This window comes from Asaia sp. SF2.1, from assembly GCF_000505765.1.
GTDB lineage: Bacteria > Pseudomonadota > Alphaproteobacteria > Acetobacterales > Acetobacteraceae > Asaia > Asaia bogorensis.
Genome location: NZ_AYXS01000001.1, coordinates 24648 through 77320 on the forward strand (window position 1 = coordinate 24648; position 52673 = coordinate 77320).

Sequence of the window (52673 nt, forward strand, 5' to 3'; positions counted from 1 at the left end):
GCGTTCGACCGTAAGATATTAGCGGCAGTTCGGTTGAAGCGCGCCATCCTCCCCAACCTGCGCAAGGGTGGCTGGGGGAGGATCGTCATTATCTCGAGCCTTGCCGGCATCATGCCTCCGGCTACAGGGCCAGACTACTCGGCGGCTAAGGCGGCGATCAACAATCTGACGCTTTCCCTGTCGAAATCGGTGGCGGGTGATGGGATTACGGTCAATAGCGTGTCGCCCGGCACGATCCGTTCCGAGAAACTGGAAGCGGCTTTCCGGCACATGGCGCAGGATCACGGCGTCACCAAAGACGCATCATGGGCTGCAGTCGAACGGGTCGTTATGAGCGCCGGGATTTTTGCCGTGCCTGTCCAGAAGGTCGGCCAGACCTACGACATCGCGAATGCGGTCGCCTTTCTATGCAGTCCGCTAACAGGCTACATCACCGGTATCGATCTGTAGGTAGATGGGGGCGCCATGCCGGCCCTTTGAATAGTGTCACCTGCGTGCGCTGACGTTATGAACACGGCGCGCTCGCCGTCGCCTTGACGAGGTTGATTGCCCGTCCCGGGCACGCTTTGAGGCACAAGCCGCAGGCATGGCATCGATCGGCATTGGGGGTGTAAGCAACCTTGCCGCGGTAACCTCGATTATTGATCTTCTGGACGTAAGGTCAGTTGTCTGAAATCATCTGGATCGATTTTGCGAATTTCGAAGACGTCATAGGGACAGACGACGACGCACGCGTCCTTCCCCTCGCAGCGGCCGAAATCGACGATCGGAACGACAAGACTGGCACCGTTTCCTCGCCATTTCCTGACTGTCTGCTATCTGTAAATCAAACCGCGATGTCGCACGTCCGGGATGAGGGCGAAAGCTGACCTCCCTCATTGAGCGCGACCGTATAAGCATGGAGGTGATCTGCGTCATAGCGAAACCCTGCCTCTGAGATGCGCTTTCCGGCCTATCCGCTGCCTTTTCCGCCCATCTCACCTACTTCCGATAATATAATCTATCCGAAGTAGATCACCGCATAAGGAGACATACCGGAACTCATCGTCCGGGACGGGGGGAAACCGGTCTTTCCGCTTCGAGCGAAAGACCTGTGGAAGCGGACATTCTGATCCGGTGTGACAGGGCTACTTTGTTCTGCCTTTCGCTAAACCCTGTCGTTCCCGTCGCCCAGCACTTCGATCACCCGGCATTCCTCGACTGTGCCGTGCGCACACCGATCTAGCGAGTGTTGCAGCTCGGCGCGCAGCGCCACCAGCTTACCAATCCGTCGGTCAATATTCTCGACGTGTCGGCGGGCGATGGCGTCCACCTCGCCGCAGGAACGCTCCCGCTGCTCGCTGAGCGTCAGCAACTCACGAACGTCGGCGACCTCGAAGCCAAGCTCGCGGGCATAGCGAATGAAATTAAGTCGGGCGACCTCGCCCACACCGAAGCGCCGTTGCCGCCCTTCTGTTCGTGCCGGTGTCGGAAGAAGCCCGACGCCTTCGTAGTAGCGGATCGTCGGCACCTTGACCCCAGTGCCGCCGCGCCAACTCGCCAATCGAGATGCTCATAGTGTTTTGCTCTTGAAGCTCTAGTGGCTAGAGATTGTAGGGTGATCCCGAGAAGGAGTCACCCATGTCCGAGAACTGCTGCAAGCCCGAGACCGCCTGTTGCGCTCCGCCACCTCTAGTCGTGCCTACGAAAACCATTACACCAACCGTCGAGGTGACGACATGCGGCACCGTCGAGGATAGCTGCTGCCCGAAGGGTGTCCCGGTCTTCGACGGTGTAGACCCGCGCTACAAGCGCGTCCTGTGGACGGTGATCGCGATCAATGGCGCAATGTTCGTGACCGAAATGTCGGCGGGACAGATCGCCGGCTCGCAGGCGCTCAAGGCCGACGCGCTCGACTTCCTGGCCGATACCGTCACCTACGGTCTGAGCCTGGCGGTGATCGGCGCGAGCCTGCGCACGCGAGCCACTGCGGCACTCGCCAAGGGCGTCTCGCTGTCGCTGATGGCGCTGTGGGTGTTCGGGTCCACCGTCTACCACACGCTGATCCTCGGCGTTCCGCAGGCCGAGATCATGGGTGCGATCGGCGTCCTGGCGCTGGCCGCGAACCTTGCCTCGGTGTTCCTACTCCTGCCCTACAAGGATGGCGACGCCAACGTGCGCTCGGTGTGGCTCTGCTCTCGCAACGATGCGATCGGCAACCTGATCGTCATGGCTGCGGCGCTCGGCGTCTGGAGCACCACCAGCGCTTGGCCCGACCTTGCGGTGGCCACGATTATGGCTGGCATCTTCCTGTCGTCGGCGGTGCAGATCCTGCGGCAGGCATGGGGAGAATATCGAAGCGAAGAGACTGGCACGAAGGTCGCCGCCGCATAGGGTAAGAATCCGCCCATGTCCGCTTCCCGGCAACGCAAAGCGGGCCAGCCACGTCGTGGAAGAAGGCGGAAGCGGCAGGGCAGCTTTGCGACCCGAGCCGGCTGTCTCGATCGGGGTAGAAGCGGTCGGTCGACTTCCGGGCGACAGTCATCGATTGCAGACAACTGCACAGTTCTCAGTGTGTGATCAGGAAAGCAGGATTAGGACACCTGGTCCGGCAGCGGCCTCTTTGGCAACGACGCCAGAAATAACGTGAAGCATATGCAGAACAGAGCGACGTCCTTGAACAGAAACTCGCCCATCAAATTCCATGCGATCGGATCGCTCGAGAAACTCCATCTCACCACGCCAGGAGTCGTGAAAAAGAACGACCACGTAATGGCGAAGGTGCCGGCTGCCATGAGGCTCCCGATCGCCGAGATAACCGGCACGAACGCGCCAAGCACTAGAAGGGTCGCTATGAAAAGCTCGACGCAGCCGAGAACATTCGCTTCGCCACGTATCCCGAATACCATGAGCCACGACACGAACGGACTATTGGCGATATAAATAGCGATGCCATGAGCGGATTGCGGCGTGAACTTCTGGATTCCAAAACATAAGAAGATCAACACCATGACCCATCTCAGGAGAGCAAGCGGTCTGTGGCTCCCGTCGCCGCGCTCGGCGACACGACACTCGCGGATCAGACGGGTCGGCCCACCGCCGGTTGCGGTGCGAGCGCAGGTCTGTGTCGCCATTATCATTTCTCCACAAGATGAAGTAACTTTTACCCATCCTTCTAATTCGGTCAAAACCAGCCGAGGTTACACGGGATCGAAAAATTCTTGTCCGCCGGTTTCCACTAAGAAAAATTGACGCGAGATCGGCTCAAAGGGCCTCGATATTGTCGAGCACGCGGCGGAGCAACCCGATCAGCGTCCCGACTTCCTGCGGCGTCAGGCCGCGCGTCATGTCGGCATTACCGTCGCGCAGCACTTCCCGTCCCATCGGCAGCCGTTCGAGAGCAATTGGGGTCAGGGAGACGAGGCTGCTGCGTCGGTCGTCGGGATCGGGCTCGCGGCGGATCAGGCCGTCGCGCTCCATGCGCGCCAGCAACTGCGCCATCGTCGGCTGCTCGACCTTCGCCAGCATCGCCAGTTCCTTCTGCGAGCGGCGCTCGCCGTGCTGGAGCATGGACAGCACCGGCAACTGCGCCGTGGCCAGCCCGAGCGGACGCAGCCGCGCATCGCCGATCCGCGTCAGGCCACGCCCGATGCGGCTAAGATAGTGGCCGGGATGAGCGAGGGGGTCCCAGGGCTCCTTTGGCATTGCATAGCGTCCTATGTTTCTTCTATATAGGCACCTATATAAATACAAAGGGAGGCAGGAGCAATGGATAGTCGTATCGGGATCGTCGGCGGCGGGCCGGGTGGGTTGCTGCTCGCGCGCCTGCTCGGGCAGCGCGGCATGAGCGTGACCGTTTTCGAGCGCGACGCCCATGCGGAGGAGCGTCCGCAGGGCGGATCGCTCGATTTGCACGAAGAGACGGGGCAGAAAGCCATGCGCACCGCCAGTCTGGAGGCCGCATTCATGGACGCCGCACGGCCCGAGGATCAGGGAGATCGTCTCTACGACGAGACCGGCCGCCTCTTGTTCGACCACGACGGCGCGGCTGCGAACCGCCCCGAGATCGACCGTGGAGATCTGCGACGCATCCTGCTCAATTCGCTTGAGCCGGGTGTTGTATGCTGGGGCCAGCGCGTCTCCGGGATCGCAATCGAGGGCGAGCGGGTAAGGCTCCTGCGAGACGGCGGGAGCGAGGTGTTCGACGTCGTGATCGGCGCGGACGGAGCGTGGTCGCGCGTGCGTCCCTTCCTGACCGAAATCCGGCCCGTCTATCAGGGCGTCGTGTTCCTCGAACTCGGCTTCGAGGAGGGGCGCGACACTCACGCCGCATCCCTGGTCGGGCGCGGCAAGATGTTCGCCGTGGGTGACAACCGCGCGCTGATCCTCCAGCGCAACGGGCATGGCCATATCCGCTTCTATGCCGGCGTCCGCATGGCTGAGGACGATGCCGCTGCCCTGTGCGACGCAGATCCCGCCGAGGCGCGGGCGCGCATGGCCGGGGCGTTCGCGACATGGGCGCCTGAGCTGAAGCGCCTCGTCGACGAGGGCGATTTCATCAGTGCCCGCCCGATGTATGCGATGCCGATCGGCGCGCGCTGGGTAACGCATCCCGCTGTCACGCTGCTGGGCGATGCCGCACATTTGATGTCCCCCTTCAGCGGCGAGGGGGTCAATCTGGCCTTGGCCGACGCCCTCGACCTTGCGGACGCCCTGGCGCGTGGGACCGGGATCGCAGCCTATGAGGCGACCATGGCGTCACGCGCGGAGATCGCTGCGGCTGGTGCCGCGGCGGGACTGGCTAGCGTGTTCTCGACAGACGGGCCGGCGCACGTACTTGCCCGCTACCGCCGGCGTATCACCGGGCGTTGAGCATTCCATAGCGCCAGACCGATGATAGTTGGGAGAACATCAAGCGAGCGAGATCACAAGTGCTTATACCCGAGTTTAGTTAGACTGTTCATGTCGGCTTTCGGGATAAAGTGTGATGCCGTCGTAAGTCCGCAAAGGGGGCGAAAGCTGCCGGCCGGCTTGGAGCACATTGGTAAGAGCGGAGAACCTCTGAGGCAGAATTTTTGGCTCAACCAGCGTCATTTTCGGTGCTTACGACCTACTTCCGATAATAATAATTATCGGAAGTAGGTGAGCGATCGAGCGTCTATTCTATAGCCGTCGGCTCATTCGCCTCAATCTTGTCCGCAAGTTCCTGCATGATGGGCTGGTAGTATCGATCGAGCGATTTCAGATCGCGATGTCCGGTGACACGCATCAAATCGAGCGGGTTCGCAAGATAGCGTGCGAGACGCGACGTCGCCTCATGGCGAAGATCGTGAAAGGTGAGGTTGGTCAGGCCTGCGCGCTTGGTCATCCGGCCAAAGCGGACAGAGAACGCCTTCTCATTGCCGATATTGAAGATTTTCTCGTGCGGCTCGGGCCTGTGCGGCATCTGCTCGAGTTTCTCGACGAGAAGGCGCCGTGCGCCGGGCGTTAGGGGGCGCTTCTCGGGGCCAAGTTCCTCCCGGTGTCGCTCGCTCTTCACTCTGGCAAGCGATAGCGTGCGACTACGGAAATCGATGTCTTTCCAGCAAAGAGAAACGGACTCCGATAAACGACAAGCTTGTTCGATCGACCATTTGACAAGCCATACATCGTCAGCATGCTCAGAGGCCGAAACAACATCTACCAGGCGGTCATATTCACTCCGAAGATTGTGCTCATTGTCTAGCATGGCCAATCGTCTATTACGCTTCCTATCAGCGCCTTGCGGCCGTTTCACAACTCTGCCGGAGGCATGATTGACCGTGTGGATATCCCACTCACTGATCGCATGCTGAATGATGCTTGCGAGGAGATTGAGCCGCTTGACCACGGTCGCTGGCGCATAACCATCGGACAGCATGCGATCGCGAAAGGCCCGAACGTCAGCGGGCTGCCATTTGTTCACCATGACATTGACGACAGGGTCATCAAGAAGGGCAGGGATGTGGCCAGTGCGGTCCGCCAGGCGATGGGCCATGCATTCGTCGCGATAGCGCTCCACCAGTCTTCTGAGAGGTGTCTTGTCGAGGGACGATGTGTCTTTGAACTGACATAGATCGACCTCGGCACGCTTTTCAGTGAGCCACCGACGAGCCAGGGCTGAGGATGCGAAAGTCTTTCTCAGGCGTTTACCGTCGACCATCTTGCGGGCCTGATACTGACCCGCGCCTCGGTACCATACGCCCTTGGGGAGTGGTTTACCTGTGGCCGGGTCGATGCCTGATCTTTCTGATTCGCTCATGCGAAGCCCCTGATACCAAAGAGCCATATCTTCCTGATTGGCTCAGGAATGGCTCAAAATCAACACTCTGGTAAATCGGGATTTTGCTCTTTACCCATTGGAACCCGCAGAAAACTGCGGAAAATCGAATAGCGTCCCATAGGGGATTCGAACCCCTGTTGCCGCCGTGAGAGGGCATCGCCAAATAGGCGATTTCAATGCACTAGCTGCAACTGTCCACAACTGCCAACACCTGCAAAAGCTATATCCTGCAATAGGCGACGACTCCTTTGTGGTCCACATGGACCTGTCGCTTTCCCCTTGTACCGACCCGCCAGATCGTGCGATTCTGCGAGGGCTGCGGCGGCGTGGATGGACACGCACTTGGTAGCGGGTCGAACCCGTGAACTTTCTCGGATGGGATGGTGAGGACGAGCGCCGTACTGCGGTTCAGGACACCTCGGCAAGTAGAGCTTGATCAGCACAAGCCGGTATCAAGCCCGGCACGCAGCACCGGCACCCTTGTTCGAGAGGGGTTACGCGTCGCGTCTCTTCAGTGACCGAACCGGGCGCTAAATCATTGTGGTGGTGATAGGCAGGGGCGGCTTTCGGGCCGCCCTTTGCTTGTGCAGACAGTTTTAATTGACTTGTGAGCGCGTTCGCGTTCTGTTCTAACGCATGACAGACCTGACCCCAGCCTCCGAAGAAGACGTGACATTCGCCATCCGTATGTCGATCTCGCTCGACTATCGGGGCAAACCGAGGCGCGTGAACGCCAAGATGACCGGGGCTGAGATGGACGCGCTGGCCCAGAAGATTACCGAGCAGTTGAAGCGCTCAAACATGTGGCCACATCGAGGGCCAGGAGCGCCCGCGCATCAGGCGCCGGATTACTCGGTGGCATGGCGGGAGAGGGATTCAGTCCCGCATCACGAACCAGACGGCGAAGGATAGGGGCAGTGCGATCACGCTGATGCCAATCACTTCTGACACGCCCGCACCTGGTCCCGCAGCCCGATATAGTCGCCAATCCAGCGTACCGTTTCCGGCTTGGGACTGGCTTTGATCTCTGCAGCAAGCGCCACCTGATCGGCCTTGCTGTAAGTCACAAGGGTAGGGCAGGGCACATACTGCACTGACGAACAGGCGGAGAGCGCGAGCAGCGCCCCGAGAGCGAACCACCTCACGCCGTGCCATCCTCAAGCCGCTGCAATACGGCATCTTCCGTTGCTGGCTTGTCTGCCTGAGCCTGTGCCATTGATTGCGCCTTGAGCGTCGTCGCATCGGCAGAGGTCTTTGCTGCCTCAGACGTGCTGACAGACGCTGCGTTCTTCCCCGCCCGGTTGGCGTACCAGATCAGGGCACCGAGAGCCGCGACGATGAACGCCACGGCCCCGGCAATGAGGTCAGCCGTCACGCGGCCTGAGTGGTCTTGGTCTCAAGAGCCGTTTCAAGCGCCTTGAGATTGGTGGCAATGCCGGTTGCCGCTGCGACTGCGCCATTCACGTCACAATCCGGGGCCAGCTTCTTGATGATGATGGCAGCCACGGTCGGCAGCATGCTGATGCCCAGCGTCTCGATCTCAGGGAGGATCGAGGCGGTTTCTGTGGCGGCGGTGGTTGATTCACTCATGGTCTTTTCCTTCTGGATGGTGATGACTGATCCCGGCCCGATTGCCGGTGTCGTCAGTCAGGGCTTGGCGTCGTCCGCGTTGGTGGCGTGCTTGCCGTTCATGCCGACGCTGTTGACGAGCAGGTAAAGTGGGAGCCACTTCGACCCGTCAGCCGGGCGCGGCCAGAAGCGGGCGATGACGGCGGCCAGGGCCACGATGAAGGTGAGGATCGTCGTCGCGTCGCCGGCAAGAGAGGCGGGCAGAAAGGGAAGGACGGTCTGAAAGATCGTCTGCCAGTCGAAGTTCATGCGGATGCTCCGGTTGTGGGAATACCGCGCCCAAGGAACACGCCGCTTTCGATCTTGCGGCGGCGCTGAAGCCCCGGCAGGACGACAAGCTGTCCGTTCACCGTGGCCTTGTCCCAGACGAGGAATTGCTGTGCGGCCGAGTTGTAGAGGCGCTGATTCAGGCGGCGGACCAGGGTCGAGCCCTTGGCTGCGTTCGTGCCGACATTGAACTGCCATGAAAGCAAGGCGCCCTCCTGGTAATCCGTCAGTGGAACGGTCACGAACGAGCGGAGCTTCTCCTGCAGGGTCATGACCGTATTCCGCAGCAGGTCGAGGGCCTGCGCTTGGGTGATCGGCTTTGTCGTCGCCGTGACAGGCGTGCCGTCAGCAAGGAAGCGATTGCCGTAACCGATGGTCCAGTAATTGGCCGGGCAGAGATAAGGCTTGAGACTCAGCCCCTCGAAGTCGTCACGCGAGATCAGCGCAAGGGCGATGTCGATGCCGGTCATTGCACCCACCCCGCCAGATGCGTGGTGACATAGCCGAAAGCAGCGCCGGTCACGATCAGCGCCCAGCTCGCCCAGCCGCGAAGGCTGCCGATCTTCTGCAGGTCGGTACGAACCGCGCCGATTGCCTGTAGCGTTGCTTTCTCACGAGCCTCAGCACTGGCCTTGTTCTCGCCGTGCATCTGCATCAGCTTGTCAGAGAGCGAGCGATGTTCGAGACGGATCTCGACAATGGCTCCCTCGACCGCGCTTAGGCGGCGCCCGTGATCGGCCAGGGTATCGATAGGAACGACATCAGATACGGCGCTCATGTCGCCTCCAATAAAAAAGCCGCCCGGTGAGGGGCGGCTTGAGAAGATGGAATAGGCCGGGCACTCATTGGCCCCGCTCGACTGTCGCGAGGGTGGGCGCTTTCGCTTCAATGACTGCCGAAGCATATTGGCCGGGCAGGGTGTAAGGCCCTGTCTGAGCCTGCGTGCCGTAACTGCCCAGCGTCAGGCCCGATGCAGGTGCGATGATAACGGCCCCGGTGCCGAGTTGAGTCACTGTGATACGACATCCAACGAGTGTGTAATTTGCCACCGTGACCGTGACTGCCGAGCTTGAGTTTACAGCGACGGTCTGGCCGCACTGCGCCGTGTTGCTCAGGGTTGTGTTTGCAGTGACCGTAGTGACAGGGTGGGCGTATTGCTGGCTCTGCCAGCTACCATCCATGCGAAACTCGAAAATATTGGCACCGGCGTTTACATCCTGCATGGCGATGCGCTGCGGGCTGGCTTCCCAGTTCAGGTTGAACTGGTTCGTTCCAACTGCATAAGCGTGCAGGATATTCTTCTGCCCTGCCACGCCGGGCGAGATCTGGGCATTAAGTGCCCCGGTGCCGGAGTAGGCATTGAGGCTGGTCACGCCCGAAACGTTAGACAGGATCGCGCCGGACACATCGAGCGGAGCGCCTGGCAGCGGGTTAAGCACGCCGAGGCGGCCATTCACCCGGTCTATGGAAAAGAACGGGGCGTTTGTGAAATTGCCCCATTTGGCATCACCAAAACGGTAATAGTCAGCGTTCCCCATCGGCGTATAAACGAGGAAGTCGTGCTGAGACCCTTCAGCATTACCAAACCGGAAGTATGTGCCCGTTGACGTACTAGCAGACGACGCGAGCGCTGCGTTGCTCAGCGTCATCGTCTGTGTGCCCGCGCCGGAAACGATGGTCGTGCCAGCTGGGAACAGGCCATATTCCGCAGGGGTATCAAGGATCTGTCCGGCTGCCCCAGGGAAGTTGCAGCCGCCCATGCAGGTGATGGACGTACTACCTTTCGTCACGAGACCGTAGGCAGTGTTCAGTCCATACGGTACGAGTTCTGTGCCCGTTGTCTGCCACATGAACGGCACCGGCTGGCGGTTGAACATGCCGTCATAGGTAAACCGGCTGATCTCGAAATAATCATATCCGACATCGGGGCCATATTTCAGCTTAGGACCCCAGCCCACCGCTCCATGCTCGAAATTGCCGCCATAGGCCATATCCGGCCCATCGAAAGCCAACGCAGCAAAGCCGTTCGCATTCGTCGTCTTGAGGGCGAGCGCGTTATTCAGCCCTGTGCTGTTCTCGATCGTGAATTCGCCCTTGTTGGCATCATACCAGAGGCTTGTGGCCATGCCCGTTTGCTGCGGATCGGTGACGATAAAGCCGCCTTTCGTTGGATCTCCCGACGCGGTGAGGCTGCCAGCAAGCGACCCGCCGGCGAAAGGCAAATAGATCGAGGCAGCGCTTGCGATCGGCAGGTAGTCCGCCAGCGCGTTCTGCATCTGGGCGGGAGTGACTGCCGACGAAATGCCGGCCTGCAGGGTCGCGAAGGTAACGACGCCCGACCCGTCGGCATTGCGCGCCGTGCCAAGTGGGGTATCCATCGGCAGGCCGTTTGGCGGCACGAATTGCGGCGCCGAAGACTGCGCAAAAGCAGCAACAGGCAATGCCCCCAGCACAAGCAGAAGGGAGAGAAAGCGCGTCATTGAATGACCCCGGTTAAGGTTGGAATATTGGCGTTGCTCCACCAGCCTCCGGCGCTTGGCGGGGAGAATGGCATTGAGGCCATCCATGCGGCCATCTGGGCGCTGTTGATCTGCGTGGACCTGCGGCGAGGTGCGCCGACAAAGGTCATGACACCGGAGTTGCACCACCAGCCAGCGGTCGGCGGCGTGACCGGTAGGGATGAGAGCCAATCGCTCATGGCCCCGTCTGTTATCGTGAGGCCGGGGATCGACGGATCTCCGGAATCAGGGCGTCCGGCAAAGGTCGGAATACCCGCATTGAGCCACCACCCATCGCCAGAGGGCGAGCCTACGGGCAAGCAGGCAATCCATCCTTCCATGCCACCACTATCCACGAGTGGCAGCACGGGGCCGGGGCTGGGTTGCGGGGCTGACGGGATCAATGCCGGAACGGCGCTGACCGAAATGGACACCGTGACCTGATAGGTGTTGCCCAACGTCGAGAGAACGGCGACATCGACTGACAGAGCTCCACCAGCGAGCCATGTGATGTACGCCGTGACACACGAGCCGTATGACGAAAGCCATGCGACCGAGCCAGCAGCGCCGGGGTCGAAATCGTAGGAAAGTACGGCCTCACCGCATCCGAGAACCCCCGAGAAATCGACGCTGTAATCAGCGCCGCCGTTGATGTTGCTGTCAGGCCATGCAAGCAGAGGTTGCAGGGCCATGCCACGCAGGTTCGCAGTCGCGCACCCGCCAGGGCGCACGATCCGCGCTGATGGGCGCCAGGTCATGGGTGGTTATCCTGCTGTGCCGGATGTGGGCGTGGGTGCTTTATAGGTGCTTCCAATAGGGTAGGCCGACGCGTCATCCTCTACCCAATACTGGCCGGTCGGCAGTATCAGGTTGCCCCGGCCATCCCAGACGATGCGATTTACGACCTCGCCGGAGGCGTCGATAATCGCGTAGGCGTGGGCCGCGGGGTCCGTCGCGATCTGGACGCTGTTCATTGACGTATCGTTCATGTGATGCCCTCATAGCATTCTATAAATGCGGCCCCATTGCCGCCGGATCCGCCCTCTTGTTGACCGGAGCCTCCACTGCTCGACCATCCCCCGCAGGCACCGCCGCCGCCGCCGCCTCTCCCCCCTCCTGCACCAGGCGTACCGTTACCAACCCCAAAGCCACCTGCGCCCATCGGAGAAGAGCCGCCCTTGCCTGAGTAGGCATAGAATTGTCCGCCATTTTGCGGGTTCAGAACCAGTCCCACCGCGCCGCTTTCGCCTGACATGGCTGTGACAAGTTGCAAAGCCCCGTTGGGAAACGCAGGGTTCGCGCTGTACGCCCCTGCTGGGCTGATGGTTGAGAATCCCCCCGCATTAGTGGAGGGTGCACCGTATCCGCCGAAACAGAACACTGCGTTCCCAATGGAGCTTGTGCCACCGTTGCTATTGGCGGAGCCGCCGTTGCCTATGATGATCTGAACTGACGAATTGCTGGCACCTGAGAAAAGCTGCTCGTAGGTAAACCAAGCCTCTACATAAGATCCTGCAGTACCGCCCGCACCAGCATTGCAAGCATATGCGTCCTGCGGCACGGCAGTAGCACCGCCTCCACCCGCGCCAACCAAACGAACGCGGAATATGAGCGAGGGGTCTACTCGCGGGGGATAATAAACACCGGAAGAACCAAACCAAGCCACACCGCGTAAGCGCCCGGAATTCAGCCGGGTGGCAAATTCAGTCGTAGCGAAAGACTTGTCGCTCGCTCCGAAAGCCGCAGTCGTCCCGGTCGGGTTCTGCGCAAAGTAGACCGGCCCTACTACGCCCTGCTGGTTCGCCTCGTCAGTTTCCAGATAGTTCCCCGCTGGCTGCACTACGTGCCAGTTGTCATTCCCGTCCTGGAATGACGGAGATCCAGTTGCTTCGGCTATTGTGGCAGCTTTGATACCGCCGTTAGTGCCACCAGCGTTGGCTACATAGTCCCCCGCTGGCTGGTAGTTACCGGCGGGCTGCATAAATAGATACTGGGTATTGCCATCACCATCCACATACGAGACCCAGGGAATCGATGTCTTTTTGGTGACACCTGCTGTCTGGACGGAGAAATCGCTGTTGCCGCCGCCTTGCCCGACATAGGTGTCGGCCGCTTCCGGCTTGCTCAGGAACGGCCTTCCCTGGCTATCCGTCACATTGCCAACATTATCGATCTGGATACCGATGTGATAGTTCCCCGCACCGTCACGAAGAACCAGACGCCCATAGGTGGTATTTGCTGCGCCATCGTTGGTGAGTTGCAAATAGAATTGCAGGCCACCTAAAGCAGCCCCAATTGGCTGGGTCGTAGTTTCATCGCCCTGACTGAACGAAGCTGTAACGAATGCTTGGCCTAGTATATTTCCGCCTGTCAGGGGGAAGTAGGTAGCCTCCGCCTCTTTCTCGCTAATAAGCCCCGCGAACAGATTGACCCAGGAAGCGCTATCAGCGCCCGGTGTGGTCAGGTTGTTGTCGGCGGTGGAGACCCAGAAGAGGCCGGTGGTGGTGGGGTCGGCGACGATCGTTTTTGAAGGATAGCCGCCAACTTTGTTCGCGAAAGAACTGTCGTATGGTAGCACGAGGCTTGAACGTCTAAGAGCTGCGATCAGGTTCTGCTCGAGGGTTGCAATGCTCTGACTATCGCTCGCATTCTGCCCCATATCAGCAATGATCTGGCCGAGCACTGCTGCCATCAATGTGCCCTGCAGCCATGTCTTGTTAGCCTGTTGGCTAGATGCCTGCCCTTGGACTACGCCGTTGGCGTATTGGCCATTGGCAGCGAGCGCAGATTGGTATGCCTCGTCTGAAAGGACATTGGCGCTCGTGCCATAGGCGAACGGCAAGAATCCATTTGTACCAGCCATGGGCCCTCTCTAGTAAGTTGTTTGTCAGTTGAATGTGAAGGAGACGTTCACCCCCATCGGCCTGATGGGCAGGTAGCCGCCTTCAAGTATGGCCTGCAGCACGCGAGAGATCGTCGCCTCAACGGCGAAATTGACGGCCATAGAGTGCTCGGTTACGGAAATGGGTATCGCGTTGTTGCCTATCGCCGTTTGGACGATTGTTAAGGCGGACGGCAGAGAACCATCCCATTGATTGCAGAGTATCTTGGCGCGGATTACTTGCCGATAATCGGCATCTACCAACGTCGTGACCTCCGTTTCAGGGTCGCCGATCTGGTACCAAACCCCCTGATCCCATCCGAGGCCATTCGTATCCCAAGAGAAATACTGCTCTATCGGAAGGGCAGCATAGCGCGAGATTCCGACCCACAGGCCAACTGCATCGAGCTGAGCGCCCACGGCATTATCAAGATCGTAAAACTCGCTTGCTGATGAGGCCACATTGATTTGATCAACAAAGCCCTCCACGCTCGCCGCGATGGTCGCGACAAACTTCGGGCTGCTCTGATGTTCAGAAGTGATTAGCGCAGTGAAGTCGCTGACGCTGGACATTTCAGGTGGTCCCAGATGCTACGATGTTCACGCTCGAAGTCGGACAAGAGGGCAGGGCGTTGAACGGAACAGTCACGTTATTAGTCGACATCGCTCCGCCGTTTGCGGCCATCTGTATGGAGTTCAAGTCGTAGGTTAAGCCGCCTGTTGCATCTGGTAGGGACGCCTGCGCGTAGAGACGCGTCGTATATATCGTGCTCCCAGCAGTCTGCGCTTCGATATAAGCCGAGATTTGAGCAGCTATCATGCTGCCTATCGCGTCTGTGTAACCGGAGAGGGCTGTAAGATTTACCTGGACAGCGAGAGGATAGGGAGTCGGGCGAAAGAAATTGATTGTCCTGCTGATGCCGGCGCTGTCGGTTATCGTTTCTGTTGTCGTACCGTAGGTAGGCGTCCCCATGGTTTTTTTGTTGGCGATAATCGTCGCTATCGCTGAGGCATCTCCACCCTCAACGACAATGGCTATGCTATTTGCCGGAATGCCATTGCTGTCTGTCTTCGCGGTATCGTTCTCGTACCCTTCGGCTACTGAAACGCCAGGAAGGGCAAGAAGGGCACCCAATAGCCCATCCATAACCGTTTGACTGGGAAGCATTGTGCTGGATGCCTGCTGAACCCTTAGGGAAGCATCGGTTTGAGCCGGGGTGCCAGGAGCGGACGCCGAAACATTCGTGACATTTGACCAACCCAACGTAGGTGTATTGATGATCGTCAGTGTGCCGGGACCGAGCGAAATTGCACCAACTGTGGTGCAGGTGGCCGTCACGGTTGCTGAGCCAGAAGACGGAACTACCACAACGGTTGGGAGCGACCATGTGTATCCAAAGATGGTATCTCGCACACTTCCGCCTGAAATAGTCTTGCCGACCGTTCCGGTGATGACGACGTCGCAAGTAGAGAAGCTCGGCACTGATCTCGTCAGCCCATTGATCTTGACTATGGAAGATAGCCCCGCGCCCTGTGCCGTGGCTGGCGAAAAGCTGTTGAATGCTGCTATCATTGAGGCGTTGGAGGCATTGATGGCCTGGGCAATGATGCCAATCCACTGGCCGTCCTGCGTGCTGTTGTCGAGCACGACATCAGATCCGAAAATTCCCTGATAGAGTGCAGCCAAGCGCGCAAAGATGGTTTCATAATCGGGCGCGCTGATCCCTTGAGCGCTCACAGTGCATGCGAGCTGCGAGATGTTTGAGATGGAAGCCATCAGGTGCCCGTCGATATATTGGTGCTGCCATACAATGTCTGCACCGTTGCTGAGATTGTCAGAACGCGATTGACTAGCGTGCTGCGGTAAGAGGCGATTGCTTGTACCCCTGGAGTGTCTAGAATGCGCTCTTGAATGACTGAGTCGTATGTGGGGGTGGTTCCACGCCCTAGGACTTGCGTGGACCATGGCACGCCACCAGAGGTATCCGCGAACCATTCGCCCAGCCACAGTTTCAAGCGGGTTTCGACTAACTGCCCGACCGCAGCGGCGGTGTTCTGCTCAAACGCGGCTTGACCGATGCCGAACTGCATATCGCCGTTGGCATCCATCATTCGCAGGCGCATGAACTACTCCGGCTTTTGTGTCGTTGCACTGCCTGACTGCACGCCAGGATGAACATGGCCCGACAGGGAGATGCCTTTGGCTAGGACATCGCTATCTGAGGAAACTGTGCCGCCGCTTACGGTCAATCCGGATGAGGTAAGCCGCATAACGCAGCTGCCAACCGTCATCGTAATCGCATCGTTCTGGAGGTCGATGACCGCGCCTCCATCATCCGAACGCAGTTGAGCGCCCTGCTCTGAAATGCCCGCCAACGGGCGGGCAGAGCTCGTCAGCCCAACGAAGGCTATCCCGTCAGAGAGATCGTGCTGTCGAAGATCATAGGGCGTCTGTCCCTTTCCGCTTTGCCACCAGTCGTCGATGGACCTTGACGCGAAGATGACCAGACATTCGTCTCCTTGTTTTACAGGAAACGTAAGGCTGAATCCGCCCCCCCTTGGGAAGTAAAGCGGGCAGTGGGGAAGGCCGGGCAGATCGTGAGAACTTATCGACCCATCATCGGCTACCGCGGTTCCTTTTGCCGCAAGGGCGACCGAGGCGTAGGGGGCGCCATTGTCGAACGTAACCCCCTGAATTATGCCCGGTAGCGCCGTCCACATGCGCGCCTGGAGGCTGTCCAGCCATATCCGCGCCTCTTCTTCTCTGTCGGAATAACGCTCTCGGATATCGGTCATCAGAACGCTCCCAACAACGAACGCGATTGAACCGCCGACACGTCGGTCGCTATGCAGGTTATGGTAGAATACCAAGGGTCGCCGCGCGTATCCCCGATATGTTCCACGAAAACAACACTGTAAGATCCGGTCGGCGAGATGCCCATAACGGTCCGGCGTGTGACTCCATTGTCAGTGGTGTACTCAAAATTTCCACCGTCGGTCGCCCCGTATGAGAGGTCCGCTTGCTGCCCTAAAACCAGACTGTCGTTTAGCGTCACATTCACGCCAACTTGCAGATCCGGGTTTAGAAGGCATGTCGCCTGTACGCCGCCGGGAACTTGCACTGGAATGCCGACCAACCCAGACTTTGGTGTCAATGCGATGCTTTTGCCGCCTCCGCCTTTTTGCATTGCGGTGATCTGATTGAAATTTAATGCCCCATCCGACACATTCCAGGCGCTGCCCGTACTTGTTCCAGCAACGCGGCAAATGTCGCGCGTCATACCGTACATCACTTTGGGGCGCGCTCCCGATCCAGATATGTCAGGGAAAGCGCCTGCGGCGATGTTATCGTCAGCCATATCTGTCACGGCCTGCGACTGGACGTCTTTCCATTGCCACCCCGGGGCAAGAACCTGCTGGGTCGTGGCGGTGGCGTAAGATTGTTCATTGCTGGATGCAAAGATATCAATAAACGTGTCCACCGGGTTTTCACGCCCGTGTCGGGTCTGAGCAATCGTTCCCGAGAATATCGTGGCGGCATTGCCCTGATAGCCCGCGGATAATACCACTCGGGTGAATTGCTTTTCGATAGCCTGTATGGTCGATGGGCTGGGATTATAGACTCTTGCTTGCAAGACGCGTGGCGTTTGCTGAGTGCCGTGAGTGATCTGAAAAGTCACCCGCAATGCAGACAACTCTATACCTGATCCGGACTGCCCAGCTACTTGCAGCGAGCAGACGCGCAAGTACTGCCGAGTACCGCTCATGACGTAACTGCCAAATATAGATGTGACGCGACGCCCAGATCAGAAAAGGTGGGCACCGCACCTGAATCGCCGTCGGTTACAAGATACAAGCTCACTCCCAAGCCCAGATAGGCATATTGAGCGAGGAGATCAGCACCGGTTACGAGGGGAATACCCAACACGATCGGATTGGCTGACGTGTCATATATGTCGAGCAGCCAGCCGCCTTGGTCGACGTTCTGGAAGGTGAACCGCAGGCTGTAGGTCGAGCCGTTGAAATCCGTCGAGAACGATTGCGGCGCGCTAACGAGCGGCACTTCATAGAAGGACGTCGCCATAGGCATACCACGCATTTTTGGGAGACTAGGGTTAGATAACCCGCTGCTTGACCAAAGTACAGAGTTATATCGCGTTTGCAGGATCAGCCCGTTGCGCGGGCCCGGGGCTCCAAAACGAAAAAGCCCCCAGGGCGAACCATGGGGGCGTCAGTCTGGCATCAGACCAGATCACAGTAGGGAGTTTGGTCAAGCGAGGCAAGGAGAAGGGGGGTTAAGGGCGTTGCTTTGCCGCCTCCTTTTCCGCTTTTTTCTCAGGCTTAGGTTTGAAAAGTCCGCGCAGGATGATTGCCACTAGGCCCAAAGCACTCGCCGCCGTACTACCGATAAGAGTGGTGAGAGATGTATTATTTATATGAAATCCGTCAAGATGTTGCTTGAAGTGGAAAGAGGATCCAATATTGAGATGCAGATCGAGTTTTGGAGAAAACCCTTGTAAGAATATTATAACTAAGCAGGCTGCGGAGAAGAACCAGAGGTAGAGTATGATCTGGTCGCTAAACCTCTGCTTTATAGCCATTTCTTGTCTTGATGCGGCTATTTTTGCTTCTTTTTTGAGGTTCTTGTAATACTCGCGTTTATCTCTCTCAAGTTGCTCTTCCTCCTTTACGGCGTTGCGCGCATCTTCGCTTTCCGTATCAGAGGAAGACTCCTCAATTTCGGGGGAGGGGTCGATAAGCCGACTTAGAAATTCCTCAAAGTTATCGGCCACGCGAACTCACTTGGCCTCGGCTCTTTCGAGATTAGTTCTTACCAACTCGTCGTAGTGTTCCTGGATCACCCCATTGTCGATAGGATGATAAAAGCCATGGACGTCTTTCGTCTTTGTCCAAGGCGTATTGTCTTGGTGAGTAATTTGCGAGAGTTTGAAGCCGCTGAAAGTGCGGTATTTCTCCCAAACGACGTCCAATAGGGCTTTTTCGTGGGCGGTTAGGTTTGTTGCCGCGATGACCTCTAAGTCATCGGCGTCGCCGCTTGGAACCGTCACTGAAATCGGCTCAGAGACAGCCCCTGCACCGTATTTCCTTAATGCTTGGTAGAGTTCTGGGTATACTGGTCCATATGGCCACGCTGCGGGTTGAGTTCCGATAAGCGGCGCTTTGAGAAGGGATAATCCCCATCCGTGCGCGATATAGGGAAGTTTCTGGAGCTGCATATTTGTGAGGGCTCGGCCTTCAGCATTTGCCCGCTGGAGAAACTCGTTTGCTATCGCTTTGACATTGTGGTTCGGCATCACACACCCCCCTTCACGCGGGGATTATGGTTGAACACGTTGGACATGCTCTTTCCTCCGGCTAGGGTTTAAACGGGATCGGCGTTCGCACAAACGCGAACACACCTCGCACGTCGAGGGCCGCGTCGCTTGTTTCCGATCTATCGCTGATATGGGCGTATGTTTCCATTTTGGCAAATGAATTCACTGATTCGAATTGGACAAAATAGCAACATCGTTGGAAATGCAGGTTTTCACGCAGTTAACGGAACTCCTGCGCCTCGCCTGACTTGAGTCATTTCACCTCTGGAAAACGACGATGACAAACAAGCCGAACCCAGCCAAGCCGGGGAGCGACGAGCCATTTGAGCCGTATCCCGACACGAGCCCGCAGCAGGATGACGCGCCTGAACACCCCGATCATCCCGAGGACGGAGGAAAGCCCAAATGACCTCGAAACCAACACCGACATACGACCCCAGCCATCCGGCACCTGAGCCCAAACCGGGCGAGAACGCGCCGCTTCCGGATGCGCCCGAGAACCCGACGAACTGATTGATAAGCCATGGGTTTCATGCGTGTTCGCCGCTTTTGATACGTATGAAATCCCTCGCGCGTGTGCTACATCATAAAATAATAATATCAAAGATCCATGAGTAAATTCCCAACAAATTGAGTGGCGTCGCGCACCAAGAAGAGATAAGCCAAATCATCTAGCCAAAAACCACGATTAACTCTGAGCTAGAATGAAAAGTGGGCAATCATGCATTTCCCAGAAATACGGCTCCTATCTCAAATTTCTTTTGCTATAGCTAGCGTAATTCTGATCTTACTGGCCGGACTTTTGGTCGTATTTGGCCTATATGATCTCATACGTAGTCTATCCACCTCATGGAACAGCGGGCGAGACGCTGTATTGCAGGCAATCAGCTATGTTGTCATAGCAATGGCAGTTTTTGACGTCGCCAAATATTTTGTAGAGGAAGAAGTCGTAAAGCCAACGCCCCACAAAAGCGTTGGGGAGGCAAGAACCAGCCTGACAAAATTTGTTACTACCATAACAATAGCAACCTTCATCGAGGGCCTTGTCGGTATTTTCGATATTGGTCGAGCTGGATATAATTCTATACTATATCCGGCAGCAATACTTTTGGTGGCGTCCTTTATTGTTCTCACTATGGGCGTATATCACTGGCTTATCTCTCCACGGGAAATGGGACGCGGTTAAAGCCAACCCACCTCCTTCGGCTGAGAAGCCGCTTTCTCCAAGCGCCAAATTGAAGCTCGGAGCCTCGAGAGCGAGATAGATATGACAATGTTTGAATTTAGCCTCGTTGCATCTCAATTAGAACGAGGAACTGTTGATCTTGAGGATCATTTTGCGGCGTCCGGGTGTTCGGATGCGCTGATCTCGTTTCGCAAAGGTCACATCGTACTGAAATTCGTCCGCGTCGCCGATACCCTTGAGCGCGCAATAAATGCTGCAATTGCAGATGCCCGAAGCGCAGGAGCGCTCATAAAACGCGTCGAACCGGAGTCATTGGTGAGTATCACAGACATCGCTCTGCGAACCGGACTCACAAAGGATTCGTTAATCATTTGGTCGTCAAATAAGGCGGCGTCTGGTTTCCCCGGGCCATCGTATAGGTTGACCTCATCCATGCCGTTGTGGGAGTGGCGGGACGTGGCTTGCTGGATGGTGCAAAATGGAAATATGCACCCCTCGGAACTTATACACGCTGAAACTATCCGCCGTGTGAACATGCGCTTGCAACGAGAGATGACATGAGTGCGCCCGTTGTTTGCCAGCAAGAGTGAGAGCCGAGGTAGAATCGAGGTAGCGCTCGGATTTGTCTTTATCAGCCTGCAAAACGCCCCCGCGGATGACACGGGGGCGAATGTCTACCACAGACGCCTCACGATAGCGTGAGGAACGGGGCAGGGCAACCGTTACGCGAGGGCAGGGCGCTTTCTGGCGCTGATCGTTCTTTCCACATTTTGAAGCCGGGTCAGAACTTCCGTCTCTTCTCTGATCTCTAACACGTCAAGATCGCGCCATGCCTGCATAATCGCCTGAGCGCCAAGCTTGAGCCGTTCGCGCTGGATATCGGCCTGGCTAACGTCTCCCTGCGTTATGGCGAGACCAGCATGAAGCGCAGACCCGATGTTCCGGCCCACCTCTTCCGCGCTCATGCGCTGCGGACAGGTTTGCGCGAATACCGCCAGCGCGCTCATGACGCTGCCTCCTTCGGGCGGGAGAAAGGGCGCGGCGACAATTCCGTCCGGCCTTTCTTCCCCTTGGGGGCAAGAGTGCCTTGCCCGGTCATCTTGTCCATGTGGACGCGGATCATTTCTGCGCCTTCGAATTGCATCCATCGAGGAACGGCATCAACGTGGAACAAGTGCCGTTCCTGATCCCTGCTATGCCGGATGCTGCCACCCAGATCGTTCCTGAGCAGCCAGTTCACGCACCGACGCGACATATTGCGGATGAGGCCGCCTCGGCCCTTTTGCAGTACCCCGGCGTTTTCAACGAAGAAGCGCATGGGGCGGTAATCTGTGGTGAAGCCCGCCGATGGGTCATACGCAGTCATCGCGGTTTCTAAGCGCTCGACCAGCGTAGCAAGGCGTGCCTCTTGCGCGTCCATTCGGGCGGTGACCGGCAGCAAAGCGCGAGTGATCACGGCTTTCGTGATGCCGCCGTGTTCGCTGCGGGTTAGGTGATCGCCAGCTGCGATGACCTTGCCGAAAAAGTGGTTGAACAGCACTCGGGCGCATTCGGTCTGATAACGAATGACCGTTGCCCGTACCTCATCCTTCAGGCGGTCGGGATGGATGGTGGCGAGCCAGAAGTTCAGAAGGTCAAGGGAGAGGCAGGTGCCGTCCTGTTCACCTCCGTCTGAAGGTATGGCTGTAACAGCCACACCTTTGGAGAGGACGGGATGAGCGTTCAGCTTTTTGCGCTGAAAGCTCCAATCCAGCCCCATACTCTCAACGATGGGCTTCATCGCAACGAGAGTGTTCTCAGGCCGGTCGCCCGCGATTGCTACGAGTTTTGCGCCATGAAAGTCGATGGTGGTGAGAGCGTTGGTCATGCCACGCCTCCTTCGCCGCGCAAGGCAGGAAAGAGAGCTTTCAGCCTTTCGCGAGCGGTGCCCCCATAGAAAATTTCGTGCGCGTCCCGAGAGTCATCGTCGAGCACTTCGAGCATATCTCCAGCGATTTGGAGCATCTCATCTCGCGACGGCGGGTTCTGTACGCGACGCATATCGACCACGCTATCCCACATCAGGCCAATCACTGTGCATTGGTCAGATGCGAGCTTCTCCAGATCTTCACGGGAAAGCGCCTTGATCGCTTCTCTGAAATCGATCTCAACGGTGTTGAAAATCGTTTTTGCGCCATCAGGCGTGTTTGTGCTATCTGCAGTCATCGCAGTGTCCTTTCAGGGTCATTGTTCAGAGGCGACGGGGCTGCTTTCCACGGCCGGACCCGTCGCCTTTTCCTTTTCCATTTCCTGCCGAAGCAGAAAGACGATGTATCCGTTCATCGTTCGCTCCTGACGTTTCGCCGACGCTTTAACGTGTCGATGAAGCTCCAGCGGAAGGCGGATTTTCATTTGGGGGTCTGCGTGTTTCACATGGATGCCTCATGGTTCATTGGTGAACCACATTATATAGACATGACGAATCGCTGGACGCAAGAGAAAAAGTGGTCCACTCACAAACCATGAGTGCAAAAGATCCCCAGATGAAGCTGCGCCTACCTAGCGCGATTAAGGACGAGATCGAGCGCATCTCGTCTGATACGGGTCGATCAATGAATGCAGAGATCGTTCGGCGACTTGAGTGGGTGCTCGGATCCGGCAGTAGGTATTATGAGATCGACGGGCCGGATTATCCTGAACATTGGAGATCCCAGGCAGAGCAACAACATCCGAACTTGTATGGGTCTAAGTACAGGGCCGAAGATTTTCCTGATGATCAGACATCCAGTGATGGTCTTGATGCCGTTGAGCGTGCCCTCATTCGCATGTGGCGCGCAATGAATGATGGCGAGCGTAATGCTCTAGCAGTGGTTGCCGAGCAACTAGCCGATAAGGCGCGACATGGGGATGTAAGTTGATCCAAAATCGATATGGGGCGGGAAAGGAAATACATGACCGACGCGCGGAAAAAGCTCGTCCACAACGAGACCACTAAGCTGCGGGCCAACGCTGTAAACACAGTCGCAACTTACGCGTTGACTGCTGGGGTGGTGTCCCCGATCTTGTCGCTCACAATCTCATCGCCATCTCAGGTTCAGCGCCTTATAATCTTGGCTGCTGGCACCCTGTCAGCGGTCGCGGCGTTCGGGCTCTATTGGGTCGCAGGAGCCTTGTTGAAAGGTCTAGAGGAATGAACATGCTGGCATTTGCATTGAGCGTCTTCTTCATCCCCGTGGCATTCGGTTTGGCAGGTCTGGGCCTTTACGCCATGGGGCGCAAGGGTATCTGAGCGCACTTTCTTGAGCCGGGAAAGCGTCAGTAAGAAAGCCGCCCTGAATGGGCGGCTCCTCAGTCACGAGAAGGCGGTGCGCTTCTCCGGGCCGATCTTCTCCTCTATCCGCGCGCGTTCAAAATCTAGAGCGGCACGATGAAATAGCCCTTCCATCCGCTCAAGCAGAACGCGCTCTTCCTGCATCTCCGTCATGTAACGGTCTCCCTGGAGGGTGCAAAAGGGCGCAGACGCTTCACGATCCGGTTGGACCATTTCAGGGTCGCTTGTGACCCCTTGCCACCCTTACGCGTCGTGTCGAACATGCGTCCGAAGGGTGCGCCCTTCTCCGTGGCTTGATAATCCGAGCCCGATGACGATGCCTGGACCTTGACCTGATAGCCCTCAACAATGAGCAGCTTGTTCACGGCCATGGCGCTGAGGCCGATCTCTTTCCCGATCTCGGTTGCCGTCAGGTAGGCGTCATTGTTCGGCGCTGCGATGGATGTGACGCCCATGATCTCCAGCGGATTGACGCCTGTCATGTTGAATGTGCCACGCGCTGCGTGGAGACACTGCTGGTTCTCGTCGAAGCCGGGGAGGGTTCGGGCGATCTTGAGAAGGCGCGTATAGGTCGTGTCGAAGGATGGCTTGCGGGGACGTTTGGGTGCCTCCTTAACGGAGGTGCCTTTGCCGCTCTCTAACTCCATCCAACGTTGCACTACTCGGAGGCGGAGGGCCGCATCATAGCCAAGAACGAGATTGTAGGTCAGATCTTGGTCAAGGTCGAACGACGAGGTATAGCCACGCGCATCTTTATACCTGACATAACCCATTGATTTTGCTTGATGGCTCAGATCTGATCCATCCTTGTGGATGGCATCGATCATGATAACGATGTCGCGGATGACATTCTTATGCGTCTTGCCAGTCAGCGCGGCGATCTCACGTGACGACATGGTAGGCTTCCCGCTCAATGATGGAGCGTTGGTGCTGGAAATTGCAGGCGTGCTTATGATATCAACGGTCATAGCCATTGTTCCTTCTAGTTCACTGGTGAGAGGCGTCGGAATTGCTGCCAGGCTGGTCCGACGCCTTTTCTGTTTGGAGAATATTCCGCAAAATCGAAGTCAACTCTCCGTTTGCAGATCTGTCATTCTGTGCTGCACGAACCTTTAGGGCCCGTAACAGCGCACGATCGACACGGATTGTGAGAGATGCTGTGTCTGCCATATGCTCCTCGTGTGTGCGCCTATTATGAACGCACTCCCTTCTTACGGTGCGCCCAAAATGGATGCAAGTGGAATGTGCGCCTAAAATGGATTATTGCGTGGGAATGTCTGAAGAACGTCTTTCCGTCTCGATTCGCATGACGCGAGATCTCACGCAGCGCCTCAAGCAAGCCGCGAACGACCGTTCCCACTCGATGAACGCTGAGATCGTGCAAAGGCTTGAGTCTTCGTTTTTGGACGATAGCGCCCCTATGACGCCACAGGATTTGGATGACGCGTTCCTAGATGCTGCCGAAATGTATATAATATCGGCAGATGATGAGGCTGTTATGAGATTGCTCGGCAAGAGATTTACCTATCGCCGAAAGTAAGTCAGTGTAGGCGCTCACAACATACCCTTGGCGGGCATTATTCCATGTGACCGGTCGATGAGAGAATCTCGGCCAATACTTGTGTATGGATCACAAGGTTCGAGCCCCAAGCGTCCGAAATTCGGACGGTTGATGGGGCGCATCTAAAAGACTGCAATCACCTTGGTCGATCTCTATGTCGCGCCGCCGGGTTTAGCTCAGCGGCGCGACGGCCTTCTAGGAAGGTCTTAGATGCTGATCTGCCTTGCGGCTAGAGAGCAGCGCACGGGAGTAAGATCACCGCCTGGAAACTCGTTGTCAATGATCGCGGACTGGCGAGTAAGCGCGTCTGACTCTGAGGCATGCACTCGCGAGCGAGCGATAAGCAATGCGATTTCGAGTGTTCATTTTGAACGGGGTCTGCTACTGTTCAAATTGAACATATGGGAAATACCAGTGACAGCTTCCGAAAAAATCAACATCGAACGCTTGCGCGCGATCTGGGCGTTGGTGGTGTCCGGAAGCACGGAGGGTGAGCGTGACAACGCGCGAGGTCACGCCGAGAAGCTGCTCAAGCGGCACGGGCACTCGCTCTCTGATGTTCCTAAGCTTCTCAAACGCAAAGGCACTCGCCGAAAGGCAACGACGCCGCCCGATTGGTATGATCAGTGGGAAGACCAGGTGCGCCGCGAGAAGGAGGATCTACAACGTCGGGAAGAAGAGGCGCGCGAGGCTGAAAGGAAATCTTGGCATGCGAAGTGGCAGGCTGAGCATGAGGCCGAATACGAAGAGATTCTTGCCCGATTTGGCTCCTCAGAGCAGGTGTTCAAATTGAACGCAATGGAAGAGGCGATCTTAGAAAGCGTCAAGCCATGGCGCTTTGTCGATAAGACAAGCCATCCGGGATACGAATTCGTCAATTGGCGGGGCCGCCCCAGAGGAGACTTGGGCGATTGGGCCGATGACATCTTGGACGCAATCAAGGGCGCCGTCCCAATGCCACAAACGTTGGCGGAGGCAATGGCAGAGGCGGATGTTTGGGATGCGCTCGGGCACGCCCGGTGGCTAGTATCAAAATATGAGACGGGGGAAGCTATTGAGGAAACGTTTGAGCCGCCAGTCAGTCAGCGCAATTGGCTCATCAGAGACCTGGCCGATCGCGATATGCCTGCGGAGACCCTAGATGACGTAATCCACCGTACTCGAAGGCTTGCCAATAGGGGATACCGCGACGATTACGAACTTGAATTGCTCCTTGCTGATTTAATGCGAGTGCGGAGCGCGAGTGCCGCCGGTAAGGTTGAGGATCTAGAGAACCGACAACGGGAGGATGTTCAAAATGAACATCCAAGGCCGCCCCTCAGCGCGCGAGAGAGGCGCGTTCAAATTGAACGAATTCTTCAAACGGAAAAAGGGAGGGCAATGTCTCTGAGGCAGATCGCTCGTATGTTCGGCGCGTCACCAGCAACAGTGCTTTCCATCAGAAACAAGATCGAACAGAGCGCCCCCTGAGGGCGCAGTCCCTCATCTTGTCTCGCTCCCCGGCACTGTTGCTGATACGGTTGCGGCCTTCTCTGTCGGCTGGAGCGCACATGAAACGTCGCCTACTGAGTCTCGCTTTGGGGCTATCTTTCTGCATCTCGCTTGCCGCGCACGGGCAGGGATACCAGACGCCTCCGACGCCCTTGTCGGGCTCTCCGTCGCTCTCTCCCTGGGCGCTCGGTATGGTTCCCTCGAACGTTTATAGCGCAGCTCATTCGGTCACAGGCGATCCGATCGTTGATGCGATGCCGATGCCTGCCGGTGTTTCCGTCCCTGACCCATCTCACGCCTTTCCCAAGGTTGACATCAAGGCGGCTTGCTCGGGCATGCCTAGTCAGAGGCAATATGCTATATGCATGAACACTGAAACGACGCTGCGAGGCGAGTTGTCGCAGCGATGGAGCCGAACATCTGCGGCGGCGCGGCTGGACTGCCAGGAAAAGGCGAAATCGCGCGGGTTTGCACTTTATTACACGTCTTTAGCGACGTGCATCATATCTGAAGGCCGGGCGCTGGAGCAGAAGCAGGCCCAGAAAGAGTACGACGACCGGCATGGCGCGTACCGCGGGGCGCCGAGCAAGCCCGCGTATCCGGAGGAAGCCCTCGAAGACAGGGTGTCAGGATATGTCCAAACATCCTGCAATATGGCTCAAGGGAACGATCGTTTGTGGCGGGCAAAGGCGTGTCGCGTCCTGTCTTCAAGTGGGCGGCGGGATTTTGAGCAAAGCGTGTTGGATGCAATGTCCAGATCAACTTGGTCAGACGATCAGTTGCCTAGCACTATAGATAGCGGTGGGAATATGGTGACGACCAACACTTTTTCAACGAACTAGTCGTTAGCGGCTTGCCAAACCGGAGACACCACCGAAGACGACGCTGAGAAGACTCTGCGGCGGGTTAGCGACCGGTATCAGCGCCCGAGTTCCGCCTTTTTGCACGGACGCTGTATCCGCCGGGTTCTTCTGATTTTCCAGCGCTCCAACACTCGCAGTTTGAGTGTTCACAATGAACACCTCCACACACCGGCATGTCACAAACATCGAATACGCGGTGTCTGCGGTCGTCTCGGTGCTGACCTCCGCGATCAGCATATTTTTGTAGAGACGCTTGCCCGTGACGATGGTGCAGAGCTGACGAGATTCCTGGAGCTGCAGGAGCGTCTGATAGACCTGCCTGACATAGCCCTCGCCGAAGTTGTCCATCAACCCGGTGATTGATGTTGAGTCGGTAAAGTCCGAAGTGAGCGCCTGAATGCTGCTATTGGACCAACCGTATTCGAGCTCAAGCTCAGCTGGCAGCTTGTACGCGTGGTCCGTGATCGCGGCCCCTTTCTGGACTGGCTGCGCTGTTATCCCAAGGGCATCACGATGCCGCTCCCTGATGGCGAGGTCAGGGATCACGGTGATTGGAGACACCGGGTTCCCTTTCTCATCATTGACGTCTCCAGCGCCGGTGATCGAGCGGCTCCCCGTGAAGAGAAGGGAGGCCAACCCGAAGGCGGATCCGATTGCTGAGATTGCTTCACTCACATGAGCCTCGTTTTCGCATTGCGGACAAGATTTGCACTCGCCTGGTTCTGAACGCGCAGGATGGATTGCCCTGTCTGCTCAGGATTATGCGAGCCGTTGACCGTGATGTGGTTGGTTTGAGTGACCGTTACTGGTTGCCCCGTGGATTGATTGGCAGGGGGCGCCGCGTTTTGGCCCTGGGGGATATTCGCGGTCACCGATATGGGTTTTCCGTCACTGCCTCCCGTTACAACATATCGGCTGTCCATCGCACGCGCGTAGGCAATGCGACGATCGAAGCCCAGATCTCCAGGGTTTTCGCCTGACCGCTCTATATTTTGCGCGAAGAACCCGGTGGCTGCCTCCAGCCCGCTAGTCTCCATAAAGCGCTTGCCAGCGCCCTTTTCCCCGCCCTGACGCATCTCCCAAACGAGAGCTTTTAGCTGGTCGATGTAGCCCGCCTTGGTGACATCTATGCCTGTGCCCGCAAGGATTGCTTTCTGACGTGGCTCATCCCATTGAGCAAGGCCAGCGTGGCTGCCATTGCGAGCGCTGGTGTTAAGCCCGCTTTCCTGCTGAAGGTTGCCGAGGACCGCTAGGGCATGCGTTCGGTCGAATCCCTGCCCGAGCAAATAAGCTAGGCCGCTTTCTGCTCGCTGGGGGATGCCAACCATCCCGCCATAATCGCCCAGCATATTTCCTGTGGCGTCCTGGTCGATGAGGGCTTGTTTATGAAACTCCCTGTAGGCGTCGCGCACATCGGATCCCACTTTACGAAAGTTGCCGTGCAGCAGGTCGTCGAATGCCTTTGCTGTGCCGTTTACGAGCGCCACGATCTGCTTGAATGTGGTCGCCAGTTCAGTCCGCATAAAGCGATTGAATGGTGCCAGCCAGCGCTGAGCGCGGGGCCACATGTCATCGAAGAGCACACCAATCTGATGCAGGGCATCCATTGCGGCGTCGATGCCGGGCTTCCACTGCGCCCAATCGATCAGGGATGTCCCGCCTGCCTTCCACGTCTTGTAGTCGTCGTAGAGGGCTATGATTGCTCCACCGATCGCGAGCAAGCGTCCGAGCGGCGTTGCGAGGAAGCCTCTATTGAGCAGCCTCCAGGCAGCCCCCAGCGCGCCGATGGTCACGATCCACGTGCGCGTGCTCTGATCGAGGTTGTTGAAATGGTCCCACAGGTCAGAGAGGATACCGACGCCGCGCCCGAAAAGCTGAGCTAGGGCGTCTCCGAGGGCCAGAATGAAGCGCGTTGCGCGCACGATGATATCGGTTATGCGGTCGAAGTTCTCGAGCATGAGCTTGCGGAACCGGACGATATCACCCCCGACGCCTCGCTCGAGCGAAATGGCAACCTTGTCGCGCAGCGCCTGAAAAACGAGGCCAAGCGAGCGAAGCTGCTGCATGAACGTCGCTGACGAGCGCGCCGCCTGGTTCTGATCGACGCCCGCCCGTCGGTAGATGTCTCGATATTCGCTGCCGAACTGCCCAAGCCCGCGCCGCATGGCTTGAAGCGTGTTTTCATCGATGCCCAGAACCCCGGCCTGGGCTTTAGCTTGGTAGTAGGGCTCCGCCTGGAACTGCTTCGCCAGATCCTGCATAACATCGGCTGTATCGCGCAGCTCACCGTGCGTGTCGCGGGTCTGAACGCCCAGGCGTGCGATGAATGATTCGCCACCCGGGTTAGAGCGCAGGAAGTTGCCCATGGCCTGCAAGCTGCCGCGAGCGGCCTCTGCGCTGCCTCCCATCTGTCCGACCGCGTAGGAGAAAGACTGCATGCCCGATACGCTGGACATCGCAATCTGAGACTCGTACCCGAGCCGCGAATATGCTGAAGCGGTTTTGAAAACCGCTGCCGATTCAGCAAGGAACGCCGCGCCAGCGGATAGGGCAATACGCTGCCCGATCACCATCATCTGGTTAGCCGCTTCTCCCGCCTTCGTGAGAAAAGAGGATTTTTTGCTAGTCTGTTCGACTGCGGTGCCTACCTTGGAGAGCGCATCGCGATACAAATGCGCCGCACCTGATGCGGACGTCAGTTGCTCGTGAATGTCAATCAGAACTTCGGCAAGTATTTTGAGAGTGTCGCCGAGGCTGGTTGCGGCTTGGTCTGCCCCTTTCAGCGAGTTTTGAAAGCGCTTTTGCCCAGTCTGATCTACTGTCCAGCCAAGGCTAACCAGAAATTCCCGCATCACACCGGCTTCGGCCATATTCAGTCTCTCTTTCGTGCGGCTTCGCTAGCCCGGAATTCGTTTTCGGCCTGGCAGTCCAAGGCGTCATGCAAGAGTGCGATCTGGAGTAGGGTGGTTGACCCATCGTCCAGGTCGCTGATGCGCAGATGTCGGGTCATCACCGGGCGCAGGAGATAGTCTTCGTCATCCGGGAGCCTGACAGCCTCGTAGCTTAGGCCACCGCCGCGTCGTTCGAACCTGACGGGGCGGTGGGCATAAAACCCGCCAGATTGTCCTGCACCACGGCACCGGCCAAACGCAGCATCATCTGCATATCGATCCAGTCGTAGCGGAGCTGACCGCTGGGCAGCGCGACATTGCAAACGGTGCCGTTGTCTCGATATTTCACGACTGACAAGCACGTATCGAGAACGTAGTCACAATCAGCATCGGAAAGGTTTGCGATGGAGGAAGCGACTTTCGAAAGGTCGACATCCCCGCCGCCCGCAATTCCGTCCAGATCGCTCTTGCCGCCATTGCTGACCATCGCGGCGAAGAGCGGGGCCAAACGACGCGCAACATGGAACTGCTGCCTTGCGCTCAGGCGCCCCGTGATAAACGCCTTCTCACCAATTTCGATATCGGCCATTAGCTGTAAGTCCCCAGGAAGCCAGTGATTTTACCGGAGCGGAATGCCCATGTGACCGTCCCGCCATCCTGGGCATAGTCGAGGTTGGGCTGACGCGTGAAAGCACAGCCAGCACAGACGATGCTGTCGTCTGAGTTGTTCTGGTTGATCGTGATCACGTTCTTGCCCCACGCTGCCGAGGTGATGCGCTGGGCATTGTAAGCAGCCATCAGGATCGCATTGTAGGGGCTGGTCTTGAGAAGTCGGACAGTGACCGACCCCGCATTGCCTGCGTGGAGGGAGTGCATATAGGAGCCGTCGGCGCCGACGGTGAGGTTCGTTTTGTCGCCCTCCATCTCGATTGAGATGCCTTCCTCGCTCGCGCCTGCCTCATTGCCCATAGAGCATGCAAGGCCGACACCGACGATGGACGCGGTTACGTCGAGGAACGAATAGGTGGATCCAGTAGCCATGTTTCAGTTCCTCAATTGACGATGTTGACGAGCACGTTCGAAGAATGGACCGCGCCCGCCAGTTTACAGGCAATCTGCATCGTCACGGCCTTGCGAGCGGCCCGATCAGCCGCGCTCTGGGAGGCGATAGGGGGCTTGTAGATGTAATAGCCGTCTGTAAGCGTATCGCCCGTATTGATCGCCCCGATCGGCGGCCCCTCCCATACGCCTGGCGCGAAGAATCCGTTGGCGACATAGGCTTGCGAGACGCTGTCGTAGTCAGCCTTGAGCGTCGTCATGCCTGCGTCTGTCTGCGGTATCTTGGTCGCAGCGTAGAGCCTGTTGAAGCCTGCCGTCTGGAGGGAGTTCTGGTAAGCGTCTGCACCGATGCGAACGTCGATGAACGTCCCATTCGACATGACGCCCTGCTGGATGATCGCGGTGCCATTCTGATAGTTGACGAAGTAATTGCAGTTCTTCGCATCCAAGGCGTTCGCTTGCGTCTGGCTCAGCGTCTCAGCGGCGACCCCGGGCTCGCTCTTGAATTTGAGCGTAATGACCGAGTTGTTTGCCGCATAGTCCACTGTGGCATTGCGACCGAAGAGGGACGCCGCTGCATAGGGACTGCTGCTTGAGTACTGACAAGCCGTACGCGATAGATTGGCCTGCTTGAGCAGATACGCGAGGTCGGTGGTCGATGTGGGGTCCATCGCGCCCGCCTCTTGCGTCGTCACGAATAGCGCGCGCGAAGGTGAAAGCCCCTCGATCATCTGGGCAGCCGAGACGACTGCGCTATCGGCAGGAGCAGCAGCGAGGGCGATCACGCAGCCATACCAGTCTCCAGAAGCGCTTGCGAGGCGAGCGATCGTATCGGTGAGCGCTTCTCCCTGACGCTCTTCGCCTACATAGAGCGTCGAGGGCTGGGGCGACTGCGAAAAGAACATGTCTCCCGCCAGATATTCTGGCGCTGTCGTGCCGAAATCCTCCGCAAGAGCGGCGAGGGACGTGTAGGCGCGCAAGTTTTCAGTGGCGCCTAGTACGCCAGAGGAGCCAATCACAAGGAGTGCGCCGAAATTGCGCGTTCCGGCGGCTGTCGGCGATAGCGTGACGGTCACGCTGACGATGTCTGATACTGGCAATCCGGCGCTCATGACGCAGCATTCTCCGTGTTGAAGGTGTCGGTAGTTGTTTCCGTCTGGAATGTCCCTTCGGAGGAAAGAACGCTCTGCAGCGGATAGGTGCGGACGGCATGGCGCCTGATCCGCAAGCGTATGTCTGTTCGAGGCAACCATTGCTGATTGACAAGTGACGGCACTCGATCGATGCGGCCGATGTCCAGCATGGCCATGCCGTTGGCCTGCAGAACGCCTCGGTTGACGCCAAGCGTCAGTCCGTCGCGCAGGCGAGACGCAAAGCCCGCCCCGTTCGGCCCATAGAATGAGGCGAGCAGTTCGAATGTCTCATGCCTGCCGACATCAATGCTGCCGTCCTGGTTGATCGTCTGATAGGCATTTACGTCATGAGACTGGCTCACGACCCCGAGCGCACACCAGTCGGTATCTGGGGGGAGCTGTTTGGGCGGGCGCGGTTGCCAACGCCTGCGCACATAGTCTCGTGGCAACCCGGTAATCGCCGCGACAAAATCGCCGAGCAGGAGATCGAGCGCCGCATCCTGATCGATATTCTCGGCTGCAGAAGGAAGAACGGCTCCGGTCGCGCTGGTCATAGATCAGTCCTCGTTCTGAAGCGCCAAGAGGGCGCAGCGCGCAACAGAGAACCCTGCACCGAAAGCGCCCCAATCATCGACCGAGACGACTGTGTAGGTCTTGTTGTTGGCGATGATCTCGTCTGCCGAGAGCGCCCCATCTCCAGCGAGAAGATTGAAGCGCGAATATAGTGAAATACCACCGGAGAGCCGTTCTGCATCAGGTAGGCGCAGAAGCTCCTGAGACGTGATCGGCACAACGACGCCGTGAAACTCGAAAGTCGTTTTCTCGACTGTCGCCTCTCCGCGACCGTCCGTACCATCCTGCATGCGGGTCACGACAATCGTCTGACAGAAGTCCGGATCATCGAGCAGGTCTGAGACGTCCAACATCGGCATTATCGGCGCGTCCTTATGTCACGGATTACGTAAGTGACGTGGGCTTGCAGGTCGCCTGTATCGATAAGCGGCTGCGCTAGCTCCGTTGAGGGGGCCATCCCCGCACGCCTGTTTTGGAGCTCTTGGGCGGCGCCGGCGTCTCCCGCCTTCTTTGCTCTGATGCGGGCTTGGAGTGTGGCGTCAGAAAGGGGAACGAAGGGACCCACATCCATCTTGTCCTTCACCGCCGCTTCAGCGCTCAATCCGATAGCAGCCAGAGCCGTTTCGACGGCAGCAGCATCCCCGCGAAGCGCGGCTTCTCCCGCTTTGCGCAGTCGATCAATCGACTGCTGTTCGACCTCTGCCACGCCAGGCACGAGGAATGGACGTGCGGGAAGATTGCGGCTGGGATCGCCGGTTTCGAGCACGTATCCGATCAGCGCGTTGCTTGCGTCTCCGCCCTCATTTCTCTCGGCGTTTTCTTCCGGGATGCCGACGAGAACGCGTTTCGATGTCAGCGCAGTCACAGCCTTTCGCATCTCGGGCAGGCGATTGGCTTTGATAGTCACCCCTGTTTTCACAGCTGCGTCCCTCCCGCCCCGAATAGGCTGACGAAGGCCCAGTATTGGCGTCCATAGGATGTCGTATTCCAGAACCCGGCGTCGTCATAACCGCCGATCGACGTATCGTAGGACTTCGACAGGGGCCCGACACTCTTGGACGAGATGACGCCCACACCTGGTGTCGCGCCGCCTTGAACCGCAGCAGCAGTCTGAGCGCCCACAGTCAGTTGATGAGCCACGAACAGACCAATTCCGAGATTGGTGCTTGCTCCCCATCGCGTCTCGTCAACGAAAGACCTTCCCATTTGCAGCCAAAGGGAAACAGTCGGCATCGGGAAGCGTGTAGCATCGCTGAATTCAGGAAAGAGGGTGAGAAAATCCGAGGCGGTCATGCCGCTGTTTGTGACGCCCGCCACGACGTCTTGGCTGCTGTTCAAGCCCAGGTTCGGCTGTGTCTGCATCGACTTTTCCTTCGACAGCGCTTGGGACTGCAAGACTGGCCGCACAGCCGTTCGACTGGCTTTCCGACGTGCAAGAACGCGGTCCGGCGAAGACGCACCTTTCCCGCACGCTCGGATGCTCCGCCTCGCTCTCGCTCAAATCCAGCCACATTGGCGGATGGACATGATGCTCGCGCCCGTCTTCTCTTTTGAGGAAGAACGGGTGCTGGACGATAAAGAGAGGCACCTCTCAGATGCCGTATCGACTGCCGGTCGTCTCGGCGTAGACGAACTCGACCTGGCCCAGAAGAGACCAGTACGTCGTACGAAGCCACATGTCCTGATAGGTGATTGGAGTCTTCTGCAGCGGCACCAAAGGATAGCGAATGAGGTTCAGATCCTTCGTGTAGGCGAACATCATGTCTGCTCCGCCCGTACCGCGACCGATGCACCATTTGCAAGGCAGGATCGATAGACGCTCTCCAGTGCTCTGGGTGTATGGGTTGTTGACCCGCAGATATTCGAGGATCGACTGCGTGCCTGCACTCGAAACCGTTTGGTTGAGAAGCGAGAACTGAGCCGGGGGCATCAGAATATGGGAGGGGACGTACTTCCACCCGGACGTCGCCCAGACGTCGGACTGAAGCGCCAGCACATCGGCTTGAATTTGCGCCGGCGTGTCGATCTTGCTCGCAAAAGATGTGCCGCCATTTGCGCCGGTGTCCGCAACCTGCGACGACACCGCCGCTGGGTTGTTCAGCATGCCGTAGGCACCCTGGAAAGACGGCTCACCGATGTAAACCATCTCATCGATGTCCATCTGGTGCTTCAGATTGATCGCAGCCAGCTTCTGAGCATCAATGGGCCGCCCTAGTCGCATCGCCTTCTCGAGCTCTCGGTAGGTGTACTGAAGCGTTGAGCCCCATTCACGCAGCGGCTGCGCGATCTTGTCGATATCAACCTGTGCGGCGGGGATCGCCGTGCTTTCGGCGCCAATCCAGTTCTTCCCCGCAGGGTTGATGCCGCCAACGCTTCCGAACGAGGAGCGCGTGAACGACGACAGATCATCGGATACGCTTACGTCCTCGCGGAGGTCGATGTCTCGCCCCCACGTGACCATGGCCAAAGGCTCGTGAAGCGTGGGATCGAGGCGTTCCAGCTCGCCGATAAAGAAGTTTCCGACACTGTCCATGGTCGCAGCATCGAAGGTAAAGGCACTGTCCAGCGTCCGGGCGCGAACGATGGACGGAGAGGAAAGCGCCGTGGATGCGCCGCCCTTGACGGAAGAAGTCAGCATGTAGGGATATTCCATATCAAGATGGGCGCGCTCAGGCGCCGCGGTAAGGGCGATTTACTGGAGATTGAACGAGATCTCGGTGATGCCGTCCGAGCCAGCCGGCCCTTCGAAGCGCGCATTCGGCAACTCGATCTGGTTTCCTGCGGTCGCATCAACGGTCGCTTCAAAGCCCCCGATGAACTCGCCAGTTCCCGGATTGGCTACTCGCACATAGACTGGCGAACCCTTCACCGGAGTGCCGGCCCCGTTGAGCACAACACTCATGAACCCGCGGCGGGCAGTATCCTGAGCGCCCCCATTGATCTGAGGGTAGGCAGTGCGCCCGGTATTGGTGACGGCCCTTCCGGGATACGACCGAACAAGGAGCCCTGCGATCTGCGATGCAGTTTCGCCGCCGGTCAGGGGAGTGATCTGGCCGGACCCATTATATTTGACTGGCAGCCCGAAGCCGTATGCCGACCAGTTTGCAGCCGGGTCGAGAGACTCCGGCGTGATATCGCCCGGCGCGGGTTCGCGCGACAGTGTGCCGGCATAACCGGTATCAATGCGGAATTTGTAAGCGGTCATGATCGGACCTTATGCCTGGCGCTTCGCGAAGAATTCGCGGTTGCGCTGGTTGATGGAAGCGGCGGTGACGCCTGCGCCGGCGTGATTGTCGATGCGCGGTGGCGAGAACTGTGAGCGCGGTGCGTGGTTGGCGCGGCGGATCGCATCGCCTGCTGCACGGAAGGCGTTGAACACTGCATCGTGCGTCATCGCCTTTGTTCCGCGCTTGCCGACGAAGTGCTTGACGATTGGGGCCTTGTCTGCGTCGGCCATTGCGGCATCCAGTGCCCGGCAGCGGATCGCGTGGATCGCATCGCGCTTGGTGACTGCCGTGCCCTTGGCATCCATCGTCGGTGTTTTCTGACCGGGGTTCAAAACCTCTGCCGTCGCAATGGCGTCGCGGAAGACGGTCGTGAACGCAGCGTCGCCAGTCGGAGCACGATTGGTATCGTCCAGACGTTCGGCTTCGTCCTCAATCTCCGAGACCGCGGCCGATTCCTCGTCAGCCGTAGCGCGTGCTCCAGCCGATTCATCTGCGCGCGCGATATCGCTCGGCGTCAGCCCGCACACAGCAAGGCACTCGCGGATCTTGTCCTCGGACATGCCTTCGGCGCGCATTTTCTCGGCCATACGGTCCGCTGCGCTCTGCTCGGTCGGCTCGGTCGGCTCAGCATCGGTCGCAGGCTTGACCATCGCCTCGATTTTGGCGGCGAGGGCTGCAATCTGCTCCTTGATTTCGGCCAGCGGATCAGCGTCGGTCGCAGGCTTGGCGATGGTTGGCTCGATACGCTCACCATTATCGCGGGTGCGCCGATCGGTCGTGGTGCTCCCGCCCTCGGGCTCTTCCTGCGATCCCTCGCGGATCGCTTCCTCAACGCCGTCAGCGTCGTTAGTAGACAATGCGGTCAGGAGCTTGTGGCCCCAAGACTTTTTCTTGAAAGCCATCCGGCCCTCCAACAGTGGTGAAAGTTGATCACCGACGGCGCACTGCGCGCCACCACGTCCGCGCATCACAAGCGCGAGGTGGTTTCCGATGATGTTGCGTTGCTTGTAGTGTCCCGGCGCGCCCTCTATGGGCTCGTAATCAGCGTCGTAGCCGGGAGAAACCTCGCGCCATCCACGCTTCTCGATCGCTTCAATTGCGCGCTCGTCACGGATGATCGCATCCCCTACAAGCATGTCTTTTTTCTCGCCCTCACCGCGCCTGAGATGCGTAAGCGTCCCACGGGAGAATGATTGGTAATTCGCCGGGTTGAGCATCACGCCAGGCGGATGGTTGAGCGTGATTGGCACGCCCTCGAACGAGGTGATTGTATCGGGGTGGAAGAGGGTCTCGGCATCACGGTGAACCGTGATCGTGCCGTCCTTCGCAGGGTCGACGGGCAATTCTGATTGGTCGTAGGTCATCTGACCAAGGCGGGCGATTGGGACATCCCGGCATAGCAGAGAACCATCTGGCAATCGCTCGCGCGTTTCGCCTATTCTCTGCACCGTATAGACATCCGCGCCCCGCTTGGGGGCGAAGTCACATGTGGAGATTTGTTTGAGCACAAGCACAAATCCTGAACCAATTGATATCGGTTGGGTGATCGAAGAGCTGCGCATGGTCGCGCACGAGAACGCCGATTGCGGCGCGCTGGAACCGGCTCTTATGGTGAGGGAGTCACCAGAATATGCCGGTGCATGGCTAATCGTGCAGTGGTGGCGCTATCTGATCGAGGCGGCGCCAAGAGACACCAAAGCCGCCGCAATGCTCTCGCTCATCAAGGGCAAAATCACCGAGGATGACTGGCCCGAGGGAGCTGACGATAGACGGGCGCCGGATCTTAGTATCTTCGGGCTTTGATGCCGCTGCTCAGATCCCCATCTGACGAGTGGATCTGAGAATAGCTAATATCCTTAGCTGCCGCAGCGCATCGTCCATTGCTTTATCAGCGGCTTGCTTGTCCATGGGCAGCACCGCACTCTTGTTTCGTCATTCTCGAACAGCCAACGGAACATCACATCTCTCCATCCAGGATCGGCACTTGGTAGCACCGACAGTTATAGATGCCGCCCGGCATGAGGGGCTGGCCGTCAACTACTGGCGGATTTGCATACTCACATATCGCGCCGTTCATCGCTTTGTGGCTTGCGCGCGTTCTGGTGTCTCGATGACTGCGCCAACGGAAGTGCGTGCATCCCGCCGCCTGAGCCCGCGCCTGTGTCAATACAGAGGAGGCGCGGGCCGTTTCGGTCCTCGCAATGCAGATTGCGCGGCTCTCAGCGACTTCGCCCGACCTCATGATCTCTTCGACCATTGATCGCGAGCGAGACCCGCTGATTAGACCTTCGCGCGTCAGCTTCTGGATGCGTTCGGCGGCTTCGCGGGGCAGGGACGTGATTAGATCGACCTGCTCGCGTTGAAGTGCCTGCATCGTTGCCCCTGTAGGGGCCGTCTCAATCTCACGTCGCAATTCGCGACCAAGCATTGACGCGTGCGCCCGCCATTCTCGGCTGTTTGTCGCGTTGGCGGCTTCCACCATGCGCCGCGCTGTCGTTTCTGCCCACGGGGCGAGCAAGCGCTCGTATCGCCCAAGAGCGTCAACAAGTGATTGAGATGAGGCACCATCTCCGGGCGCCGCTATCTCCGTCAGCTCTCCGATATGGCGGGCGATCTTGCGCAGAGACCGCTCGTAATAGAGCGCCAGGCTTTTGGTCGGTTCGAAGGGCTCACGTCGCCGCGCCCGATCTAACGTCAATGATCGAATGAGCATCATGGGGCCTATCGAACGGAAGCTTCGGGCGGCTCGTTTTGCAAGTTCTCCTCGCCCACAGGAACAACGACAGGCGAGGGCGGCCCTTCTACCTCTCCGGGGTCCGGCGGAGCACTTTCCGCGCTTCGAATGCTTTCCTCGGTTATCGAGTGCCACATCCCGTCAATTTCAGACCCGGAACGCAGTTCAGACAAGGCCGTCGCACGGTCGACTAGGCCAGCGTCAAAAGCGCCGACCGTTGCCGTGGTCCGTGCGGTCATGATCTCGGCCTTTTCCTTGTCGGAGAGCCCCCAGAGTGAGGCAAACCTGAAGTCGAAATCCTTTGGCGGCGGCTCATCAAGCTCCGAGTAGCACATCACTTCTAGCAGCGAATGGACGCCGCGACGCAGGAGGTTTTCTTGCTTCTGTGCCACCCCGTCATAGTACTGGCGCAGATCGCTCTCGCCCGTGCTGAATCCTGCAGGTGACTGCCCGAGCAGGCGCGTCATAGGGATCTGAATGGCGCCGGCTATCTGCTGAGCAAATTGCATCAGAACATCGTTGAGGCCTGAGAAGGTGTAAGTCAGAGCCTGGAACTCATCCTCGCTGTCGATAACCGACATGCCTTCGTTCGACTGAAATGCTCGAATGTTGTCGATCTGCGCCATGACACCACGCTTGGCGCGCTCATCCAGACTGCCCATTACAGTCTTGTAGCCCTTGACCTTCATGACGCGAAGGTGGGCCTTGTAGACGAGCTGCGCGGCTCCAAGTGTGGCGCTATCGAATGCCATCAAGACATCCATGATGCGCTCGACTATCGACATCCCCCAGCCGTTTTCATACTGCCGCTGGTACATCGGCAAGCGCACTCCGTCGATCCGGATAACGCGGCTATGATGGACGACCTGACCTTTAAACGCATCGGCGTCGGGGATGACGCGATAATATTTCGGCTGCCCTAAAGCAGGCCCGAAATCGTCGATCGTATCGGCGTAGTCCGGTGTGACGATCCAGCGGTCGATCGCGTAGAGGCCGAGAAAGTCACCCTTTCGAACTGTTGCCGGGCGCAGGGGCGTGGACGGATCCTGCCCCTTGATCATCATGACCGCCAAGGCGCCGCCGTACAGCCTGGACCATTTGATCGTATCGGCCAGCGCCTGCCATACGCCAAGACGCGACATGCCGCCATAAAGGCGGCTCACGTCGTGTGGCTCGAGGCCGCCAGTTACTTCAATACCCGCGCGGGTCATATCTTCAGCAACGCTATCGACCGCATTGCCTATGATCCACGACCCGCGGTAGGCGGCCTCTAGCTGCACTCGGTTGCGCGTGATGAACTGAAACGCGTACTTCCCGGCGGAGAGGCCGTTATCCTGGCCAAGACCGGTGCGGGTGCGGGGATTTACATACCCATCTAGGGTGCTGGCACGGGCTTGCTCAGGCCGATTTCGGCCTCTGCTGCGATTTCGCGCCATGGTTCAATCCTTAGTTTGCCAGTCGGGCGTAGATCGCCGTCCAATCCGCTTCGCCGCCAAGCATTAGCTCGGTGATCGCCCAGACTGCAGCGTCTGCACGGTCGGGCGATTTCGCGCCTTGGTATCCAGCCGTCGAGAACTGGACCAGTTGCTCTTCCAGATCGGGAAGGCGTCCATGGTGGACTACCCGACCTTGCTCATAAAGGCCGGCAACAGGCTGCGCTCGCGCCACTTTCCCACGTGAGGCGGTGACGACCTTGACCGGCACAGTATCCCGCACCGATCGTAAATTTGCCTCGACAAGAGCCCCGCCGAAATTGCGTTCAGCTACAATGACGTCTGCTCGCCACCGATCGTACGCTGAAATCGCAACGTTGGCCCATTGCGACGGCCCGTAGCGGCCACTGAGATCTTCCAGGACATGACCGACGCCGTCCGGATCAAGGCCACACACTGAAATCCCAATCTCATCCGAACGATAGTCTTCTTGCCCCTCACATCCCGAAGGATCCACAGCGACTACAATCCGGGACATCTGATCACGGACAGCATCTAGATTGCCGTCGGCAACCATGGGCGCACGTTTGATGTGGTCCAGTACCCAAAGCGCGCCCTCAATGGCGGTCTGATAATTGCCATAGAGAAACCTCTGGCGCTCTTTTTCGGGAAGGCTCTCCAACTGCGATAGGTACGCTTCGGATAGATTTTCCCGGTTGGAGCCTGGATTGATCTGCATCGTGACATAGTCGCCTGTGTCACGCAGAGGCTCGCCTGATTTGGGTTCGATCTTCTCCTCGAACAATCCGTAAAGCCAATGCGAAGTCGTTGGCGGGTTAGCGTCGATATACTCACGCACCCGCAGGTCAGACTTTTGTGCCAAACGCGTCAGCAGCATGTTGCGCGCGCCGTAGCTGATCTGGCTCGCTTCGTTCAGATAGACCGTGGCGAATTCCAGACCGAGGATCTTTTCAGTCCTGTCCGAGCTATCGAGGCCATGAAACAGGATCTCGGAGCCGTTGGGGAACGTCACAAACCAGTCTGTCTTGTTCAGGCTGTAAGGCGCGCCCGGGAAACAAAGGCTCATGACCTTCGGGAACGTATCGAAGATGACTGAGTGTTTGAGCGCGTTGAACCTGTGCCTAAACACACCATGCCGAGTTCCCGGCACGCGCATCGCCCGCATTGCCATTGCGCGGATGAGAACGAACGTCTTGCCAGAACGCGACCCGCCGCGAAGCAGGATGTGGGTGGCGGGAGAGGCAAGGAGTTTATTGGCCTCAGCCTGCCCAGGGTTGAGGCGGAATGCCATTACAGATCCATGTCTTCCTTACCGACGGTGAACGTAAATTGTCCCGTGTGTTCCTGAGTGATCTTGTCGCCGTAAACCTTGGGCATCATCTTCGAGAGGAACCACTTGCGGGCATCCACTCGCAGGCGCGAACGCTGCACCGCGGCCGAGTTCACGCCCTCCGACCCATCCTCTTTTGTGTAGGTGTCGTTGGCCCCATCGTCCGCAATCTCAATGGTCTCCTCTGCCATGGAGTGCAGACCCATCTCTTTTGCGCGTGCGTATTGCGCGGAAAAACCTTCCCGATCATCGACAACCCATCCGCGAACGGTGGACTCCGATGGGAAGCGTTCTTCTGTGCATATGCGGCGGAGGGATTTCCCTTCGGCGAGCAGAAGGCAGATATCACGTGCAAGCTCAGCGCAATATCCGCTTGGCCTGCCACGGGGGGCGGGTGCCTCGGCTTTTGCTTCAGCTACCTTTCCCGGCCGCTTCGCCATCCGTCTTCTCTCGCTTGTATCTGCATTTCACGCATCACGAATGACACCACCTGATCGGCAACAACGAGCGCCACTTTTCCAACGCGCTCTTGCCGGTCCGCCATCCTGATCATCTCGGGTGCGCATCGCACGACGCACTCGCCTCGGATACCCAGACGAGAAGCCTGCGCCCAATGGAGCGGCATGTCCGAGCGGTGCCGGTTCTCAGGATCTGCAAGGATTATGCACCCGGCGGCGTCGTCGCCATTGGCGGCAACCACAATAAACCGGGCGTCATTCACACGCAGCACGTCGCCTCTATCCAATCGAACCGACTGAGGGAGCATGACGAACCGCGCAATTTTGGAATTCTAGCGAGAATTAGCACGCAGTTTGGTCAAGGTACAGCGTTAATTGCGCACCGCCTCTGTAAGCCGCTTCTGTTCCGCTACTGCGGTGCGATAGATGGACGGCAGCAGCTTGAGCAGCATGACGGCGCGTTGTCGGATCGCCTTGCCACCCGGCGTTCCCTTGATGTGGGGCACAAGGTCACGGGCCATCTCGCTGAACGAGTGTTCGGCAATGAGCAGGCGAACAAGGAAGTGGTGAGTGTCAGCCCCGAGACTGTCACGGATCAGCGCGATACGGTGTCCGCCATGCGCCCGGTTGAGCCCGAAAGTGATGGCATCGCCCTTCACGTAATCATCGGGCATCGGATCGCGCATGAAATCAGCGTATCCGAAATTTGCGTATTGGTAGTCGTCTATCCAGCGCTCTGCGACCGTTTCACTCTCGGAACTCAGTTCGCCGGATTCACGCAGAGACAGCAGGGCGCGCACTTTTTTGCGGCTGTCACGAGCGCCGAAATAGTCCGGCTTGGCCATGCGCTCGGGAGTGGGCCCGAGCGGCTTTGCGGATCGCACGGCAAAAGGCCGATCCTCCGCTTTGGGCTTGGACATTTCGGAGATCGTTGCTGCGATTTCTGGAGATATGGCCATACCCAAATCCTACCAGAAACAGCCCCCCGGTACAACGAAAACCCCGTCAGAACTCCGCCAAAACCGCCACTGCATCGCCGGGGGTACAGCCCCGCAACCAAAGCCAGACCCAGAACCCCGGATCGTCATCCGTCACGCGCTGGTCTGGGTCTCGGCTGGCGAGGGTGTCGGCGAGGTCGCACTAGGTGGGGAAGGGAAGGTGTCTCGCAAGACATTATGCCTTACGCGGAAAGGCAAAAAAAGTTCTTGACATCGATATATGATGACAAAAGAGGCAGGATAGTATATTAGCCCGCCGTATGAACGAGAGGACGAACATGATGCGCACGATAGTCAAGGCCAGCAGCCTAGCTCGTAGTCGTATGTCTTCACAGGCTGTCTCCCCGCGCGTGAAAAACCTCATAATAGGCATGTCGCGCGCTTACGACCCAATTCCTATTACAGGAAGAGCCAATTCGACCAAAATCCAAAATGGTGGATCACTCCAGGAAACTCTGGCTAGTGACCAAAGAAATCTATTAAAAGATCGTATTCAAGGCGAAAGAAAGATTTTCGGTGGCCAAATCTCCGTCCTTGCCTAAAGAAAAAAATCAACCAAAGACTGTCTCGATTCCTGCAGAAAACTTGGAAATTCTGCAGGAGGCGCTAGGAGTAAACATTGGAGGGGACAAAGAGATCCTCCTAGCCAGGGTCGTTGCCTCGTCCTCAAGATCGGTCAGCCCATATACCTCAGCGGAGATGCTGCGCTCTTATGTTGAGCAAGGCATGCCCGAAGTAAAAGACCGCGCGCTCGCGGCCATAGACGAAGAGCGGGCATGGCGTCGGGCACGCGATGAGCAAGAGCAGAATCATCAGCATGCGCTCGATCTGGACGAGCGTGCACAACAGCGTAGATCACAGCGCAACTCTTTTAATATTGCTGTTTTGGGAATGGGTGCAAGCCTCGTTGCCGGTTACTTCAATACGCCTCTAGGAATTTGCATAACTGTTGCCTGCGCTTCAATTGGCGGCCCGCCAGTCGCCACTATTCTTGCTAGACTTATGGCGACCAAAAATAACATTGAAAAATAACAATCACATGAACGGAGAAAGTCGGCCCTAGACTATGGCCAGGCCGAGTGTGCACCCCAAAGCCAAAGAAGCCAAGAATAGCTGACTGATTAACTCATGTGTCCATTTTCCGTCCCGTACAGCCCCCTCCAATTTCCGCCGGTGAGTTTGTCGTCTCGTCCTCTGCACCGCCCTCAGCAGCCCGCAAATTGGCTCTAGCGGCACGATATGGCACTGGCTTGGCGATCAGGTGCGTTGCGCCCACTCGTTCGGCCCATAGCGTGCCGAGGTCCATGAGGTCCGTGGGGATCGCCCGTTTCGTCGTTTCGCTCATGGCGCGCCCCTCGGTGTGAGGAGCACAAGGGCCGTTGTGATCCTTCTTCGCAACTCGTCCATCGCCGTGCCTGGACGGTCTCCACCCCACGCGCTGGGGTTGTCTCTGAGCCAATTCTCTCGTTCCGGCTGAGACGCAGCGCCCCATTCGACCGGGTTGAACGGGGATATTCCTGTCGTTTCGCTCATGCCCGATCCTACCACATCCCGAGCCCCGTTTGTACCGAAATCGCCCGGTTTTGCTGGGTTTTTCGTGGTTTTCTCCATCACCAGGCCGCGCTATTCTGGCGCTCGTCCGAACCTCGGAACCACGTCGAAGGCCCGTCGAACTGCATCCCGACAATCCCGGTCCTACCGCCTCGGTTCTTGAGCACGATCACCTCGGCCAAGCCTGTGACTTGGCGCAGTCGATCCAGCACTTCGCCTGATCGTTTCTGGTATGCGGCGTCGCTCTCGCCGTTGTTGCGGCTCACGTCGCCATCTTCGCCAATCCGCAGCCGCAGCGCCATTTCCTCGCGATAGAGCGCCATCACGCAGCGGGCGTCCTGCTCGATCGCGCCACTGTCGCGGATATCGGACAGGGAAGGGCGGCGGTCCTCGCGGTTCTCGGATTGCCGATTGAGCTGGGACAGGGCGATGACAGGGACATTCAGTTCGCGAGCCATGCGTGCCACGTCTCGGCTGATCTCGGTGACTTCCGCCGTCCGGTTACCCGATCGCTTCACGGCGGCGCTGGCCTCCATGAGTTGCAGGTAGTCGAGTGCGATAAACGCCAGGCCCTGCTTTTGCCTTTTCATGCGTCGGGCCCGTGTGAGGATCTGCTGAACGGTCGCGCCTTCCCGGTCATCGACCATGAGCGGGATATCTCTGGCAACCATACCGGCCGAGACGATCCGCTCCATGTCCTCGCGGGAGAGCGGCCGACGCTCACCGTCTGCGAATTTCCAGTGGCCCGTCATGACCGCATCGACCGGCATCCCGACCTTGCCAGCGATTGCCTTGCTCATCAGTTCCTCGGCCGACATTTCGCCGGACCAGATCAGACCCCGGCCGTTGCGTTGGGCGGCCCGCATCGCGATCCCCAGCATCAGGGACGACTTACCCACGCCCGGTCGTGCCGCGATGACGTACACGCCGCCCGGCTTCAGGCCGCTCAGGAGGCCGTTTAGACCCTCGTACCCGGTATCGATACCCGAAAGGGCGTTCCCTGCCTTCCACGCGGCTTCTGTGGCCTCCAGGAGCATGTCTATCGCGTTTGCCGAGGTCTTCATCGGGCGCTCGGTGTCGCCAGTCAGAGCGAGACGCTCGATCCGCTCTTGCAATTCCTCAACCAGAACCGCGCCGGTCTTTTCGCCGGAGTGCACCACGTCGAGGATCAGGCTTTCGCCTTCCTCCTTCAGCGAGCGCAGGAGCGCCGTGTCCGCAATGGCCTGGGCGTAACCGCGCATGACAGGCTTGCCGACGAACGCCGTAGCGAGCTTGGAGGCAGAGGCTTTCCAGAACTCAGCCGTTTTCGGGTTCGTCTCCGCTTCCCCACGGATCGTGATGAAGTCGCAGGCCTTGCCAGACTGAATGCGGTCACGGGCGATCCGGTAGATCTCGCCCAACGCCTCGGACGTGAAAGCTTCCGGCGTCAGGAGGTCATCGACCAGTTCCAGCGAGCCGCTGTTGAGCAGCACGCCGGCGACAAGCGAGCACTCGGCCTCGAACGTGTCGAGCGACCGCTTGGGCGGGAGGAAGATGGACTCACTCACGGTCATTCCTCCCGAACTGAAGCTCAGCGATCAGGCGGAGAGCCTTGGCCGTAGCCTCGATCTCGTCCTCGATCTCGTCGCGGCTCAGGCCGCCTTGCACGATCGCGTCGGCAAACGTGCTGTTCATGCGCTGCCGGTTCGTGAAGAACGGCTCGGCAATGTGCTGGATCATGTCCGTGCTCCTTCTGCGAAATCCTGGATCATGGGTGGCGGGCCCTGGCATCCTGTTCGCGCCCATTCGCGCTTTGCCGCCTTGTGAGCGGCTTCGACCTCAGGCGGATACTGCGAGGCGATCGGCTTGGCCGTTGCGTGGATTACGCTCTCGTCGTTCCACCGCTCCCCATTGAGCCAGGAGGCCGGGTGAGGGCGGAAGTCTTGGCCGCTTCGGACGTTCTCGCTAAAGGGCCACGCTGAGACGGCCCGCATGATCGCTTCGTGCCCGATCTTGCGCCGGGCCCTGTCGTAGGCTTTCCGAGCGGATGCCTTCCCATCCTTCCGAGGGTAGGCGCTCCAGAATGCTTCGAAGTCCCTGGCCGGGCCCTCTGTCTCGCTTCCTGAGTTGGTCTCTTCAGTTTCGAGTTCGAGGGTCGGTTCGTCCCCCGTGGGGACTATAGGGGTATTACTGTCCCTGTCCCTGTCACGCCGCGCGGCGCTTTGTACGGAGGCGTTTCTGATATGCGTTTGATATGCGCCTGAAACGCGTTTCACTTCCGTTTCACTGCCCTCAGTGTCATCCGCATGAGACACGTTTCGTTCCTGATTGCGGCGCATTTCACGCCAATGTTTCAGGCGCTCCTTGTCATCATTCCGGCGCTTGCTTTTGCGTAGCCTTTCCTCATAAGAATCAATAGCTTCGGCACAGATCATGGGGTGATAAAGGCGCCCGTCTGAGCACTCGATGAAGCCGTGTAAAGCCCGCTCTTTCACATCTTGCCAAGCCTCGATGTCGCGTCCGAAATCGGCCAATGTCGCAAGTGCGCGATCACTGTTCGGCAGGCTTCCGGCAGGCACCTGGTTCCATGCTGCCCACCAAAGACGCAGCCCGGCGCGAAATTCGTCCGCGCTTGCCTCGGTGTAAAACTCGCTTGCAAACAGCTTGTGACCGAACAGCGGCATGAATTCGTATCCGCGCAGGTCGCAATATTCGGGCGTCAGGGGTTCTGGTTTGCTCATGCCACCACCTCGCGAATGGTCACGACCGTGCGCTGTTCGGCGCGCTTGCACTTGACGCCGATCACCTCGATTTCGGCGTACTGCGGGGCGTCATCGATGATGAAGCCCAGGCCGCGCTTGTTCCTCACCACGCGCCGGGCATTCGGCTTTTTCTGGTCGAGTAGGCGCGGGGTCGTCAGACTATCGATCAGAAACTTCGCCCCGCCTTGCAGGCCGTCATTATCCGGCGTTCCCACAGAGTAACGCTCGATCAGTACATGCGCCCTGCTGAACGGCTCAGGAGGCCGCTGACCAGCCGACGCCATAGCGACAGACCGGGCCATCTTCCGGCGCATCCCAGTAAGCGCAAAGCGGCTCTGCCCGATACTGTGATTGAGCAGCGGGAAGGGCTTGGGCAGCGTGAAGGTTATTTCTCGCATGGCGCAAACCTCCCGGCCCGGTCCCGCTCCCGTTTCAGGGCGCGGTTCTCGGCTTTGAGGGTGGCAATTTCCTTGTCCTTGGCGGCCATCAGGGCCAGCGTGCGGGCAGGCTCTGTCTTGGCTTCCCAGAGCAGGAATTGCATTCGAGCGGCATCGGAAGAAAGACGCCGGTTCTCGGCCTCCAGGCGGCGGGCGTAGGGCGTGCGGAATAGGTTCAGCATGACACCGCCTCCGCCTTCTCTTGAAGCTCTCTAAGTTGCGCCAGCCGCCTTTCGAGGTACGCAATCCTGGAGGTGCGACGCCGCAGCGCCTCATTTCTCGCCTCCTCGGCTGTCTCGAAAAAATCCTCCTCGTAGTGCGCTCGGCCGCCAACTTCAGCCCATAGCTTGCCGGGTTCGTTGCGCACATGATCCCACTCGGTATGCCAGCGAATATCAACGGCATCATGCTCGGTGAACGATTTGATCGTGCCCATATTGGGAAGGTAGAGTTTCATGGCTCACATCCCCAGCGCGCGACGATATGTGTCGAGGATTGTTTCCGCTTCCTCCACCTTCGCCGGGTCTTGCTTGCGGATCTTGATGATCTGCTTGATCGTCGGCACGTCAAAACCCGCAGATTTGCTCTCCGAAAAAATATCCTTGATGTCGGACGACAGCGCGGCCCGTTCGGCCTCCAAACGTTCCACGCGCTCAATGACTGAGCGGAGACGATCGGCAGCAATCCCGCCCACGTTGTCGCTGTTGTGGCCTGTCATGTCGGTTGCGTTGGTCATGGGCGGGGATCCTCGATAAATTCGTAATGCACGGTCACGACGCGGCGCAGGCCAGCGGCCTTGAGAACCTTGTCTGACAGGGGCTTGTCGGCGTTGCGCTGCTGGTGGAGCGTCTGGCGCTTGATGCCAGCGGCTCGGGCTGCGGCGGCTTCGCTTGGAAAACTGTCAGTCCACAGCCTGACAATCCCGATCACGTCCGCTTCTTCCAGCCGGTTGCGCCTTACCTGGCGGCGTTCCGGTCGGCCCAGGCCATCATGCGAAGCGCAAGACTGTTGAGCCGGTCCGAGGCCCATTTCAGACAGAGCGCGGACTGTAGAAGGATGCAGGCAAGCCACTGGATTTCTGCGGCTTGCCGGTGGATGAACCAGCGCATTCATTGTCCCATCTTTCGGATAGATCGCGGTACAGAGCGGCCTGGTGTTCGGCCCGGCGTCTGGCGCGGTCGAGGTGGTGCCGATAGGCAGATTGGACGGCTAGGAAGACGTGGGCCGGGATTGCCGACCACTCGCCGTAAAACAGCCGTTTTGCTTGTCCTTCCGTCAGGCCGGTTGACCGGGCGAGACGGTGGAATTTCTCTTTCAGTGGAGCGGACGGTGTGTCCTGCTCGCTCATGGTGCGGATCATTGCCTTGCAATATCCCGTCACGGTTTCTGGCGTGGCGTGAGACGCATCGAATTCCGCCACGGCGGAAAAGTATTCTGAAACTACGGACATGAATTGCTCCAATCACTGGGGAGCAGACCCACAGTTCTTGAGGCTTTCATGGACGACACCACCACCACCACCCACGAGCACGACAAGCCACTGGTCGAGGCAGATGAGAGAAGGTTCACGCAGCGGTTGGATACGCCCGTGATCGCGCTCGACATCATGCGCGCCGCCCGGCTCTGGTCGGTGCTGCATCCGCACGCTACGGTCCAGACGCGGCAACGTCTGGTCGAGCAGTTCGCGGCTGCGGTGGGGGTCGTGGTCGTCATTTGATGGGGTCAGAACGGGATTTCGTCGTCCAGATCGCCGGATGGTGCGTCCCACCCGCCCGACTGGCGCGATTGCTGCCCATTCTGGCGCTGCGGGCCCGGGCGATTGCTCTGGCCCTCGTCGCCGTCCCGGTTGCTGTCGAGCAGCGTCAGTGAGAAAGCGCCACGCACGACGACCTCTGTCGTGTATCGGTCCTTGCCTTCCTGATCCTGCCATTTGGACGTTTCGTTACGTCCGACGACTTGGATTTTCGAGCCTTTGCGAACGAACCGCTCAACGACTGAAACGGTCGGTTCATGCCATATTTTTACCCTGTGCCACTCGCTGCGCTCCTTACGCTCGCCGGTCTGTGCGTCCTTCCAGGACTCAGACGTGGCAACGGAGATCGAGGCAACCTTTGCGCCACTTCGCAGCGTGCTGATCTCGGGGTCTTTGCCGACATTGCCGAGGATGATCGTCTGTGAAAAAGAACCGGCCATCTTATCGGCCTCCTTTCTTGCGGGCCTGCATGACGCGGCGCTTGCCTTCCGTGGCGTATCGGGTTTCCACATCGTCGCGCAGGATCGCGGCGTCAGGCGTGGCGAACGCGCCGGGGATCGGCGTGAGAGCGTTACTCTTCGGGAGCGTGACCGCTATAGCCGTCCAGTTTGCGGGGGCTTCCTTCATGTCAGATTGCTCCCATCTGGCGCGTGTCAGAAAGCGCGGCTTCCCATTTCATGTCGGGCATGATCGCGCCCCAGGTTGCAGGATCGCCGGGCGGCAATGGGTCAATGCGCGTGATCTTCGGTTTGTCCTCGACAACCGGAGGCGCAACACGTTCGGGCCGCTCAATGAAGCCGAAGGCCACAGCACGATTCATGATCGTCATGGCGCTGGATCGCCCGACCTGCTTCGTCGCCTTTTCGGCAGAAACGCCGGACTTTACCAAGTCTGCGAACTGCTTCGCCTCGTCCTCGGAGATAGGCGTATTGTGATATCGCTTCTTGGGAGCCTTGCTCTTCTCTTCCTTCAGCCGGTCGCGCTCGTCTTTCTTGCGGCATTTCTCGGTGCAAAAACGGCGACGGCTCCAGTTGTGGTCGGACACGTCCATTTCGCGGGCGATAAGGCGCGAGCAGCACTCGCAGTTCTTCGTATCGCTCATTTCTTGCCTCCCTTGCGTTCGAGGCGACCGGCGATGCTCTGCAAATCGAGCGCGGAGACCGTGCCGGTCAGGGAGAACGGCGGCTTCGGGGCTGGGGCGCTCATGGGCGTTCCCCTTTCTCTTCGGAGGGGAACACGGTCACGCTTGCCGCGTGCTTCAGCGGGAGTGCATCATCAGTGCGCGAGGGAGTCGGAAGCTCCCCCGCGCTTTCACCATCTGCACAACCAGAGGATGAACCCGATGACTGAATTGAAGATTGAAAAGCTGACGATTGGGATGCTGAACAATTGGAAGTTTCAGATTGATATTTGTTACACGATCCCTTGCCCTCGAATTCCTGGCGAGCACGGCATTTCTCGTCCGTCAGACCCAGACTGGCAGTATGATGCATCATCGACGCTTCAAATCCAGCTTGGAACCCTACCAGCCACGACGATGGGTCAGTGGACCGAATGGCTCCGCTCGTGGCTTCTAGAGCAAGCTCAATCATTCCAAGCATTGCCCGAAGCTGAACAGAACTAACGGCATAATAGGGCTCGCCGCCGCCGGGGAGAGGGTCTTGGTACTGAGGAATTCCCTCTCCGGCGATCCACTGAAAGCCGAGGAAACTTTTAAGATCGCTCATGACTGCACCTCAAAGCGGCGCGAGATATGGGCATCGAACACGGACACGGTTGCAGCGTGGTTCAACGGAAGCGCATCATCAGTGCACGGGGGAGTCGGAAGCTCCCCCGCGCTTTCACCATCTGCACAACCAGAGGATGAATCCTTATGAGCCAAACCCTTACGCGAGAGCACTGGACTAAGGTTCTCACGATCCTCGAGCCGCACGGCCTCAACTATGTGAGCGCCAAAGACATCTTTGCCGACTTGCCAGATCCGATATTGTTTGAAGCGATCGCATACCTTGCCGATCATGGCTTTGTGTCGAGCTACAACCGGAAATCCATGGACCAGATATGGAACTGGGGCGGCGTAACTCTGACCGCTAAAGGTCTGGATTACCTGACGGAGGATGGTGGTCTTACAGCTCACTCGAGCACGATCACAGTCCGATTTGAAACCGAAACCCTCAAAGCGCTTCTGTGCAATAAGGTCGATACGTCCGATGCTACCGAAGAAGAGAAAAGCAAAATCAAACATGCTCTGCGCTCCCTGGGAGATCAGGGCCTGAAAGAACTAACTTCGGAACTGGTAAAGATTGGTATCCAGTCGGCACCGAGGTTAGTTTCGTGGCTCGGAAGTGCATTGACGTGAAAGGCGACCCTTTCTTTATGCAGCCTCCGGCAAATTCGAAATGGGCGACGTATGTCTGATCGCCAAAGAGTAGTTCGCCATAAAAGCCCCTGGATGAAACGAACGGCGAGCAGGTCTCAATCATCAGGCAGGAGGCTTGTGTGATGGGAGCCAACCACACGCGATCGCAAATCACCAGAAGGCGTTTTTCCTGCGCGGTGTCCCGGCTTTCCTTCAGGATGCCGCGATCGTTCTCATCTACGAGATACGCCTCGAACTTACGGGCGCATTCCAGCGCCGTAGCTGGGTGGGTCGTATCCAGCCGCATCGCGAATTCGAGGGCAATTCGTCGGGTCTCGTTCATTGGGTGGCGTCCTTCTGTGGGAGTGGCCCGAACACATCCGGGCGCAATCTGTGGCGAGGGACACCAAAAGCCGCCTCAAGACGCGGGCAGTGCTGCAAAGGGATTTGCTTCCACCGGATGACCGATGAATGAGACTTCAGGCCAAGGGCTTGCGAAATCTTCAGCGCCCCCCCGGCTACGATGCGTAGCTGCTTTGGTGTCATGCATGATATGTGCTCTCACATCACAAAGAAGGTCAAGCGGAAAGTGCTGACAGATCACACATTCTTTGTTGGCCTCTGGCACCGTCCCGGAATGATGGAAGATATGGGAACAAGATTGCGTCGGCTA

The 52673-nt window shown here is 58.2% G+C and carries 74 protein-coding genes and 1 pseudogene (1 of these 75 only partly in view); 15 read left to right on the top strand and 60 right to left on the bottom strand.

What is annotated here, in order from left to right:
- Positions 1-450 (top strand): SDR family oxidoreductase (locus P792_RS36335; protein WP_035439197.1); only part of this gene is annotated, 450 nt, incomplete at its 5' end.
- A 55-nt stretch (positions 451-505) separates the two neighbouring features.
- Here the strand turns inward: P792_RS36335 and P792_RS39560 are convergent.
- Positions 506-646: a 4Fe-4S binding protein gene (locus P792_RS39560; protein WP_200863446.1), complete on the bottom strand. Its 141-nt coding sequence runs from the start codon at positions 644-646 to the stop codon at positions 506-508.
- A gap of 501 nt (positions 647-1147) precedes the next feature.
- A pseudogene (locus tag P792_RS20730) lies at positions 1148-1556 on the bottom strand (MerR family transcriptional regulator).
- A gap of 64 nt (positions 1557-1620) precedes the next feature.
- Here P792_RS20730 and P792_RS20735 point away from each other — a divergent pair.
- Entirely contained in the window at positions 1621-2373 is a 753-nt protein-coding gene (locus tag P792_RS20735) for a cation transporter (protein WP_023977141.1), read from the top strand.
- Between the two features lie 200 nt (positions 2374-2573).
- On the opposite strand, the gene P792_RS20740 is transcribed toward P792_RS20735, so the two are convergent.
- Both P792_RS20740 and P792_RS20745 read right to left on the bottom strand, forming a co-directional pair.
- Positions 2574-3119 (bottom strand): DUF417 family protein, encoded by a 546-nt coding sequence (locus tag P792_RS20740; RefSeq protein WP_369794195.1) that lies wholly within the window; start codon positions 3117-3119, stop codon positions 2574-2576.
- A gap of 124 nt (positions 3120-3243) precedes the next feature.
- On the bottom strand, positions 3244-3684 hold the full coding sequence (locus P792_RS20745; protein ID WP_023977143.1) for a MarR family winged helix-turn-helix transcriptional regulator: 441 nt from the start codon (positions 3682-3684) through the stop codon (positions 3244-3246).
- A 63-nt stretch (positions 3685-3747) separates the two neighbouring features.
- On the opposite strand from P792_RS20745, the gene P792_RS20750 reads away from it, so the two are divergent.
- Entirely contained in the window at positions 3748-4851 is a 1104-nt protein-coding gene (locus P792_RS20750; RefSeq protein ID WP_023977144.1) for an NAD(P)/FAD-dependent oxidoreductase, read from the top strand.
- Positions 4852-5137: 286 nt separating this feature from the next.
- On the opposite strand, the gene P792_RS20755 is transcribed toward P792_RS20750, so the two are convergent.
- The 19 genes from P792_RS20755 to P792_RS20850 all read right to left on the bottom strand — a co-directional run bounded on the left by P792_RS20755 (position 5138) and on the right by P792_RS20850 (position 18870).
- The gene (locus P792_RS20755) at positions 5138-6259 is read right to left on the bottom strand and encodes a site-specific integrase (protein WP_023977145.1); all 1122 of its coding nucleotides are present in this window, start codon (positions 6257-6259) and stop codon (positions 5138-5140) included.
- 959 nt (positions 6260-7218) lie between these two features.
- Positions 7219-7425 carry a hypothetical protein gene (locus tag P792_RS20765; RefSeq protein WP_023977147.1) on the bottom strand — a complete coding sequence of 69 codons (207 nt, stop codon included), beginning with the start codon at positions 7423-7425 and terminating at the stop codon, positions 7219-7221.
- The gene (locus tag P792_RS20770) at positions 7422-7655 is read right to left on the bottom strand and encodes a hypothetical protein (RefSeq protein WP_023977148.1); all 234 of its coding nucleotides are present in this window, start codon (positions 7653-7655) and stop codon (positions 7422-7424) included. The genes P792_RS20765 and P792_RS20770 overlap by 4 nt, the downstream gene beginning before the upstream one ends.
- A complete protein-coding gene (locus tag P792_RS20775) occupies positions 7652-7870 on the bottom strand; it encodes a hypothetical protein (RefSeq protein ID WP_023977149.1) in 219 nt (72 codons plus the stop codon). The genes P792_RS20770 and P792_RS20775 overlap by 4 nt, the downstream gene beginning before the upstream one ends.
- 57 nt (positions 7871-7927) lie before the next feature.
- A complete protein-coding gene (locus P792_RS20780) occupies positions 7928-8158 on the bottom strand; it encodes a hypothetical protein (RefSeq protein WP_023977150.1) in 231 nt (76 codons plus the stop codon).
- Positions 8155-8646, bottom strand: coding sequence for a lysozyme (locus P792_RS20785; RefSeq protein WP_023977151.1), 492 nt, complete (start codon positions 8644-8646; stop codon positions 8155-8157). Before P792_RS20785 ends, P792_RS20780 begins: the two co-directional genes overlap by 4 nt.
- Positions 8643-8954: a hypothetical protein gene (locus P792_RS20790; RefSeq protein ID WP_023977152.1), complete on the bottom strand. Its 312-nt coding sequence runs from the start codon at positions 8952-8954 to the stop codon at positions 8643-8645. The genes P792_RS20785 and P792_RS20790 overlap by 4 nt, the downstream gene beginning before the upstream one ends.
- 64 nt (positions 8955-9018) lie before the next feature.
- Positions 9019-10656 carry a hypothetical protein gene (locus tag P792_RS20795; RefSeq protein ID WP_023977153.1) on the bottom strand — a complete coding sequence of 546 codons (1638 nt, stop codon included), beginning with the start codon at positions 10654-10656 and terminating at the stop codon, positions 9019-9021.
- The gene (locus P792_RS20800) at positions 10653-11432 is read right to left on the bottom strand and encodes a hypothetical protein (protein ID WP_023977154.1); all 780 of its coding nucleotides are present in this window, start codon (positions 11430-11432) and stop codon (positions 10653-10655) included. The genes P792_RS20795 and P792_RS20800 overlap by 4 nt, the downstream gene beginning before the upstream one ends.
- Positions 11433-11438: 6 nt before the next feature.
- Entirely contained in the window at positions 11439-11663 is a 225-nt protein-coding gene (locus P792_RS20805) for a hypothetical protein (RefSeq protein ID WP_152530088.1), read from the bottom strand.
- Complete coding sequence (locus tag P792_RS20810; protein WP_023977156.1) at positions 11660-13537, bottom strand: hypothetical protein; 1878 nt, start codon at positions 13535-13537, stop codon at positions 11660-11662. Before P792_RS20810 ends, P792_RS20805 begins: the two co-directional genes overlap by 4 nt.
- Before the next feature lie 24 nt (positions 13538-13561).
- Positions 13562-14128 (bottom strand): DUF2612 domain-containing protein, encoded by a 567-nt coding sequence (locus tag P792_RS20815; protein ID WP_023977157.1) that lies wholly within the window; start codon positions 14126-14128, stop codon positions 13562-13564.
- A 1-nt stretch (position 14129) separates the two neighbouring features.
- Positions 14130-15332, bottom strand: a complete 1203-nt coding sequence (locus P792_RS20820; RefSeq protein ID WP_023977158.1) for a baseplate J/gp47 family protein — start codon at positions 15330-15332, stop codon at positions 14130-14132.
- On the bottom strand, positions 15332-15679 hold the full coding sequence (locus P792_RS20825; RefSeq protein WP_023977159.1) for a hypothetical protein: 348 nt from the start codon (positions 15677-15679) through the stop codon (positions 15332-15334). Before P792_RS20825 ends, P792_RS20820 begins: the two co-directional genes overlap by 1 nt.
- Before the next feature lie 3 nt (positions 15680-15682).
- A complete protein-coding gene (locus P792_RS20830; RefSeq protein WP_023977160.1) occupies positions 15683-16351 on the bottom strand; it encodes a Gp138 family membrane-puncturing spike protein in 669 nt (222 codons plus the stop codon).
- Positions 16351-17322 (bottom strand): hypothetical protein, encoded by a 972-nt coding sequence (locus tag P792_RS20835; RefSeq protein WP_152530089.1) that lies wholly within the window; start codon positions 17320-17322, stop codon positions 16351-16353. The genes P792_RS20830 and P792_RS20835 overlap by 1 nt, the downstream gene beginning before the upstream one ends.
- Positions 17319-17639 (bottom strand): phage baseplate plug protein, encoded by a 321-nt coding sequence (locus P792_RS20840; RefSeq protein WP_023977162.1) that lies wholly within the window; start codon positions 17637-17639, stop codon positions 17319-17321. Before P792_RS20840 ends, P792_RS20835 begins: the two co-directional genes overlap by 4 nt.
- A gap of 211 nt (positions 17640-17850) precedes the next feature.
- Positions 17851-18348 carry a hypothetical protein gene (locus tag P792_RS20845; protein ID WP_023977163.1) on the bottom strand — a complete coding sequence of 166 codons (498 nt, stop codon included), beginning with the start codon at positions 18346-18348 and terminating at the stop codon, positions 17851-17853.
- A 6-nt stretch (positions 18349-18354) separates the two neighbouring features.
- Complete coding sequence (locus P792_RS20850) at positions 18355-18870, bottom strand: Panacea domain-containing protein (RefSeq protein ID WP_023977164.1); 516 nt, start codon at positions 18868-18870, stop codon at positions 18355-18357.
- A 298-nt stretch (positions 18871-19168) separates the two neighbouring features.
- Between P792_RS20850 and P792_RS39520 the strand changes: the two genes are divergently transcribed.
- The 3 genes from P792_RS39520 to P792_RS20860 all read left to right on the top strand — a co-directional run bounded on the left by P792_RS39520 (position 19169) and on the right by P792_RS20860 (position 20638).
- A complete protein-coding gene (locus P792_RS39520) occupies positions 19169-19300 on the top strand; it encodes a hypothetical protein (RefSeq protein WP_255345446.1) in 132 nt (43 codons plus the stop codon).
- A 312-nt stretch (positions 19301-19612) separates the two neighbouring features.
- Positions 19613-20077, top strand: a complete 465-nt coding sequence (locus P792_RS20855; protein WP_235075353.1) for a hypothetical protein — start codon at positions 19613-19615, stop codon at positions 20075-20077.
- An 81-nt stretch (positions 20078-20158) separates the two neighbouring features.
- Positions 20159-20638 (top strand): hypothetical protein, encoded by a 480-nt coding sequence (locus P792_RS20860; protein WP_023977166.1) that lies wholly within the window; start codon positions 20159-20161, stop codon positions 20636-20638.
- A 161-nt stretch (positions 20639-20799) separates the two neighbouring features.
- On the opposite strand, the gene P792_RS20865 is transcribed toward P792_RS20860, so the two are convergent.
- From P792_RS20865 to P792_RS36850, 4 genes are read right to left on the bottom strand one after another with little or no spacing between them, the layout of a single operon-like run.
- Positions 20800-21084 carry a hypothetical protein gene (locus P792_RS20865; protein WP_023977168.1) on the bottom strand — a complete coding sequence of 95 codons (285 nt, stop codon included), beginning with the start codon at positions 21082-21084 and terminating at the stop codon, positions 20800-20802.
- Positions 21081-21944 (bottom strand): phage antirepressor N-terminal domain-containing protein, encoded by an 864-nt coding sequence (locus tag P792_RS35650; protein WP_023977169.1) that lies wholly within the window; start codon positions 21942-21944, stop codon positions 21081-21083. The genes P792_RS20865 and P792_RS35650 overlap by 4 nt, the downstream gene beginning before the upstream one ends.
- Positions 21941-22282: a hypothetical protein gene (locus tag P792_RS20880; protein ID WP_023977170.1), complete on the bottom strand. Its 342-nt coding sequence runs from the start codon at positions 22280-22282 to the stop codon at positions 21941-21943. The genes P792_RS35650 and P792_RS20880 overlap by 4 nt, the downstream gene beginning before the upstream one ends.
- Before the next feature lie 18 nt (positions 22283-22300).
- Positions 22301-22468 carry a toxin-antitoxin system HicB family antitoxin gene (locus P792_RS36850; RefSeq protein ID WP_152530090.1) on the bottom strand — a complete coding sequence of 56 codons (168 nt, stop codon included), beginning with the start codon at positions 22466-22468 and terminating at the stop codon, positions 22301-22303.
- 110 nt (positions 22469-22578) lie between these two features.
- Between P792_RS36850 and P792_RS20885 the strand changes: the two genes are divergently transcribed.
- Positions 22579-22974, top strand: coding sequence for an Arc family DNA-binding protein (locus tag P792_RS20885; RefSeq protein WP_023977172.1), 396 nt, complete (start codon positions 22579-22581; stop codon positions 22972-22974).
- A gap of 434 nt (positions 22975-23408) precedes the next feature.
- Here the strand turns inward: P792_RS20885 and P792_RS39525 are convergent, their stop codons facing one another.
- From P792_RS39525 to P792_RS39730, 3 genes are all read right to left on the bottom strand, one after another.
- Positions 23409-23540 carry a hypothetical protein gene (locus P792_RS39525; RefSeq protein WP_023977175.1) on the bottom strand — a complete coding sequence of 44 codons (132 nt, stop codon included), beginning with the start codon at positions 23538-23540 and terminating at the stop codon, positions 23409-23411.
- Complete coding sequence (locus tag P792_RS35655) at positions 23537-24283, bottom strand: Rha family transcriptional regulator (protein WP_235075354.1); 747 nt, start codon at positions 24281-24283, stop codon at positions 23537-23539. Before P792_RS35655 ends, P792_RS39525 begins: the two co-directional genes overlap by 4 nt.
- Positions 24284-24374: 91 nt before the next feature.
- Entirely contained in the window at positions 24375-24557 is a 183-nt protein-coding gene (locus P792_RS39730; protein WP_408734839.1) for a FitA-like ribbon-helix-helix domain-containing protein, read from the bottom strand.
- Between the two features lie 103 nt (positions 24558-24660).
- On the opposite strand from P792_RS39730, the gene P792_RS20900 reads away from it, so the two are divergent.
- Both P792_RS20900 and P792_RS20905 read left to right on the top strand, forming a co-directional pair.
- The gene (locus P792_RS20900) at positions 24661-24927 is read left to right on the top strand and encodes an Arc family DNA-binding protein (RefSeq protein WP_161630786.1); all 267 of its coding nucleotides are present in this window, start codon (positions 24661-24663) and stop codon (positions 24925-24927) included.
- 435 nt (positions 24928-25362) lie between these two features.
- Positions 25363-26418, top strand: coding sequence for a hypothetical protein (locus P792_RS20905; RefSeq protein WP_152530091.1), 1056 nt, complete (start codon positions 25363-25365; stop codon positions 26416-26418).
- 866 nt (positions 26419-27284) lie between these two features.
- Here P792_RS20905 and P792_RS20910 read toward each other — a convergent pair.
- The 13 genes from P792_RS20910 to P792_RS35670 all read right to left on the bottom strand — a co-directional run bounded on the left by P792_RS20910 (position 27285) and on the right by P792_RS35670 (position 37747).
- On the bottom strand, positions 27285-27977 hold the full coding sequence (locus P792_RS20910; protein WP_051395755.1) for a phage baseplate protein: 693 nt from the start codon (positions 27975-27977) through the stop codon (positions 27285-27287).
- Positions 27974-30172, bottom strand: coding sequence for a phage tail tip lysozyme (locus P792_RS35660; protein ID WP_023977181.1), 2199 nt, complete (start codon positions 30170-30172; stop codon positions 27974-27976). Before P792_RS35660 ends, P792_RS20910 begins: the two co-directional genes overlap by 4 nt.
- Positions 30173-30174: 2 nt before the next feature.
- Positions 30175-30312 carry a DUF6889 family protein gene (locus tag P792_RS39735; protein ID WP_023977182.1) on the bottom strand — a complete coding sequence of 46 codons (138 nt, stop codon included), beginning with the start codon at positions 30310-30312 and terminating at the stop codon, positions 30175-30177.
- 53 nt (positions 30313-30365) lie between these two features.
- On the bottom strand, positions 30366-30782 hold the full coding sequence (locus P792_RS35665; protein WP_023977183.1) for a phage tail assembly chaperone: 417 nt from the start codon (positions 30780-30782) through the stop codon (positions 30366-30368).
- Complete coding sequence (locus P792_RS20915) at positions 30782-31234, bottom strand: phage protein (RefSeq protein ID WP_023977184.1); 453 nt, start codon at positions 31232-31234, stop codon at positions 30782-30784. Before P792_RS20915 ends, P792_RS35665 begins: the two co-directional genes overlap by 1 nt.
- An 11-nt stretch (positions 31235-31245) precedes the next feature.
- A complete protein-coding gene (locus tag P792_RS20920) occupies positions 31246-32364 on the bottom strand; it encodes a DUF3383 family protein (protein ID WP_023977185.1) in 1119 nt (372 codons plus the stop codon).
- Entirely contained in the window at positions 32361-32939 is a 579-nt protein-coding gene (locus P792_RS20925; protein WP_023977186.1) for an LIC_12616 family protein, read from the bottom strand. Before P792_RS20925 ends, P792_RS20920 begins: the two co-directional genes overlap by 4 nt.
- 3 nt (positions 32940-32942) lie before the next feature.
- Entirely contained in the window at positions 32943-33311 is a 369-nt protein-coding gene (locus P792_RS20930) for a hypothetical protein (RefSeq protein ID WP_152530092.1), read from the bottom strand.
- Positions 33312-33316: 5 nt separating this feature from the next.
- Positions 33317-33865 carry a hypothetical protein gene (locus P792_RS20935; RefSeq protein WP_035439227.1) on the bottom strand — a complete coding sequence of 183 codons (549 nt, stop codon included), beginning with the start codon at positions 33863-33865 and terminating at the stop codon, positions 33317-33319.
- Positions 33866-33873: 8 nt separating this feature from the next.
- The gene (locus tag P792_RS20940) at positions 33874-34353 is read right to left on the bottom strand and encodes a DUF4054 domain-containing protein (RefSeq protein ID WP_161630787.1); all 480 of its coding nucleotides are present in this window, start codon (positions 34351-34353) and stop codon (positions 33874-33876) included.
- A gap of 196 nt (positions 34354-34549) precedes the next feature.
- Positions 34550-35596, bottom strand: coding sequence for a DUF2184 domain-containing protein (locus tag P792_RS20945; protein WP_023977190.1), 1047 nt, complete (start codon positions 35594-35596; stop codon positions 34550-34552).
- A 54-nt stretch (positions 35597-35650) separates the two neighbouring features.
- Positions 35651-36163: a hypothetical protein gene (locus P792_RS20950; protein ID WP_023977191.1), complete on the bottom strand. Its 513-nt coding sequence runs from the start codon at positions 36161-36163 to the stop codon at positions 35651-35653.
- 9 nt (positions 36164-36172) lie between these two features.
- Positions 36173-37747 (bottom strand): DUF2213 domain-containing protein, encoded by a 1575-nt coding sequence (locus P792_RS35670; RefSeq protein WP_081866791.1) that lies wholly within the window; start codon positions 37745-37747, stop codon positions 36173-36175.
- Between P792_RS35670 and P792_RS20955 the strand changes: the two genes are divergently transcribed.
- Positions 37686-37988: a hypothetical protein gene (locus P792_RS20955; protein ID WP_161630788.1), complete on the top strand. Its 303-nt coding sequence runs from the start codon at positions 37686-37688 to the stop codon at positions 37986-37988. The two genes, P792_RS35670 and P792_RS20955, sit on opposite strands and share 62 nt — an antisense overlap.
- Before the next feature lie 154 nt (positions 37989-38142).
- Here P792_RS20955 and P792_RS20960 read toward each other — a convergent pair whose 3' ends face one another.
- The 5 genes from P792_RS20960 to P792_RS20985 form a co-directional block, all read right to left on the bottom strand.
- Complete coding sequence (locus P792_RS20960; protein WP_023977195.1) at positions 38143-38901, bottom strand: minor capsid protein; 759 nt, start codon at positions 38899-38901, stop codon at positions 38143-38145.
- 5 nt (positions 38902-38906) lie between these two features.
- Entirely contained in the window at positions 38907-40355 is a 1449-nt protein-coding gene (locus P792_RS20965; RefSeq protein ID WP_023977196.1) for a DUF1073 domain-containing protein, read from the bottom strand.
- Between the two features lie 10 nt (positions 40356-40365).
- The gene (locus P792_RS20970; protein WP_023977197.1) at positions 40366-41664 is read right to left on the bottom strand and encodes a phage terminase large subunit; all 1299 of its coding nucleotides are present in this window, start codon (positions 41662-41664) and stop codon (positions 40366-40368) included.
- Complete coding sequence (locus tag P792_RS36345; protein ID WP_023977198.1) at positions 41664-42143, bottom strand: hypothetical protein; 480 nt, start codon at positions 42141-42143, stop codon at positions 41664-41666. The genes P792_RS20970 and P792_RS36345 overlap by 1 nt, the downstream gene beginning before the upstream one ends.
- Positions 42144-42532: 389 nt before the next feature.
- Positions 42533-43120: a hypothetical protein gene (locus P792_RS20985; protein WP_023977200.1), complete on the bottom strand. Its 588-nt coding sequence runs from the start codon at positions 43118-43120 to the stop codon at positions 42533-42535.
- Positions 43121-43675: 555 nt separating this feature from the next.
- On the opposite strand from P792_RS20985, the gene P792_RS36855 reads away from it, so the two are divergent.
- Positions 43676-44191, top strand: a complete 516-nt coding sequence (locus P792_RS36855) for a hypothetical protein (RefSeq protein ID WP_152530093.1) — start codon at positions 43676-43678, stop codon at positions 44189-44191.
- Positions 44192-44769: 578 nt separating this feature from the next.
- On the opposite strand, the gene P792_RS35680 is transcribed toward P792_RS36855, so the two are convergent.
- From P792_RS35680 to P792_RS36865, 9 genes are all read right to left on the bottom strand, one after another.
- The gene (locus P792_RS35680; protein ID WP_161630789.1) at positions 44770-46257 is read right to left on the bottom strand and encodes a DnaB-like helicase C-terminal domain-containing protein; all 1488 of its coding nucleotides are present in this window, start codon (positions 46255-46257) and stop codon (positions 44770-44772) included.
- The gene (locus tag P792_RS21000) at positions 46250-46429 is read right to left on the bottom strand and encodes a hypothetical protein (RefSeq protein ID WP_023977204.1); all 180 of its coding nucleotides are present in this window, start codon (positions 46427-46429) and stop codon (positions 46250-46252) included. The genes P792_RS35680 and P792_RS21000 overlap by 8 nt, the downstream gene beginning before the upstream one ends.
- On the bottom strand, positions 46426-47373 hold the full coding sequence (locus P792_RS35685; protein WP_023977205.1) for a DUF1376 domain-containing protein: 948 nt from the start codon (positions 47371-47373) through the stop codon (positions 46426-46428). Before P792_RS35685 ends, P792_RS21000 begins: the two co-directional genes overlap by 4 nt.
- 53 nt (positions 47374-47426) lie before the next feature.
- Positions 47427-47849, bottom strand: coding sequence for a hypothetical protein (locus P792_RS21005; protein WP_031239835.1), 423 nt, complete (start codon positions 47847-47849; stop codon positions 47427-47429).
- Positions 47837-48070 carry a hypothetical protein gene (locus P792_RS21010; RefSeq protein ID WP_023977207.1) on the bottom strand — a complete coding sequence of 78 codons (234 nt, stop codon included), beginning with the start codon at positions 48068-48070 and terminating at the stop codon, positions 47837-47839. Before P792_RS21010 ends, P792_RS21005 begins: the two co-directional genes overlap by 13 nt.
- Positions 48064-48345, bottom strand: coding sequence for a hypothetical protein (locus P792_RS21015; protein ID WP_035444089.1), 282 nt, complete (start codon positions 48343-48345; stop codon positions 48064-48066). The genes P792_RS21010 and P792_RS21015 overlap by 7 nt, the downstream gene beginning before the upstream one ends.
- Before the next feature lie 3 nt (positions 48346-48348).
- Positions 48349-48624 carry a DUF2312 domain-containing protein gene (locus tag P792_RS21020; protein ID WP_023977209.1) on the bottom strand — a complete coding sequence of 92 codons (276 nt, stop codon included), beginning with the start codon at positions 48622-48624 and terminating at the stop codon, positions 48349-48351.
- Positions 48621-48818 carry a hypothetical protein gene (locus P792_RS21025; protein ID WP_023977210.1) on the bottom strand — a complete coding sequence of 66 codons (198 nt, stop codon included), beginning with the start codon at positions 48816-48818 and terminating at the stop codon, positions 48621-48623. The genes P792_RS21020 and P792_RS21025 overlap by 4 nt, the downstream gene beginning before the upstream one ends.
- 100 nt (positions 48819-48918) lie before the next feature.
- Positions 48919-49338, bottom strand: coding sequence for a hypothetical protein (locus P792_RS36865; RefSeq protein ID WP_152530095.1), 420 nt, complete (start codon positions 49336-49338; stop codon positions 48919-48921).
- 48 nt (positions 49339-49386) lie between these two features.
- Between P792_RS36865 and P792_RS21030 the strand changes: the two genes are divergently transcribed.
- Entirely contained in the window at positions 49387-49605 is a 219-nt protein-coding gene (locus tag P792_RS21030; protein ID WP_152530096.1) for a hypothetical protein, read from the top strand.
- Between the two features lie 5 nt (positions 49606-49610).
- Here P792_RS21030 and ssb read toward each other — a convergent pair whose 3' ends face one another.
- From ssb to P792_RS21045, 3 genes are read right to left on the bottom strand one after another with little or no spacing between them, the layout of a single operon-like run.
- Positions 49611-50081 carry a single-stranded DNA-binding protein gene (ssb, locus tag P792_RS21035; RefSeq protein WP_023977213.1) on the bottom strand — a complete coding sequence of 157 codons (471 nt, stop codon included), beginning with the start codon at positions 50079-50081 and terminating at the stop codon, positions 49611-49613.
- 1 nt (position 50082) lies between these two features.
- Positions 50083-50268 carry a hypothetical protein gene (locus tag P792_RS21040; protein WP_023977214.1) on the bottom strand — a complete coding sequence of 62 codons (186 nt, stop codon included), beginning with the start codon at positions 50266-50268 and terminating at the stop codon, positions 50083-50085.
- Between the two features lies 1 nt (position 50269).
- On the bottom strand, positions 50270-50743 hold the full coding sequence (locus tag P792_RS21045; protein ID WP_023977215.1) for a hypothetical protein: 474 nt from the start codon (positions 50741-50743) through the stop codon (positions 50270-50272).
- Between the two features lie 240 nt (positions 50744-50983).
- On the opposite strand from P792_RS21045, the gene P792_RS21050 reads away from it, so the two are divergent.
- The 3 genes from P792_RS21050 to P792_RS35695 all read left to right on the top strand — a co-directional run.
- Positions 50984-51265 (top strand): hypothetical protein, encoded by a 282-nt coding sequence (locus tag P792_RS21050; protein ID WP_023977217.1) that lies wholly within the window; start codon positions 50984-50986, stop codon positions 51263-51265.
- Positions 51266-51514: 249 nt separating this feature from the next.
- Positions 51515-52000 (top strand): hypothetical protein, encoded by a 486-nt coding sequence (locus P792_RS35690; protein ID WP_051395759.1) that lies wholly within the window; start codon positions 51515-51517, stop codon positions 51998-52000.
- Between the two features lie 637 nt (positions 52001-52637).
- Positions 52638-52673, top strand: the 5' end (the start) of a protein-coding gene (locus P792_RS35695; RefSeq protein ID WP_161630790.1) for a helix-turn-helix domain-containing protein. The gene runs 330 nt beyond the window's last position; 36 of the gene's 366 nt are visible here — the first part of the coding sequence; it begins with the start codon at positions 52638-52640; its stop codon lies beyond the right edge, outside the window.

Bases quoted from the DNA above. Each gene is read 5' to 3' on its own strand.
- P792_RS20740 (WP_369794195.1), bottom strand. From the start codon at position 3,119: ATGATAATGGCGACACAGACCTGCGCTCGCACCGCAACCGGCGGTGGG.
- P792_RS21045 (WP_023977215.1), bottom strand. From the start codon at position 50,743: ATGAGCGATACGAAGAACTGCGAGTGCTGCTCGCGCCTTATCGCCCGC.
- P792_RS20915 (WP_023977184.1), bottom strand. From the start codon at position 31,234: ATGGCTACTGGATCCACCTATTCGTTCCTCGACGTAACCGCGTCCATC.
- P792_RS21000 (WP_023977204.1), bottom strand. From the start codon at position 46,429: ATGATCCAGCACATTGCCGAGCCGTTCTTCACGAACCGGCAGCGCATG.
- P792_RS39735 (WP_023977182.1), bottom strand. From the start codon at position 30,312: ATGACCCGACATCTGCGCATCAGCGACCTGGACGATGGGTCAACCACC.
- P792_RS39525 (WP_023977175.1), bottom strand. From the start codon at position 23,540: ATGACGGAGATGCAGGAAGAGCGCGTTCTGCTTGAGCGGATGGAAGGG.
- P792_RS20930 (WP_152530092.1), bottom strand. From the start codon at position 33,311: ATGTTGGACGTCTCAGACCTGCTCGATGATCCGGACTTCTGTCAGACG.
- P792_RS20885 (WP_023977172.1), top strand. From the start codon at position 22,579: ATGAGTGCAAAAGATCCCCAGATGAAGCTGCGCCTACCTAGCGCGATT.
- ssb (WP_023977213.1), bottom strand. From the start codon at position 50,081: ATGGCCGGTTCTTTTTCACAGACGATCATCCTCGGCAATGTCGGCAAA.
- P792_RS21050 (WP_023977217.1), top strand. From the start codon at position 50,984: ATGACTGAATTGAAGATTGAAAAGCTGACGATTGGGATGCTGAACAAT.
- P792_RS20900 (WP_161630786.1), top strand. From the start codon at position 24,661: ATGTCTGAAGAACGTCTTTCCGTCTCGATTCGCATGACGCGAGATCTC.
- P792_RS20825 (WP_023977159.1), bottom strand. From the start codon at position 15,679: ATGCGCCTGCGAATGATGGATGCCAACGGCGATATGCAGTTCGGCATC.
- P792_RS20880 (WP_023977170.1), bottom strand. From the start codon at position 22,282: ATGACTGCAGATAGCACAAACACGCCTGATGGCGCAAAAACGATTTTC.
- P792_RS21040 (WP_023977214.1), bottom strand. From the start codon at position 50,268: ATGAAGGAAGCCCCCGCAAACTGGACGGCTATAGCGGTCACGCTCCCG.
- P792_RS20775 (WP_023977149.1), bottom strand. From the start codon at position 7,870: ATGAGTGAATCAACCACCGCCGCCACAGAAACCGCCTCGATCCTCCCT.
- P792_RS21015 (WP_035444089.1), bottom strand. From the start codon at position 48,345: ATGAAACTCTACCTTCCCAATATGGGCACGATCAAATCGTTCACCGAG.
- P792_RS39520 (WP_255345446.1), top strand. From the start codon at position 19,169: ATGACAAACAAGCCGAACCCAGCCAAGCCGGGGAGCGACGAGCCATTT.
- P792_RS36865 (WP_152530095.1), bottom strand. From the start codon at position 49,338: ATGTCCGTAGTTTCAGAATACTTTTCCGCCGTGGCGGAATTCGATGCG.
- P792_RS20780 (WP_023977150.1), bottom strand. From the start codon at position 8,158: ATGAACTTCGACTGGCAGACGATCTTTCAGACCGTCCTTCCCTTTCTG.
- P792_RS39730 (WP_408734839.1), bottom strand. From the start codon at position 24,557: ATGGCAGACACAGCATCTCTCACAATCCGTGTCGATCGTGCGCTGTTA.
- P792_RS21030 (WP_152530096.1), top strand. From the start codon at position 49,387: ATGGACGACACCACCACCACCACCCACGAGCACGACAAGCCACTGGTC.
- P792_RS36345 (WP_023977198.1), bottom strand. From the start codon at position 42,143: ATGGCGAAGCGGCCGGGAAAGGTAGCTGAAGCAAAAGCCGAGGCACCC.
- P792_RS35685 (WP_023977205.1), bottom strand. From the start codon at position 47,373: ATGCCGCTGTTCGGTCACAAGCTGTTTGCAAGCGAGTTTTACACCGAG.
- P792_RS20950 (WP_023977191.1), bottom strand. From the start codon at position 36,163: ATGACCGCTTACAAATTCCGCATTGATACCGGTTATGCCGGCACACTG.
- P792_RS20970 (WP_023977197.1), bottom strand. From the start codon at position 41,664: ATGGCATTCCGCCTCAACCCTGGGCAGGCTGAGGCCAATAAACTCCTT.
- P792_RS35665 (WP_023977183.1), bottom strand. From the start codon at position 30,782: ATGGCCGATATCGAAATTGGTGAGAAGGCGTTTATCACGGGGCGCCTG.
- P792_RS21020 (WP_023977209.1), bottom strand. From the start codon at position 48,624: ATGACCAACGCAACCGACATGACAGGCCACAACAGCGACAACGTGGGC.
- P792_RS20785 (WP_023977151.1), bottom strand. From the start codon at position 8,646: ATGACCGGCATCGACATCGCCCTTGCGCTGATCTCGCGTGACGACTTC.
- P792_RS20945 (WP_023977190.1), bottom strand. From the start codon at position 35,596: ATGCTGACTTCTTCCGTCAAGGGCGGCGCATCCACGGCGCTTTCCTCT.
- P792_RS35655 (WP_235075354.1), bottom strand. From the start codon at position 24,283: ATGTCGTCACGTGAGATCGCCGCGCTGACTGGCAAGACGCATAAGAAT.
- P792_RS20920 (WP_023977185.1), bottom strand. From the start codon at position 32,364: ATGAGCGCCGGATTGCCAGTATCAGACATCGTCAGCGTGACCGTCACG.
- P792_RS20815 (WP_023977157.1), bottom strand. From the start codon at position 14,128: ATGTCCAGCGTCAGCGACTTCACTGCGCTAATCACTTCTGAACATCAG.
- P792_RS35650 (WP_023977169.1), bottom strand. From the start codon at position 21,944: ATGACCAACGCTCTCACCACCATCGACTTTCATGGCGCAAAACTCGTA.
- P792_RS20925 (WP_023977186.1), bottom strand. From the start codon at position 32,939: ATGACCAGCGCGACCGGAGCCGTTCTTCCTTCTGCAGCCGAGAATATC.
- P792_RS36850 (WP_152530090.1), bottom strand. From the start codon at position 22,468: ATGAAAATCCGCCTTCCGCTGGAGCTTCATCGACACGTTAAAGCGTCG.
- P792_RS20840 (WP_023977162.1), bottom strand. From the start codon at position 17,639: ATGGCGACGTCCTTCTATGAAGTGCCGCTCGTTAGCGCGCCGCAATCG.
- P792_RS20850 (WP_023977164.1), bottom strand. From the start codon at position 18,870: ATGCCGAACCACAATGTCAAAGCGATAGCAAACGAGTTTCTCCAGCGG.
- P792_RS20860 (WP_023977166.1), top strand. From the start codon at position 20,159: ATGACAATGTTTGAATTTAGCCTCGTTGCATCTCAATTAGAACGAGGA.
- P792_RS20750 (WP_023977144.1), top strand. From the start codon at position 3,748: ATGGATAGTCGTATCGGGATCGTCGGCGGCGGGCCGGGTGGGTTGCTG.
- P792_RS20745 (WP_023977143.1), bottom strand. From the start codon at position 3,684: ATGCCAAAGGAGCCCTGGGACCCCCTCGCTCATCCCGGCCACTATCTT.
- P792_RS21010 (WP_023977207.1), bottom strand. From the start codon at position 48,070: ATGCTGAACCTATTCCGCACGCCCTACGCCCGCCGCCTGGAGGCCGAG.
- P792_RS20795 (WP_023977153.1), bottom strand. From the start codon at position 10,656: ATGACGCGCTTTCTCTCCCTTCTGCTTGTGCTGGGGGCATTGCCTGTT.
- P792_RS20820 (WP_023977158.1), bottom strand. From the start codon at position 15,332: ATGGCTTCCATCTCAAACATCTCGCAGCTCGCATGCACTGTGAGCGCT.
- P792_RS20835 (WP_152530089.1), bottom strand. From the start codon at position 17,322: ATGAGCGGTACTCGGCAGTACTTGCGCGTCTGCTCGCTGCAAGTAGCT.
- P792_RS20865 (WP_023977168.1), bottom strand. From the start codon at position 21,084: ATGAGCGCGCTGGCGGTATTCGCGCAAACCTGTCCGCAGCGCATGAGC.
- P792_RS20965 (WP_023977196.1), bottom strand. From the start codon at position 40,355: ATGGCGCGAAATCGCAGCAGAGGCCGAAATCGGCCTGAGCAAGCCCGT.
- P792_RS20855 (WP_235075353.1), top strand. From the start codon at position 19,613: ATGCATTTCCCAGAAATACGGCTCCTATCTCAAATTTCTTTTGCTATA.
- P792_RS21005 (WP_031239835.1), bottom strand. From the start codon at position 47,849: ATGCGAGAAATAACCTTCACGCTGCCCAAGCCCTTCCCGCTGCTCAAT.
- P792_RS20810 (WP_023977156.1), bottom strand. From the start codon at position 13,537: ATGGCTGGTACAAATGGATTCTTGCCGTTCGCCTATGGCACGAGCGCC.
- P792_RS20790 (WP_023977152.1), bottom strand. From the start codon at position 8,954: ATGAGCGCCGTATCTGATGTCGTTCCTATCGATACCCTGGCCGATCAC.
- P792_RS20805 (WP_152530088.1), bottom strand. From the start codon at position 11,663: ATGAACGATACGTCAATGAACAGCGTCCAGATCGCGACGGACCCCGCG.
- P792_RS20830 (WP_023977160.1), bottom strand. From the start codon at position 16,351: ATGACCGATATCCGAGAGCGTTATTCCGACAGAGAAGAAGAGGCGCGG.
- P792_RS35670 (WP_081866791.1), bottom strand. From the start codon at position 37,747: ATGCGCAGCTCTTCGATCACCCAACCGATATCAATTGGTTCAGGATTT.
- P792_RS20735 (WP_023977141.1), top strand. From the start codon at position 1,621: ATGTCCGAGAACTGCTGCAAGCCCGAGACCGCCTGTTGCGCTCCGCCA.
- P792_RS20800 (WP_023977154.1), bottom strand. From the start codon at position 11,432: ATGACCTGGCGCCCATCAGCGCGGATCGTGCGCCCTGGCGGGTGCGCG.
- P792_RS20985 (WP_023977200.1), bottom strand. From the start codon at position 43,120: ATGGCCATATCTCCAGAAATCGCAGCAACGATCTCCGAAATGTCCAAG.
- P792_RS35660 (WP_023977181.1), bottom strand. From the start codon at position 30,172: ATGGCCGAAGCCGGTGTGATGCGGGAATTTCTGGTTAGCCTTGGCTGG.
- P792_RS20960 (WP_023977195.1), bottom strand. From the start codon at position 38,901: ATGATGCTCATTCGATCATTGACGTTAGATCGGGCGCGGCGACGTGAG.
- P792_RS35690 (WP_051395759.1), top strand. From the start codon at position 51,515: ATGAGCCAAACCCTTACGCGAGAGCACTGGACTAAGGTTCTCACGATC.
- P792_RS20755 (WP_023977145.1), bottom strand. From the start codon at position 6,259: ATGAGCGAATCAGAAAGATCAGGCATCGACCCGGCCACAGGTAAACCA.